This is a genomic window from Acrocarpospora pleiomorpha (assembly GCF_009687885.1).
Classification (GTDB): Bacteria; Actinomycetota; Actinomycetes; order Streptosporangiales; family Streptosporangiaceae; genus Acrocarpospora; species Acrocarpospora pleiomorpha.
The window spans coordinates 165,892-223,562 of record NZ_BLAF01000013.1; the positions used below are offsets into that span (position 1 = coordinate 165,892).

The following is a 57,671-nucleotide window of genomic DNA, read 5'->3' on the forward strand; positions in this document are numbered from 1 at the left end:
GGCGGGCGCCCGCCGGTCCGGCCGGGCCCGTCTCCGCCATGCGGACGGCGGCCAGCAGCCGGGGCTGCACGGCGAGGTTGGGGCGCAGCCACACCAGGGGGCGGTAGCCGGCCCATTTGATCGCCAGGCGGAGGTTGAACAGGGCCGCGCCGCAGCTCACGTACATGGAACGGCCCCGGGGGTCGCTCACGGTGAGCCGTCGCTCGGGGTCGGCGAACATCTCGACGAACTCCCGGCGGACGACGCGGAACCGCCACGGCTGGGTGTTCAGCACCGACGGCGCCGCGGCGGCCGCGACGAGCAGCCGCCGTGCGCCGAGATCGGTGGCCAGCGGAGCGATCATGGCACGCCTCCTTCGTACGCTGTGCCGTCAGGCTCCCGTTCGCGCGTACGCGGGAGGCAGAGCCGGACGGCTCACCCCGGAGGGACTTTGGTCCCGTAGATCGGGTCAGGGCCGAAAGTCCCACTGGGGACGGGCCTTGCGGGCCCCGCGCGCGAGTCCTCCAGCCCTAAGCGCCGGCCCGCCGAACCGGTGTCATTGAGGTGCGAGAACAAGACAAGAACCGCTCTCCAAAGGGACTCACCATGGCCACCACCGAAGGACGCCCCACCGTCCACACCCCCCACCCCCTCAACTCGCAGTCGCGCACGGTGGACTATGTCTGGGCCGTCGCGCGCATCTCCCTCGGCTGGGTCTTCCTGTGGGCCTTCCTCGACAAGGCCTTCGGCTGGGGCCTGGCGACCCCCGCCGCCCGCTCCTGGATCAACGGCGGCAGCCCCACCACCGGCTTCCTCAAGGGCACCGGCGAGAACGCCCTCGGCGGATTCTTCTCCAGCCTGGCCGGACAGGCCTGGGTCGACTGGCTGTTCATGCTCGGCCTGCTCGGCATCGGCGCCGCCCTCATCACCGGCGCAGGAATGCGCATCGCCGCCGCCACCGGCTCCCTGCTCCTGATCTTCATGTGGGCCGCCGAACTCCCCCTCGCCAACAACCCCTTCCTGGACGAACACCTCATCTACGCCGTCGTCCTCATCGGCCTCGCCCTCGCCTCCGCCGGCAACACCCTCGGCATCGGTGCCTGGTGGTCGCGCACCGCGATCGTCCAGAAGTACCCGATCCTCAAGTAGCCGGCCCCGCCAAAAGACGCCCATCCGCAACGGATGGGCGTCTTGGCATTACGGGCGGACGACGGCGACGGGGCAGGACGCGCGGTGGAGGACGCCGTGGCTCACCGAGCCGAGCACCGCCGAGCCGAAGGCGCCCATCCCGCGCGAGCCGACCACCACGAGGTCGGCCAGGCGCGAGGCCTCGGCCAGCGCGGGGATCGGGTGGCCGGTGAGGAACGACTCCTCGACCTTGACGTCCGGATTCCGTTCTCGCCACGAGGCCAGGCGGTGGTGCACGTCAGCCACCCGATCGTTGAAGACGCCTTGCAGGATCTGGCTGTAGCCGACCGCGTAGGGGGAGAAGATGAGCTCCTGCCAGGTGTAGATCACCTTCAGCCCGGCTCCGCGCCTTCTCGCCTCGCCGAAGGCGTACTCCAGCGCCGCCTCGGAGTGGTCCGATCCGTCGTATCCCACGACGATCTCCCCGTACGAGACCGGGGCCGGCCGTCTGACGACCACGATGGGCCCGGATATGTGGCCTGCCACGCCCAGCCCTACCGATCCGAGCAGCAGACCGGCGAATCCACCCATGCCGCGGCTCCCCACCACGAGGCAGTCAGCCTCCGCGGATTCGGCTTTCAGCTGTTCCACGATCTGGCCGGGGACCATCCTGGTGACCACCTCGAGGTCCGGGGCTCGCTCGCGGGCCCGCTCCTTGGCGGCGGCCAGGATGTCCTCCCCGTGCCGGGTGGCGGCCTCGGTCAAGTGGTCCAGGCCCTGCAACGCCAGGTCTCCCGACCAGGGGTCGCGTACATGGACGATCTTCAGAGTCGCCCCCCTGCGCACCGCGTCGTCCACCGCGTAGTCGACGGCCAGGGCAGCGGATTCCGACCCGTCGAGGCCGACGACGACCAGTCCAGCCATGATGATCTCCCTCCAGACGTGAGCTCTCCTTCATGCGATCCTGCCGACCCGACCGTACGCAGCGGGCGAACGTCACTTCCACCAGGGACCTTCGTTAGTCGGCTGGATCGGCGATGCGGTAGCCCACGCCAGGTGTGGTGGTGATGACCGGTGGGTTGCCCAGTTTGCGGCGTAGCCGGCCGATGGTCACGGTGACGGTGTTGGTGAACGGGTCGGCGTTCTCGTCCCAGACCTGTTCGAGGAGTTGCTCGGTGCTGAGGAAGGCGGGGCCGGCGCGCAGGAGGGCTTCCAGGAGGGCGAACTCCTTGACCGAGAGGTCGAGCCGGCGGCCGTCGCGGGTGGCCGTGCGCCGGGCGGGGTCGAGTTCGAGGCCGCCCGCCCGCAGGGTCCGGGTGCGGGCGGAGGGTCGCCGGCGGGCCAGCGCGCGGACGCGCAGCACCAGTTCCGGGAAGTGGAACGGCTTGGCGAGGTAGTCGTCGGCGCCCAGGGTCAGTCCGCTGACCCGGTCTCCTGGGGAGCCGGCCGCGGTGAGCATCAGGACCATGGTTCGGTCGTCACGGTCGGTGATCATCTGGCAGAGCGTGTCGCCGTGGATGCCTGGGAGGTCCCGGTCCAGGAGCACGACGTCGTAGCTGTTGAGGTCGAGCTTGGCGGCGGCGGCCAGGCCGTCGTGGGCGACGTCGACGGCCATGCCCTGATCCCGTAGCCCCTCGGCCAGGACCTCGGCGAGCGAGAGCGCGTCTTCGACCACCAGGATCCTCACGCCGCGCCCGCCGGCAGTGAGATGGTGACGCGCAGGCCGCCTTCAGCTCGGGCGTGCAGGTCCAGGTGGCCGCCGTGCGCGGTGGCGATCGCCGCGACGATCGACAGGCCGAGGCCGGTGCCGGAACCGGTGCGGTCGGCGGCGAGCCGCTGGAAGGGCTGGCCGAGCCGGGCGATGTGCTCCGGATCGAGAGCCGGTCCGCCCGTCTCCACGATCAGCCGCACCGCGGTGCCGTCCGCTGTGGTCGCGACCCGGATCCAGCCGCCGTCCTGGTTGTGGACGATGGCGTTGTCGATCACGTTGTCGGTCATGCGCGTCAGCAGCGTGAGGCTGCCCTGGGTGCACGCCGTACGCTGAAGACCGCCGTCTTCGGCGGTCAGGTTCTTCGCCGCGAGGTCGGCGGCGCGGGCGTTCAGGGCCTGTGACACCAGGTCGCTCAGTGTGACGGGGTCGCGGTCGGGGAGCTCGCCGTGCTGGGCGCGGGCCAGGACGAGCAGGCCCTCCAGGAGGCGATCGACCTGGTCAAGCTCGGTACGCAGCCGGTTGGCCAGCGTGACCGTCTGGGGTGGCGGCGGCTCCGGTTTGGCCAGGGCCACGTCCACCGACGCCCGCATGGTGGCCAGCGGGGTGCGCAGTTCGTGGGAGGCGTTGGCGACGAACCGGCGCTGGGCGGCGAAGGACGCCTCCAGACGTTCCAGCAGGCCGTCGATGGTGTCCGCGAGGTTCTTGACCTCGTCGGCGGGGCCCGGCACGGCCAGCCGCTCGTGCAGGTTCTCGGCGGAGATCCGCCGGGTCGCGGCGGTGATCGTCCGCAGTGGTCGCAGCACCCGACCGGCGATGGCGCTGCCGAGCAGGACCGAGACCGCCGCCATCACGACCAGCGCGATCAGCGAGCCCATCAGGAGCTGGCGCGACTGCATCGACAACTCTGTCTCCAGCTCGTGGATGCGCTGCTGCGCGGCCCCGAGTCCGGGCTGCCCGACGGGTGCGGTGCTGCTCGCTTCGGTCAGGCCGATGGTGAGGGCCAGCAGGCCGACCCCGGACATGCGGCATCACCGCGCGCCTGACCTCGATGACGGGCATCATCACCTACCCGCCACCCGACCACGACGAGATCGTCCCCGGCCTGGTGCCCTGGGCGAAAGCCGGCATCATCCTCAAGGACGGTGTCGCCCAGGGCTCCTCCTACGCGGCGCTCATGCTCACCGGCAGCCACGGTGTCCGCATGCAGTACGACTACACCCACGATGTGGCCGGCGCCGCCACGCAGTCACCTCGCTGGCTGCGCCTGACCCGCGCCGGCGACACCATCACCGGCCACGAATCGCCGGACGGCACACACTGGACGAAGGTCGGCACCGCGCACCTCCCCGGCCTTCCCGCCACCGTCCAAGTAGGGCTGTTCACCGCCTCCCCGGGAGACCTGACGATCACGCACACGGGTCTCGGCGCGAGCCTGTCAGCCTCGCGCTTCACCCAGGTCACCGCCACGTTCGACCACATCAGCCTAGACAGCGCACCGGCCGCCGCCTGGAGCACGACCCCCGTGGGGAAAATGGGCCATACCGACTGGGAGCGATATCACCGGGCTCCCGGGCTCGTCGAGTCGAACGGCACGTTCACCGTCACCGGATCCGGCGACATCGGACCCCTCACCGACGCGCCGCGCAGCACCGTGTCCAGCACTCTCGTCGGCCTGACCATCGCACTGATCATCGTGATCGTGGTGGCGGCGCGGTTCGCGACAGGCGCGTCCAGCGGCCGGATCCTGGCGGCGAAGGCCGTCGTGGTCGGCGGGGCGGCCTTCGTCGCCACTCTGGTCGGCGCGGGAGTGGTCGTGCCGGCCGGCTCGGCGCTGCTGCGGGCCGAGGGCATCAGCGTCCTGGCCGTGTCCGCGCTCACCCACCTGCGGGTCGTCGTCGGCGTCGCCGCGCTCCTCGCCGTCGCCGCCGTCTTCACCCTCGCCCTCGCCGCGCTGGTACGGCGAGCCTGGGCGGCGATCCTCGTCGCGATCTCGGTCATCGTGCTCCCCTACCTGCTGGGAGTCCTTCCGCTGCTGTCGGATGAGGTGTCGAGGTGGTTGCTGCGGATCACCCCAGCCGCTGCCTTCGCCGTCCAGCAGACGGTGAGAGAGTATCCGCAGGTGGTTGCCTACTACGCGCCCATGAATGGCTATTTCCCCCTGCCCGGGTGGGCCGGGTTCGCCGTGCTCTGCGGCTACGCCATGGTCGTGCTCGGCCTGGGCGCCTTCCGGCTGAGGTAAATGGATTGCCTGTCGCGGGATTCCGGCGGGATGCTCGCGGGATGCGGAAGACAGCGACCGACCCTCAGGGTGTGCCGGTCATCACTTACCGGAAAGGCGTCCGGGACGGGCTGCCCTGGGCGGACAACGTCGAGGTGGTCGGGCCCGAGCCGGCCAAATTGATTATGAGTGACTTTGTCGGCTGGGCGGTTTCCGTGCAGGTCGATCTTGGGACAGAGCTCATCGAGAGTGGTGCTCGGCTCAGCCGGCATGCGCACACGATGTACTGCGATCTGACGGGAACCTTGCCTCCCGCTGACAGTGCGGCGCCGCCGGGGTTCGGGTTCGCTCCGGCGCATGAGCATGAGGGCAGGGAGATGGTGGCGGCCATGGTGGCCGCGTATCCGCCCGGGCATCCTGATCATTCCGGGCGTGAGCCTGAGGATGCGTACGAGCAGGAGCTGGCTCCGCTGATCAGCGGGCAACTGATCGGCGAGCTGCTGCCGTGCAGCTCGGTCGCGGTCGACGGCGGCGGTGCGGTCGTCGGCGGGGTTCTGGTCAATCAATGGCGGGACGTGGCGTGGATTTCCGAGGTCTTCCGGCATCCGGATAAATCCCCTCCTGGGTTGGGTGCCCGGCTGATTCGGCATGTGCAACTTCGGGGAGCGGCGGATGGTTTGCCCACCATAGGGTTGGCCGTGTCGTACGCGAACCCCGCCAAACACGTCTACGCCAGACTTGGCTTCGCCATCGCGGACACCATGATGACGGTGATTATCGACCCCTGACACTTGTGCCGGACTTGACATTCGGTCGGCGATCCTTGGCCTCTTGGGATACGGATCCTGCCCCCTAGTTACTTTGCGTAACTAGAATGTTCCTATATGTGCCCAAATACTCCCTGGGGGGCAGGTGTATAGGTCAAAGGAAATTCCGGGGTCATCGCAGAGCCAGTACGATCTTCCGCTCGTGGATCCGGAACGAACTCTGGGCCACTGCTCGGCGAGCGCCCTCGCGGCGACGCTCGGCCTCGACCAGGCATGGCACCAGGTCCAGGAGCGGGTGGCGGCCGAGTCCCTGATGGACCTGGCCGTGCACGGCCGGGGGCACAATCCCTTTCCCGTACGGCCGGCGCTCGCCGTCCTGCACCCCGACGCGGAACCCGTACTCCGCCGCCGGGTCCAGGGTCTCGTCGAATGCCTGAACCAGCTGGTCAGGCAGTATCCCGCCGACCGGGAACTGCAGGATTTCCTGGCCATTCCCGCACGCCTGCACCGCTGGATCATGATGGAACCCGCGCCGGAACAGCTGCGCGTCGACTACTGCCGCCTGGACCTGCTGGGCAGCACACTCGACACCGTCCGGGTCCTGGAATTCAATCCGAGCAGCCCTGGCGGAGTGATCTCCTCCGGGATGGTCAACCGATTCTGGCGTACCTCCAAGCTCGGCCCGGCGCTCGCCGAATGGGCACCACACGCCGCCCCCTTCGAGAGCGAGGACTGGTTCGCCCGCTGGCTGCTCCGTTTCGGCCGCGAGCACGTGGGCGATCAGGGGCGCATCGCGCTCTTCCACTCCCACGAGAGCACGAAATTCGAACTCGACCAGGTACACAGACAGCTGGCCAGGTGCGGACGAGAGGTCGTGGAAATCGAGCCGTGCGACATCGATTCCATCGAGGACGTCCGGCTGGGCTATCTGAAATACATTCCCCTGGAGCCAGACGAAGTGCGGCGGTGGGATCATTTCTGCGCCCGCCTCATCGAAGGCACGCTCGTCGTGCCCAATCCGCTGGGACAACGATGGGTCGCGGAGAACAAACTCTGCCTCGCCGCGCTTTCCGATCCCCGATTTCGCCGGCTCTTCGGCGAGAGAAACGTGGATTGCCTGGATGCCCTGGTGCCGTACAGCCGCAAGCTCGGGGACGGCATCGAGGGGGACGAAGTCGTCAGTAGGCGGGAGCACCTGGTGTTGAAGGCGCCCTACAGCTTTCACGGCAAGGACGTGTTCATCGGTTCCGAGTACGACGCGCGTTCCTGGGCCCGAGTGGTGGGCGAACACGAGGGCTGGCTGGTTCAAGAGCGCGTGCGGGCCGCGTCCGTGGAGACCCATGACGGCCCTTACCTGCACGATGTGGTCGTGCCGGTGCTCGAGGGGAAGGTGATCGGCTATTCCGCCCGCATGAACGACGGCCTGTTGCTCAACGGCGCTCAGGGCGGTGGGGCGTACGCCATCTTCAGCCCACATGCCCTCAACTGACCCGCGCAGGTGGATATCACCTGCGCGGGTGGCGAGAGGCGGTCAGCCGCGCGGGCCCTGGTACTGCTTGGGCAGCTTGTAGCCCCTGCCGGCGAGGACCGCGCGCAGGCGGTCGGGATAGTCGGTGATGAGGCCGTCGATCCCGTCGTCGATGAGCTTGTTCATGGTGGGCTCGTCGTCGACGGTCCACGGGATCACCTTGATGCCGAGGCTGTGCGCCTCGTCCACCATCGCCTTGGTCACGTACGGACGGTAGCCGGGGTCGGTGACCTTTCCGTTCTGCGGGAACCCGTGGACGGGCGAGAACGCGCCGGCCCCGAAGGACTTGATGGCCTTGAGCGGGTTGCCGCCGAAGTCGTCGATGTCGATCCCGCCCAGCCAGGGCGACGCGCCGGGCTGGCCGGTCTGGAGGAAGTCGACGTTGGTGAGGGCCACCAGCGGGAGCCGCGGCTCGACCTGGCGCATGCGCATGAGCGAGCCCCAGTCGAAGCTCTGGATGGTGACCTGCTTGAGCATGCGGGCTCGGCGGATCTCCTGGACGGCGACCTGGACGAACTGCTCGCGCGGCGCGGTCTCGGTGGGCGCTCCCGCCTCCACCTTGGTCTCCACGTTCAGCATGACGTCGTGCGCGCGGAAGCGCTTGACCAGGTCGAACACCTCGCTCAGCAGCGGCATCCCGGCGCCGGGCGCGGGCCGCTGGCCGGGGAAGTCCGGCAGCGTCTTGGTCCCGCAGTCCAGCGTCCTGACCTGGGCGAAGGTGAGCGTGTTCACGTACTTGCCGACGTAGGGGAATTCGGGGTCGTTCGGGGTGACCGGGCCGGTGTCCTGGCACTTGCGGCCGTCCACCCTGCGGTCATGGGTGACGACGGCCTTGCCGTCCTCGGTGATCTGGATGTCGAGTTCAAGTGTGCTCACGCCGACGCGCAGCCCGTTGGCGAAGGAGTCGAGCGTGCTCTCCACCACGAGGCCGAGCCCGCCCCGGTGCGCCTGGAGGTCAAAGCTCTTGCGGTGGTGCTTGCCGTACGGGTCGGGGTCGGCGAGTGCCGGACCCGAGAGGGCCACAACGGCCGCTCCGGCGAGTAGGGCCACGGAGGAGCTACGAAATAGGGTCATGTCATCTTTCCTGTTTCGCCCGCACGTAGGTGATCAGCGGAACGGGGATCTGGACAAGACGGCCGCGGATCAGAACCCGGGTGCGGCCAGAGTCCAACCTGCCGATGATCTGTGACGTCCGAGGAAACGCTCAACAAAGGCAGGACCACCATCTGGAACAGGGAGGCCGCCTCCGCAGGGCGATGTCGGCAAGAATTCACCCGATCCCTGGCAGCGGGCCTCATCTGACTGCGAACTCCGGACGTATAGCGGATGGGTCGCCACTACACCGCTATCGGAGGGGCGCTGTGGGAGTTGCGCAGGTGTACCAATGGCCGCTGGCTGGGCGTCAGGCGGAGCTGAGCACGATTGAAACGGCGCTGGCGAGCGGCGGCCTCGCCCTGATCGGCGCGCCCGGGATGGGCAGGACCAGACTGGCCCGCGAAGCGCTGGCCCGATGGACGGCGTCAGGTGGCGTGGCCGAGTGGGTGGCGGCGACCCGCGCGGCGGCCTCGATCCCGTTCGGCGCGCTCTCCCACCTGCTGCCGGGCAGCCAATGGCTGGCCGAGAGCCGGGTGGAACTGATCGCCCGAGTGGCGGACCGGGTGGCCGCGCGCACCGCCGGGAAGCCGACCCTGTTCGTCGTGGACGACGCCCACCTGCTGGACGAGGCCTCGGCCGCGCTGCTGCGCCAGCTCACGGCCCAGCGCCTGGTGATCCCGCTGATCACCGCCTGCTGCTGCGAGCCCGCGACCGACGCCGTCGCCGCCCTCTGGAAAGACACAGCGGTACGACTAAGCGTGGGCCCGCTGCCCCCGAAGGCGGTGGATCGCCTGCTCGACCTGACACTGGACGGCCGCATCGATCCCCTGAGCCGGCGGCGCCTGCACCGGCTCGCCGACGGCAACCCGCTGCTGCTGCGGGAACTGCTGGCCGACACGGTGGAGACCGGTGCTTTGAAGCGCCGGGACGGGCTCTGGCGCTGGCGCGGCGGCGTGCCGGCCAGGGCGCGGGTGGCGGACCTGGTCACGGCCCGGCTGCGCACGCTGGATCCCGCCGCCCGCGAGGTGCTGGAGATGATCGCCTGCGGCGAGCCGCTCGCGCTGGCCGTACTCCAGCGCCTGGCGGACCAGCAAACCATCGAAGCGGCGGAGCGCAGCGGGATGGCGGTCGCCGACCAGTCCGGCGCGAGGGTGACGCTGCGCCTGGCCCACTCGCTGTACGGCGAGGTGCTGCGAGCGGGCCTCCCGGTGACCCGCGCCCGGGCGATCTGGGGACGCCTCGCCGGCGCGCTGAACGCCGAGCCGATGCGCCGGCGCGACGACACGCTGCTCGCCGGGGTATGGCAGCTCCAGTCGGGCACGATCACACGCCCGGACCAGGTGCTCGAAGCCGCCAGGCAGGCCATCGGGCGGTTCGAGCTCGACCTGGCCGAACGGCTGGCCCGCGCCGCCGGTCCGGGGATCGACGCCGACTGGCTGCTCGCCCGGATCCTGTCCTACCAGGGCCGCGGCCGGGAGGCGGAGGCGGTGCTGCCCGCCGAACCCGAGCCGACCAGCGAGCCGCCGTCCATGCGGGCGGTCACCCGGGCGCTGATCCTGCACTGGGGTCTCGGCCGGACCAACGAGGCCGAGCAGGCGCTGGACGTCGGGTCAGGCCAGGACCTGACCGAGGCGACCCGCTCGTGGATCATGCTGTTCGACGGCCGGAGCCGGGCGGCGCTGCGATCCGCCGAGGACGTGCTCAGCCTGCCGGAACCCGACGAGCAGGCCGTGATCTGGGCCGCCATGAGCGGCGCCATGGCGGCCGGCCTGCTGGGCAGGCCCGACCGGGCCGCCGCCATCGCCGAACGCGGCCGCCAGGTGGCCGACGCCAACGCCGAGCGCTTCCCGTGGGGCCAGGCGCAGGTCGGATACGGCCTCTGCATGTCCCTGCACACCGCCGGAAAGCCGATCGAGGCCGCCCGGGTGGCCGAACGCGGCTACCGGAGGGCGGTCGCCAGCAACTCCGCCATGATGACGGCCGTCTGGGCCTCCTTCCGCGGGATCGTGGCCAAGGCAAGAGGTGACCTCGGCACAGCGCAGGCCGCCCTGCGGGAGGCCGTCGCCCTGCTGGAGGAGGAGGACGCCTACGGGCTGACCCGGGTCTGCCTGGCCGAACTGGCCGGAGCGCTCGCCCTGACCGGCGATGCCATCGGCGCCGAAGACCTGCTGGCCCGCGCCGACGAGCACGTGGGCGACCACAACCGCATGTTCGACGCCTGGATCCAGCTCAACCGGGCGTGGGCCGAGGCCGCTGGGGGCATGCTGTCGGCGGCGGCGGACACGGCGGCCCACGCGGCCAAGCTGGCCCGCGACACCGAACAGCCCATGATCGAGGCGTGGTGCCTGTACGACGCGGCCCGCTTGGGAGCCGCCGTACCCGATCGCCTGTCGGCGGTCGCGACAGCGGCCCCGCAGAGTTTCGCGCCCGTCCTCGCCGACGCGGCGGCCGCGCTGGCCACGGGCGCGCCGGAAGCCCTGGACCGGACCGCGGGTGTCTTCGCCGAGCGCGGGCACCTGCTGCTGGCGGCGGAGGCGGCCAAGCTGGCGGCCAGGGCGCGGATGCGCAACGGGCGCGGTTCTGAGGTGCGTGTGGCGCGGGAGCGGGCCACCGCGCTGGCCGAGATGTGCCCGCAGGCCCGTACGCCCCTGCTGGAGCTCAACGACTTCAGCGCCGTGCTCACCCCGCGCGAGCGCGAGATCGCCCGGCTGGCCGGTTCGCTGCCCAGCCGGGAGATCGCCGAGCGCCTCGGCCTGTCGGTCAACACCGTCAACAACACCCTCGCCCGCGCGTACGCCAAGCTGGGCGTCAGCCGGCGCGGCGAACTCGCGGCGATCTTCGTCACCGACGGGGCGTGAACGGCGGCCGGCGGCGGGATCTGCCTGGGGCCCACCGCCGGCCGCCTGCTCGATGGCGCCTACGGGAACGACACGGTGGGGACGGGCTCCGGGGTGCAGACCGCGTCCGGGGGGCAGCCTGTCGGCGACGGCAGCGGGATCGGTGTCGGCGTGGTTCCCGCGTGGGCCGCGGTGGCCACGGCGATGACGCCCGTGCCAAGCAACGCGGCCACCATCAGGGCCGCCCGGCGTTTGTGCATGATGTCCTCCTGAATCACGGAATGGCTGGGACCACGAGCAGGACCACCGACTCGGCGTTGATGGGCGCGCCGGTGTTTCCGGCGGTGTAGCTGGCGCGCAGCAGGTACTGGCCGGGCTCGGACGCCGAGAGCGAGCCGATGCTCACCTCGTTGTGAACGCAGTTCGACCCGGTGAGCCGGAAGGAGTTGCTGGTGTACCAGTAATCCCCGAATTTGGTGATCTGGTAGAAGATCTGGGTGTCCTTCTTCAGCCCGTTCCCGCCGATGGACAGCGCGAGCGAACCGTAGGGCGAGAGAACGACCACGGGGACGCCGAACTGCTGGTTCCCCTCGTATCCGGACTGGTGGAGTCCGGCGGCGGATCTCACGTAGACATGGCCCGCCGTCGCGCATCCGGCGGCCTGCACCGGCTGCGCCGCCACCGCGAGCGACGCCATCAACGCCAGGCCGAACGGGACGAGCCCCCATCGGCGAGGGGTTGCGAGTGTGGACATAGCTCCCCTATGAGCTGGGTATGGGGCACTTGAGGGCGAGCTCCCGCTCGAAGGCTCGCTGTGCGTTGGGATTGGAGCCCCAAGGACCGGAGTGGTCGCCGGGGAGCTTGCCGGTCAGGTGGGCGACCTCGTGCAGGACGAGCAGCGCGCGGATCTGATCGTTGCTGTAGGTCCTGACGACGTTGTAGAGCGCGGTGAGCGCGGGTGTGTTGACGAGGGCCTTGTACCCTTCCACCCGGGATTCGTTGAAGAACGGCTGCCAGAAGGTGATCTCGCTGGCGCCCTGGCCGTTCCGGGAGCCCGGAACCGAGGCCAAGGCGTCGGCCGCGTCCGGGTTGGTCCGGTCGGTCTCCATCTTGATGGTGCTTTTGTGCAGCACGTCGGGCACCTGGTCGGCGGTGATCCCCGCGTTCGCCAGGAAGTCTTTGCAGCTCTGCTTCTGGATCGCCTTGGAGGCGACATTCCAGGACTTGGACGTCTTCTGCCCCGGCGTGTCGGTGCGCGGCGATGTGGGTGGCGGCGGTGGCGGCGGATCGGGCGGGTTGATGGGCGGGGGAGGCGGCGGCGGGTCGATGGGCGGCCAGGGAGCGGTCGGGACGGGGTCATCGGGCGGGGCGGTGATGGTGCCCCCGCCGATGTCGCTGCACCACACCGATCCCGTCGAGGTGTTCACGGTGCAGTTGGCGTAGCTCGGTGGAGCGGCTACCACCTGCACCATTCCGACGAAAGCCGCAGCCGCCGCGAGGGCCGCGGCGGTGATCGCGCGGGACTTGCGTGAGCGGCGTCTGCGCTTATTGGTCTGGTTACTTGCCATACGTTCTCTCCTTTCTTCCACTTCTGCCGAGCAGGACCTGAACATTGGCGGCCGACATCACTGCCAGGTCCGCCACATACCGGCACCAGAACGCGCGGTCGCCCTCGCGGAAACGGCGGTGCGCCTCCAGGAACCGGGGCATGTTCGCGGCGAACAGCAGGCCCAGCGGCGGGACCAGCGAGGCGACGAGCCCCCGCCGCTGGGGAATCACCTGCATCAGACATCGGCCAAGGCGTCCGTTGCCATCCAGGAACGGATGGATGAACTCAAGCTGGGCGTATCCGACGGCGGCCTGCTCCAGCGGGCTCACGTCGTCGCGGCGCAGGTAGGCCAGCAGGTCCGCGATCAACTCCGGGACCAGCTCGTGCGGCGGCCCGACGAACACCGCGTCAGCGGGTGCCGCCGCACAGAGCCACACCAGCCGCTCGCGCAGCCCGCCGAGGCTCGGCACGAGGGTGGCGTGCAGCCCCGTCAGCCAGTCGAGCTCGACAGCCAGCGCGGTGGCGCCAGCGGCCACGGCGCGGCGGAACGCGGCCATCGCCCGGTGGGGGTCACGGCCCAGACGCACCTGCCGCCCCACGGCCAGCGCGTTGACCTGCGGGCTCGGCAGTGACTCGGCATGCAGCAGCGAGGTGACCAGCTGGTCCCCGCGGCGGTGCCCCGACACGATCGCGTCGCACTCGCGCGCCGCCTCCTCGGCCTCAGCGAAGCCCCCGCAGACATCCGCCGTGGCGATCGGCGGGGGGATCAGCGCCGCGTATCCGCGGCCGTCGGACCACACGCCGTGCACCACACGCGTCGCCGCCACCGGCCCAGCCATCGTTTGCTCCCGTCACCGGCCGACTGCCTGGGCGAGGAACGCTAGTGAGGGGGCGGAAGGCGTACCAGATCAGCGGGAGTCACCAGATTTACGCCAGGCATGACCATGACACCGGCGCCTTGACCGCACGCCAGTGCCATGTGTTCGGAATGTGCTGGTCGGGTGGATGGTGGTGGTTTCGCGTATTCGCCTATGCGAGCCCCGACGAGATGGCAATGTGCGGGCGTACACGTTCATGTTCACGGGCGAGGGAGTTACGTGACACAGACGCTTCGGGCTGTTGAGGTGGCCGGGTTCCACCGGTGGCGATGGGTGCTCTCCGCCGATTCCGGGCGGGTCCTGGCCGACCACCAGGTCGACCTGGATGTCAACGCCGCCGAATACGAAGCGTTCTGCGATCTTTTCCGGCATCTGGCCCGGCACCGGTTGCCGCACGATCGTGTCGGGTCGGAGGCGGAGGCCGTCGACCGGGTCAGCGCGTGGATCAGCGAGCAGGTGCTGGGCAGGACGATCTTGGCGAGGCTTTCCGGCACAGTCCGGGTTCTCGTTCCCCGTGGTGCGGAGTTCCTTCTGTCGAGACCGCTGGAACTGGCCAGAGTCAGCGGGGTTCCGCTGGCGCGCAAGCAGGTCAGTCTGATCTACGAGCTCGACGGCCACGCGAAGCCGTACGAAAAGGAGGACGTGGCCGGGAGCGTGCGGATCCTGGCCCTGTTCTCCATGCCCGCGCGTTCCTCGGTGCTCGCCCTGCGTCGCGAGCGCTACGAGCTGACCAACACCGTGCGCACCATCGCCACCAAGTCCCGGAAGGCGATCGAACTGCGCGTCCTGCAGTACGGCGTGACACGCGAGCGCCTGGCCGAGGCCGTCGAAGAATACCCAGGCTGGGATGTGCTCCACGTGTCCGGACATGGCGACGTCGGCACGTTCCTCCTGGAACAGGCCAACGGTGACCCTGACCCCATCTCCACCGGAGAACTCGTCGAGTTGCTCGCGCCCGCCCGGAGCCGCCTGAAACTGGCCGTGCTCTCAGCGTGCCAGTCGGGCGCGGCGGAAGCGGCGAGCACGCTGCTCACCCTGGGGCTGCACGAGCTCGCCGAGCAGGTCGCGGACGGCTCGAGCTCGCCAGGCGACCAGGTCGGCCTGGCGCGCGGCCTGGTCGAGGAGCTGGGCGTGACCGCGCTGGCGATGCGCTATCCGGTCGCGGACGGTTTCGCGGTCGCGCTCGCCAGGGAGCTGTACCCGCGCCTGCTCGGCGCGGGGCAGCCGGTCGACCGCGCGGTCGCGCTCGCGTTGCCGAAGGCGGTTGGGGAAAGGCCGACCGCCGCGGTGCCCGCCGCCTCGATCGGAACCCCGATGCTGGTCGGCGCGGGGACCGTCGGCCTGCGGGTGGCGCCACCGCCCGGCCAGGCGATTCTGGATCCGTACGCCGAGCGTATGGCGTGGTTCAAGCCTGAGCCGGAGCGTTTCGTCGGCCGTACGAAGGCTCTGGTCGAGGCGAGCGCGGCGCTGGCGCCCGAGAGCGGCCGCACGGGTGTGCTGTTCGTCGGCATGGTGGGCGCGGGCAAGTCCTACTGCGCGTTGGAACTGGCCCATCAGCATCGGGGCAGATTCGGTGCGCTGGCCTGGTGGGGCGCCCCGGCGGAACCCGACGAGTTCGACCAGGCGCTCACCGACTTCGCCGACGCGCTGGAGACCCAGCTGAACATCCCCATGCGGCACGCGGTGGGCAGCGAGGCCGAGCTGCGACGGTTCCTGCCCAGGCTGGCCGCGGTGTTCCGGGAGGAGGCGGTGCTGCTGGTCCTGGACAACGTGGACACCCTGCTGTCCGGCAACGGCTCCTGGCGTGACCCCATGTGGGGACTGCTGATGGAGAGCCTGACCAGCCACGGCGGGCTGTCCCGCGTGGTGCTGACCAGCCGGGTCGCACCCGCCGGCCTCGACCCTCGCCACGTGGTCGTGCTGCCGACGCATGCGCTCTCGGTCGCCGAATCGGTGCTGCTCGCCCGCGAGTTGCCGCACCTGGGCGCGCTTCTGCAGGACGAGCCCACCGCCGAGCGTGCCCCGGCACGGTCCGACACCAGCCTGCAACTCGCCCGCAGAGTGCTGAACATGGCCCAAGGCCACCCGAAATTACTCGAACTCGCCGACAAAGCCGCAGCCGAACCCGGCCGTCTCGAAGCCGCGCTGGCCGCGGCCGAGGCGGCGGGCCGGGACGCGCCGGTCACCGCTTTCTACACCACCGGGGCCAGCGCACTCGACGGCGGCCAGTTCATTCGCCTGCTCGGCGCGTGGACCAGCACGGCGCTGTCGGGCCTGCCGGCGCCCGCCCGCGTCCTGGTCGACCTGCTCGCCCACATCGAGGAGGGCGAGCGCCGGTCGTGGATCGTGAGCGAGGTGTGGCACCTGGTCTGGCGGGAGCTGTACGACGAAGAGCCGCCCCCGCTGGAGCTCGCCCTGGAACCGCTGGTCTCCGCCGTGATGGTGGAGGTCCAGCGGATCGACCGCCAGGATTCGCGCATTCCTCGGCAGATCTACCGCCTGCATCCCGGTGTCGGCGAGGCGATCCGCGCCGGCATCGATCCGGCCTTCGGCGCGGTCGTGGACGAGATGACGATCTTCTGTCTCGCGGCCGTCTACGACCTCGCGCACGAGGAGGAGAGCCAGGGCGGATCGGGCTGGGCGATCCCCTCCTCCGGCCTGGCCACGGCCCCCTACCTGCTGCGAAGCGGGCGCTGGGAGGAGGCGACCGACATGCTCGAAACCGTCACCGACCGCGCCCAGGACCCTGCGACAACGAATCGGGCGCTCGGCTACCTGCGCCGCATGGTGGAGCACCACGACGGGCTCAACCGGCCAACGGTGGCGACCCTGTATGCCAAGCTCCTGTCCAGGAGCGACCCGCAGGCAGCCGCGGAGATCCTCCAGGAAGTCAGCCAGAACTGCTATGGACTCCAGCAGTTCGACCTGGCCTCGCACGCGCTGTACCTGTGCGTGCAGCTCTGGCGCGATCATGGCAACGTGCACGTCGCGCTCGGCCTGACCAAACTCCTCGAGCACATGACCGAGCGCGCGGGCTTCGGTCCATGGACCCAGGCAGGCGACGAGTGCCTCCGGCTGACCATCCTGAGCGAGCTGGGTAAGTATGACGAGGTGGTCGATCGAGCCTTCGCGCTGGTCGAGCTGGTCGACATGCTGCCCGATGACTCCGGCGCGCCGGAACGGGTCACGCCGGTGAGCGTCCGGGAGGTCGTCCTCAGCACCGCCCTCGGCGCGGCCGTCCAGGTCAAGGACTTTCATTTCGCGCTGGACATCTGCGAGCGCATCGAGGAGTCGCATCTGCGCCGGGGCGCCTCAGATCACGAGCGAGCCCGGTTGCGCCTCAACAACGCCACGATGCTGCTGTGTCTCGATCGTTTCGACGAGGCGGAGGACGTGCTGCGTGAGTGTCAGGCCATCTTCGAGGACGACGAGGACTTCGCCCTGCTCAGCCAGGTGTTCCGAATGCGAGCGCAGATACAGGCCGAGCTCGGCCGCACGGCCGGCGCGCTCACCATGGCCCAAGCCGGGCTGCGCTACGCGTATCAAGGTTCCGGGCCGGGTGAGTTGGCCCGGGGCCACGACGACGTGGCCTCCTACCTCGCGGACAACGGGCACCCCACGCAGGTCCACCTCGCGCACCGGATGGCGGCGGTCATCCTGCGCGAGGCCGTCGAGCGCGCCGCGAGCGGGGCGACCGTTACGGATTTGTCCTCCCTGCTGGAGTACGGTTCCGACCTGTTCCCTCGCTCCATGGAAGAGCTCAACGACACGGTGGAACGTATACCGGGCGTGCGGTTCGACGACGTCCTGCGAACCCTGGTGCCGGACGAAGCAGACCGCGCCGAGCTGTACGACTCCACTGTGGGCGCGTTTCGCACGCGTGCGGAGATCGCTCAGGGTGCTCTCGCGAACTACCGCGAGGAACGAGTGGCCCTGATGGACGCCATCCACCGTGCGGCCGAGGGTGAGGTCGGTCCGAGCCTGTTCGACGGCTTGGACGAGGCCAGCGCCGACCTCGTCCGGATGTTCATCCATGGGCAGGCGTCGAATGATCCGTGGGATCAACGGGATCTACCCGCTCCGAAGCGGCTACCTGGTCGATGGCTGGATCGTCTCCGCTCTTCTCTTCGCAGGCAGTAGCTCGCACTATTTGTGGGGTTCGACCGGTTGGCGTTGCTCTGCCAGGCGGCGGGCCGGTGGGAGGGTGAGGGTTGCCAGGACCGTGGCGGCCACGAGCAGGAGTGCGGTTTTGGCGGAAGTGAGTTCGGCGAGTGTGCCGGCGAGGGCGGCGCCGGCGGGCTGGCCGCCCCAGGCGATCATGCGGGCGGTGGTGTTGACCCTGCCCTGGAGGTCGTCGGGGGTCTGTTCCTGGCGTTCGACGATCCCGTTGAGGCTGACCAGGGTGTTGGCGGCCTGCCAGCAGGCCAGGATGGGGAGGGCGAGCAGGAGCCGGTCGGTGCACGCCCACACGATGAGGAGCAGCCCGACGGAGGCGAGCCCGGTGAGGGAGATCGCGGGTGTGCTGAAGCGGTGGCGCAGGCGGGGCAGGGACAGACCGGCGAGCATCGCGCCGGCGGCCGCCACGGCGAACAGCAGGCCGATCCGGCCGTCGCCGGAGGAGAGGCCGAACCGTTCGACGGCGACGACGACGAGCAGGCCGAGGACCGCGCCCTCGGCGAGGCTGTTGCCGATGCCGAGGAACGTCAGCGAGTTGATCATGGGGTGATTGCGGATGTAGCGGATGCCGTCGCCGATTTCGGCGCGCAGGTTCCGGGCCTGCGCCGGTGGTGGGGGTGGCAGCGGCAGGCGGGAGAGCAGGAGGGCGGCGGCGGCGTAGCTGAGCGCGTCCAGGCTCATGGCGTGGGGAGCGCCGGTGACCGCGATGAGAACTCCGGCGAGCGCGGGGCCGATCAGGGTGACCAGCGTGCTGAGTGTCATGAGCGTGCTGGTCGCTTTAGCGATGCCCTCGCGTCCGACCAGGGCGGGGAGCGCTCCGAACGCGGCGGCGTCGAAGAACACGAAGGATGCGGACGAGCCTGCGGCGACCACGAACAGCTGGGGTGTCGTGAGCAGGCCCAGCGCGGCGGCGACGGGGATGCTCGCGATGAGAAGCGCGCTGGTCCAGCTGGTGAGGACGAGGGTACGGCGGCGGTCCCACCGGTCGGCGAGCGCACCGGCGGGCAGGCCGAGGAGCAGGTACGGGACGGCTTCCAGAGCGGCGAGCAGGCCGCTGAGGGCGGCGCTGCCGGTGCGCTGGTAGAGCAGCACCGGCAGGGCCACCAGCGTGATCGACGAACCGATCCAGGAGATCACCCGGGCCGTGAGGTAGCGGAACATCGGAACACGGACAGGCGCAGGGCGCGAGCCAGCATCTGGGTGTCGTGGAGGAACGCGGCCGGGCGCAGGCCGTGAACCAGGATCTGGGTGCCGTCGAGGACGCGCAGCGCGGAACATCAGAACACGGTGGGGTGCAGTGCGCGGGCCAGAGTCTGGGTGCCGTCGATGGCGCGCAGGGCGGAGTAGTCGGCGGCGGGGGTGCCGATGAGGCGTCCGTTCCTGACGGCCTTGGTCTGGCCGAGGTGCTCGCGCAGCCACTGCTCCGAGGAGGCGCGGTCGGTGTCGTCGGTGTAGTGGTAGACGATCGTGTCGGGGTCGGCCTTGGCGACGGTCTCGACGGAGACGACGTCGAAGTTCTTGCCCGCGGGGACCATGGCGTCCAGGACGTTGGCGCCGCCCGCGGTGCGGACGATGTCGGAGTAGAGGCCGCCGGCCAGGCCGTACAGCTGCTTGTCGAAGATCTGGACCATGGCGGTGCTGACGGGCGGCTGTCCGGTCAGGCGCTCGCGGAGGTCGCCGAGGGCGGTGTCGACGGTGGTCTTGGCTTTGGCCGTCTGGTCGGGTACGCCGAGGAGGGTACCGAGGGCGTCGAGGTCGCGGCCGGTGTCGGCGAGGGTGGCGGTGCCGGTGGTGTCGGGGCAGAAGGCGGCGTCGACGTAGACGGGGACGCCGAGGGTGGCGAGTTCGGCGATGGTGGGGAGTTTCTTGCCGTCGAAGTTGTATTCGCCGTCGGCGAGGATGAAGTCCGGGCGGGCGGCCAGGAGCGCCTCCCGTGAGATCTCGCCGGAGGCGAGGACCTTCACCGAGGCGTAGTCGGCGGCGTAGGCGGGTTTGGGTGGTGACTGGTCGGTCCAGACTTGCCCGGCTATGCGGTTCTTGAGGCCGAGGGCGAGCAGGAGTTCGGTGTTGGAGGGGAAGAAGGACACAATCCGCTGCGGGGGCTGGTCTACGCGTACGGTGCGGCCGCAGTTGGTGACCTGGGCGGGGAAGGCCGTGGTGGAAGGGCCGGCTGCGACGGCGTCGGGCTTCGAGGTCGTGGCGCAGGCGGCGGTGAGCGTGAGCAGGGCGCACACGGCGATGGAATTGATCTTCATCGAGAGTCTCCGGGGGCGAAGGTGAGGTTGGGGCGGCCGGTTAGGGGGTTGAGGCCGAGGTGGGCGCGGACGCCGAATACCTCCAGCAGGAGTGCGGGGGTCAAGACGTCGATGGCGGGGCCGTATGCGACGACCCGGCCAGCGGCCAGGACGTAGAGGCGGTCGCAGTAGGCGGCGGCGAGGTTGAGATCGTGCAGGGCGGCCAGTGTGGTGATTTTCAGCTCGTGGACGAGTTCGAGGAGTTCGAGCTGGGCGGCGATGTCGAGATGGTTGGTCGGTTCGTCCAGGACCAGCACGTCGCCTTGCTGAGCTAAGGCGCGGGCGAGCAGGACACGCTGACGTTCCCCGCCCGAGAGCGTGGCGTAGTGGCGATCCGCTCGGCTGGTCATGCCTACGCGTTCCAGCGCGCGGGCGATGATCTCCCGGTCGGCGGCGGGTGCGGAGCGGTGCGGGGTGCGGCCGGTGGCGACCAGTTCGGCGACGGTGAAGTCGAAGCCGTCTGTGCTGTGCTGGGCCAGGACTGCCGTACGCTGCGCGGATCGGCGGGCGGTCAAAGTGCGCCAAACGTCGTCGCCGTCCACCCGTACGGTCCCGGCGTCGGGACGCCGGGCGCGGTAGAGCGCGCGCAGCAGGGTGGACTTGCCGCTGCCGTTGGGACCGACGATCCCGACGAACTCGCCGGGCTCCACATCGAGGTCTACTCCGGTCACGCCGCCGATCTCGACGTGGATGCCGGACAATTGCACGCGCATCAGGCCACCGCCGTCTCGCGGCGCAGCAGCCAGAGGAAGAAGGGCGTGCCCAGGATCGCGGTGAGAATGCCGAGCGGCAGTTCCAGCGGCGGCGAGAGGGTGCGGGCGGCGAGGTCGGCGGCGACCAGGAACAGCCCGCCCGTCACCGCGATCAGCGGAAGCGTCCGCCGGTGGTCGGGGCCGACGAGCAGCCGGACGGCATGCGGGACGATCAGCCCGACGAAGGCGATTCCCCCGGCGACCGAGATGACGGCGGCCGTCACCAGCGCGGCCACGGCCAGGAGCGCCAGCCGGAAGCGGTGCACGTGAACGCCGAGCGCGGCGGCGGTCTCGTCGCCGAGGAGCAGCGCGTTCAGCCGCCGCCCCTGTAGCAGCAGCCAGCCGGTGCAGGCCACCACGATCACGCCGGGCGCGGTCAGGTCGGCCCAGCGGGCTCCGGCCACCGAGCCCAGCAGCCAGAACAGGATCCCGGCCAGCTGGTCGGGCTGGGCGCGCAGCTGCAGATAGCTGGTGGCCCCCTGAAGCAGGTAGGACAAAGCGACCCCGGCCAGGACCAGCCGGGTGGGGGTGAGCGCGCCGCGGCGGCTGCCCAAAGCCAGCACCAGCGCGAGGGTCGCGCACGCTCCGGCGAAGGCCGCCCCTGACACGCCCAGTCCGGCGACGCTCCCGAGGGTGATGACGGCGACGGCGGCCAGCGACGCGCCGGAGGTGACGCCGAGGACGTAGGGGTCGGCGAGCGGATTGCGTACGACGGTTTGCAGGATGGCTCCGGCGACCGCCAGCCCGGCTCCGGCGATCAGGGCGAGCACGGTCCTGGGCGCGCGGGAGTTCCAGATGATCTCGTCGTCGATGCCGCTGACGTCGGCGGGCGGGCGCCCGGTCGTCAGGTGGGCGGTGATCACCCGCCACACGTCGGCGGCGGGAAGGTCGACCGCTCCGTAGGTGACGGCTGCCACGAGCAGGACGGGCACGGCTGCGAGCAGCAGGACGACCAGCAGCGGGTAACGCCGTCCGGAGATGAGGTGAGGGGAGCGCAACGGAGGTCTTTCAGTGCGGGAGGGGCAGGGCACGGCGCGGACGGCCGTCCAGGCTCGCCTCAAGCCGGGTCCCGCCCAGGAACGGCAGCCCGGCTGCGGTGTTGGAGTAGGTGCCAGGGGCGATGACACGGACTACGTGCAGGCCCGCGCCGCGCACGTCGGCGGTGGTGAGGTCGCTGTAGAGGACTTCGGAACCTAGCCGTAAGGCCAGCTCAGCGACGTTTCCCGGCGGCGGCAGCGTGACGGTGGGCCGGTATTCGGCGAGGGCTTGGGCGAGTTCGTCCTCGAACTTTTCCTGGATCGCAGGATCGAGGAACAGCTGCAGATGGCAGCCGTAGTCGACGACATCGGCGAGGTCGGCCCGGTAGGAGGATCCATAGGCGCGGTCGGATCGCCAGGGTTTGAGCGGGCTGCGCGGATCGGCCGCAACCCGGCAATAGGGCCCGTCCGGGTCATCCAGACCCGCGACGAATAACTGCAACTGCAGGGCCTCGCCGTAAGCCTTGATCATCGATTCCTCCGCACTGGCGCGTACGCCCATGCCGAGGGTCAAGTAACCACTCTCGCGATCGCGGACCAGCGCTCCGGTCACGCACAGGCCACTCTGATTCGGAAACTCGAGAAACCGGACCTCCAGCCGTCGTCGCGGCCCTTTGGCGAAGGCGGCCAGCCACGGTGGCGGGGTGAGGGCGCGAAGTCCGGCCCTGCCATGCCAGGCCAGGGTCATGGCGTCCCGTTCGACGATCTCGCACAACCCGCCCCACACGGCGAACTCCAGGGTCGGCCCGGCGGCCAGCCCCGCCTGAATGACCGGATTGGTACGTGGCGTCGGCGGAGTGAGGTCAGCGGAGAAGTACGACACCCACACCAGACCGGCCGGAACAAGCCTGCCCTCGCCGGTGACCAGGTCGGTGGCCGTGGTCCATTCCACTGGCAGTGCCGAGGTGAACTCGACGAGCGGAAAGCCCACCTGCGCGTACTGGTCGGCGGAGTACAGGGCCAGCGACGCCGGATCCAGCGCCTTCGGGCCGAGTTCGCCGTAGGTGGCTGTGAGCAGTCCGGCGGGAACGAGGTTGCCGCAGTACCGCTCAGCGGCCTCGCCAAACGCCGCGCCGCGGGCGGCTTCGGGATCGGCGAACGCGTATCCGGCCCCGGCGGAGTCGCTCGGCCAAGGGCTGAACCGGGTGGTGTCCGACAACAGGGCGGTGACCAGCTCAAACGAGCCGGGCAGGTGAGCGGGAACCTCGGTGTGTATGAGGTCACGGACGATGCCGATACGAGCATCCAGGAGAGAGTCATACATGGTTATGCCAGGCCATTTCGATGCCCTTGATCAGGCCGGACCAGGAGAGCGCCAGAGGGAGGGGGTGCGGGAACAGGTCGTTTTCGGTCAGGACACGGTCGGTGAGCCCGAGCAGGTGGGGCGTCTCGTACAGGCGGGTGCCGCCGCGCAGCGGGAAGGCGGGCGGGGCGTTTCCCACCAGCCCGGGAACCAGGACCCGCACCACCGACAATCCCGCCGCGGCGATGTCGCTAGTGGTCAGGTCGACGCTGTAAGCGGTCAGCCCAGCCTCGGCCAGCCGATCCACATAAGTGGCAGGCTCAGCGGAGGGCAGATCCGCCAGCGCGGGCCCTGGCTGGCCGCGAAGCCGGTCGATCGGCGCGCCCTGCATGCGGGGGTCAAGGTAGAGCTGAGCAATGGCGGGCAGGTCGGTGAGATCGCGGTAGTCGGACCGAAAGGCGTCCCGATAGGTCCTGTCGGCGCGAAAGGGCCGGAACACATGCGGAGCGAGAGCGCCTCGGGCCACCGCTCGCCACACTTCACCATCGGGGTCGGCCAGTTGCAGAGTCAGTGAGTACAGACCGAACGCCTCGGCCAGCGCCTTCGCCGCAGCCTCATCGGGATTACTGCGACAAGCGCTTCCAAATGCGACGATCCCCTCGTCCTCCAGGAACGCGGCCATCACCGGCACGCCGAACGGCGAAGGAATGACCAGCAGCCTGATTGAGGGACCGTCGCCGCCCAGCGTTGCGGTCACCCGCTCCGGGTCGGACACCGCCTCAGCGCTGGCCCCGCTCGACCACCAGATCGTGGTCGCGTCCCGTTCGAACAACTCCTCCAAGGCGGCCTGCTCAGCTCGCCTCCTGCTCGGACCTGCCGCGATCCCCGAGTAGAACAACGAATGCGTGGCCGGTTCCGCCGCGCGCGGCCCATGGAAGTAATCAAGCCAGGCCATCGACGCCGGAACCAGCACCGATCCGCCGGTCCGCAGGTTGGTGGCGGACGTCCAGGCGATCTCCAGATCGCGGGTGAGCGGGACGAACGGAAACCCAGGCTCGCGATACTGGGCGAGCGAATACAACGGGATCGTTTCAGGATCGAGCGCAACTTCGCCAAGCCGCCGCCAGGAGGAGCTGCGCAGATTCCCTGGAATAGCGTTCCCGCAATACCGCTCCACAGCCTCACCAAGCGCCGCACCCCTGGCCCTGACCGGATCCGCAATGGCCGCGCCAAACCCGTGCCGGTCGGCCGTCCAGCCCGCGAACCTGCGCGTGTCGGATACGGCCGCCCCCCACCCGGTCCAGAAACGGGGCACACCGGGAGGTCGGGCCTGGGGTTCGAGCGCGGTCAACACTCCAGTACGCGGATCAACCAGCAGCTCTTCGGGTCGGTTCATGAAGTCTCCAGGACGAGCCTTGCGGCATGCACGTGCTGCCGGACGGAAGCGGTGGCGGTGGTGGTGTAGCGGTCGGCCCCCGTACCGAGGACCAGGGCGAGACGAGGAAAGTCGCTACCGGAGATCTCCAGCCGCAGCCGCGACCCGGCGAGCAGAGTGGCCGCGACGGGACTCAGAACCAGGCGGCCGGATCCGCCTGCCCGGCCGCGGGCCAGCTCGAAGACCCGTCCGTCGGCGGTGTGCTCAGTCAGCCGAACGATCCAGTCAACGTCCTCGACCGGAGCGGTGACCTCCAGATGCACTTCGGCCGCGGTGAAGGTCAGCGGGTCCGGGAGCGACGGTGTGGCGAAGCGGAGTACATCGGAGCGTTCGTCGAGCGCCTTGCGGTCGGCGCCAGGCGCCAGCGACGGGTACGGATCCCCAGGATCGTGGACGAAACCGCCGAGGGTGGCCTCTGGCTGGCCGGGGTGGAGGGATCGGTCCGGGTGGCCGTACAGGACGAGCGTGGTTGTGTTCTGCGGCCAGGGCAGCCAGTTCGTCCCGCCGATCGGGAGGATCTGCTCCTCTGCTCGCGCGGTGCCGTCGAGGCAGTCCCGGAGCCAGGCGACCTGGAGCGCGCCCAGGTCCAGCAGCGAATGCGGGCCGTGGTCTCGGTCGCCATATCTGGTCCTGCCGGTGAAGGCCAGGTCGTGACCCCAAGGGCCGATCACCAGCCGCTGGGGTGGGCGAGGGGTGAGGGTGCTGCCCACGATGCGCCAGTGCAGCAGGGTTTCCTCGACCAGCAGGTCATACCACCCTCCGATGTGGAGCCCGGGGACCGGCAGTGCGGCCAGTTCCCGTTCGGTGATCTCCTCTTTCGGCTGGTGATGCGGTCCGTCGAGGACGACGTCCGCCCATCCGGGAAGGTTTGCTCCGATCCGGTCGGGCAGCCCGATCACCGGCAGGTGGGCCAGCGCGCCGGGATCGGCGCCGAGCAGGAGCGCGGTGAGGCCGTCGCGGCTGGTACGCCCATCGGCGCGCTCCAGCCACCAGGCCGCGTGCTCGGCCAGCCGGAGGACACCGTCCTCGAACTTGGTGCGGTGCAGCGCCATCGACGGCCCCATGCTGACCACCGCCGCGACAGCTTCCGGCCGCTCGACGGCCAGCGCCCAAGCGGTGTATCCGCTGTAGGAGCCGCCGTAGCCGATAAGACGTCCGTCGCTCCACTCCTGCGCACAGATCCAATCGGCGAGCGCGGCGCCGTCACCACGTTCGTTGCGGTAGCACTCCCAAACGCCGTCGGAGTCATACCGCCCGCGCACATCCTGAACCACGTACGCAAAGCCGCGCCGCGCCCAGCCGGTTCCTTCCACTAGATGCCGGTTCCGCCCGTACGGCGTGCGGGTGACCACCGTCGGGACAGGCCCGTACAAAGCGTCGGGAAGGCGGACATCTACCGCCAGCGGGGTGCCGTCCCAGCCGGGCAGCCGCAGGTTGAACCGGTTCATGCGACCGGCAGCGGCAGCACAGGATGCCGATCGAGACCGCCGGTGGCCGGATCCACGACGAGCTGGTAGGAGCCGCTCGCGGGAAGACCCGTGGCACGCCAGGTCAGCACATCGTTGACGAGCAAGCCCGCCGCGAGCGCGACCGCCCCCACGTTCGGCCACGGAACCGGCGGCAGCGACACCGCACCCGCTGCACCCACGCCCATCGCACCCACGCCCGTCGCACCCGCGTCCGTCGCACCCGCATCCGTCGCACCCGCGTCCAGGTAGGACCACAGCCCTGCGAGCTCGTCGGGCAGCGGCGCCGCCGCGAGCCTGCGGCCCCGCAGATCCCGGTAGCTCGCCGTCCGCCCCGGCACCGTCATCGGCCCGAGCACCAGCCGAGTCCCCTCGACATGGCAGCGATGCCACACCCTCCCGACCGCATCGATCCGCTGCCAGCGCTCGTCCGGCAGCCAGCCCGCGCAGGCGACCAGCACATCGGCCGCATCCGGGTCACCGTCGACGAGCACGGTCACGACCCCTTCCAGCAGGCGCGCGACGTGCAGGGCCACCGGACCATCCCCGCTCACGCACACCCGCAGCTCGCGCTCCGCGACCTCGGGCACCATGGCGAGCACACCCCGCTCCCGCAGGACGGCCGCCAGCGGCTCCAACTCCTGGTCGTTCCCACCCTGATAGGCCTGGTCGCGCATGCGCTCCAGCAACGCGGCCGGACCAGAAAGCCGCGCGAACCGCTCATGCTCGTCACACGAGCGCCAGGCCCCGTCGGGACCGAGGTACAGATGATGACCGGGGGCGATCGACTCCATCGGCTTTCTTCTTCTCCAAGTTGCAGGGTTAAGGAGGGACGGGCGGCCCGCCGGGGAAGCGGACCGCCCTGCCGGAACTAGGCGTTCCAGGCGAACGGCGAGTGCACCAGCGCGTTGGTGCCCGGACCCTGCAGTGCCGGCAGCGGCGCCTCCGCCCCCAGCTCCTCGAACCCGAACGGCGTATGCACCAGCGCGTTGGTGCCCGGACCCTGCAGCGCCGGCAGCGCCGACTCAGCGGTCAGCTCCTCAAACGCGAACGGCGTGTGCACGAGCGCGTTGGTGCCGGGACCCTGCAGCGCCGGGAGCGGTGCCTCGGCATCCAGCTCAGCGAACCCGAACGGCGTGTGCACGAGTGCATTGGTGCCCGGACCCTGCAGTGCCGGCAGCGGCACCTCCGCCCCCAACTCCTCGAACCCGAACGGCGTGTGCACGAGCGCGTTGGTGCCCGGACCCTGCAGCGCGGGCAGTGCCGCCGCAGGGGCCAGGTCCTGGACCTCAAGGATGTGCATGGACTCTCCCATCGACAATGAAAACGGTTGTCGTTTCCAAGCGAACCTTAGACATGCCCATCCCCCGGGCGCAAGTGACAATTTCCGGAAAAATCCGGGCATGGGAGAGGCCGCCTCGGCATGACAGCTCGGGCGGTCGTTCGGAAGCGCGGTCAGAGGGTCAGGCGGGAGGATGCTCCACGGCCGTGTACTTGCGCAGGTCACCCTCGCTGTACGGAGTTCCAGGAAGGGGAGATCCCCCGCCAGCGCGCAGGCCGCTCAGCATGATCTCCACCACGCGGGCCATGGCCTGCTCGTCGGGCATGCTCGGCGGCGTGTAGATGTGCACGGTCATCAGCACAGCCACATCCCCAGGACCGATGTCGTCGCGCAACGCGCCGCTCGCCTGCGCCTCCTCGGTCATCCGAAGGATGCCGGCGATCACCCGCTGCCGCAGCTCGTGCAGGTCCTGGCCGATTCGCATCCGCTGATGCAGGTGCGGCTCCAGCTTTGCCGGCAACACCCCCAGCCGCAGCTCAGTGCAGGCGCGCAGGAAACGACACAACGCATGCCAGGCATCGGGCTCCTCCCGCAAGGCGTTCTCCACCAGGTCCACCAGCCGCCGCAGGCTCTCCTCGCCAACGGTGCGCAGCAACGCGTCCCGGTCAGGGAACCGTCGATACAGCGTGCCGATGCCGACACCCGCCTCCCGCGCCACCTCCTCCAGCGGCACGTCGACGCCCTCCTCCATGAACAACTTCTGGGCGGCCGCGACGATCAGGTCCCGGTTGCGGCGCGCGTCGGCACGCAGCCCTTTCTCAATCTCCACAACACCTCAAATTGGACGATTTTCCTCCGCTTAGGATACCGTGGAGAAAAGTGGAGGAAAATCATCCGGTTAGTGAGGCATCATGAGCACAGTTCTGATCTCCGGAGCCGGCATCGGCGGCCCGACCCTGGCCTACTGGCTGGCCCGACACGGCTTCAACGTCACCGTGGTCGAACACGCCGAAACGCCGCGCTCCAGCGGCAACCCGGTCGACGTCAGAGGACGCGCCGTACACGTCGCCGAACGTATGGGCGCCCTCCCCCGGCTGCACGAGGCCGCCACCGGCTCGACAGGACTCAGCTTCGTCAACGCGACAGGCAAGCGGGTCGGCCGGATGGACATGCGCGCCATCCAACAGCCAGGCGAGGTCGAGCTGCCACGCGGCGACCTCGCCTCGATCCTGTACGACACGAGCCGCGCCCACGCCGAATACCTCTTCGACGACTCCATCGCCACCCTCGACCAGGACGACCACGGCATCGAGGTCACCTTCGTCAACGCCGCCCCCCGCCGCTTCGACCTGGTGATCGGAGCCGACGGCCTGCACTCGATAACCCGCCGCCTGGCGTTCGGAACAGAAAGCGGCCTCGTACGCCACATGGGCCTCTACGTCGCCACGACCCCCCTCGGCGGCCCACCCAAACCCGGCCGGGACGTCCTCATGCACAACACCCCCGGCAAAGCGATCGCCGTCCACCCCGCCCCCAGCGGCGACCTGGCGTTCTTCCTCCACCGCAGCCCAGCCGAACCCGACTTCGACCACCGCGACACCGCCCAGCACAAACGACTGCTGACCAGCGCGTTCGCGGACGTCTCCTGGCGTGCCCCCGAACTACTCGCGCACGTACGCACCACCGACGACCTCTACTTCGACTCGGTCAGCCAGGTACGCCTGCCGCGCTGGTCAACCGGCCGCGTCACACTCCTCGGCGACGCCGCGTCCTGCGTGTCCCTGTTCGGAGACGGCTCCACCCTCGCCATGATCGGCGCGTTCACCCTCGCCGAGGAACTAGCCGCCAGCCCGAACGACCCCCAGGCAGCCTTCCGCCGGTACGAGAGCGCCCACCGACTCCTGGTGGACCCCAAACAACGCGCCATCGAACAGGCTTCCGCGCTCATCGTCCCCGCGACCCGGCTGGGCATCCGGGCACGGAACCTGGCCACCCGCCTGTGGCCCGCCGTAGCTGCGGCCACCCAACTGAGGCGTACATTCAGCAAGCCGCGCGACATGGCGGATCAGGTGCGGTAGACGCAGGCGCGGGTGATCGACCGGCGGCTTCACCTGTCCGGTGATGTCTACACGGCAGCGATGATCGGCGCGGCACTCGAAGCAGAACGGCCGATAGTGATCCCCGCCCTGGTACTCGCCCGGGCATATCGCGAGGCCGTGCCCGGGCCGGCCCGCGAGCGTTTGATCGGTCTTGTCTCCGTGGCCACCGAGCCCGAACCGTTCGACGAGGTCGGGCATATCACCGCGCGGGACATCGGCACCCTGTGCCAGCTCACCGCGATCGACGACCTGTCGATCGGCCATGCGCTGTGGACTGCCCTGGAACGCCGCAACCAGCCTTATCCCCTGTACGACTGGGCCATTGTGACCGAGCATCCGGAGGTCTACCACAAGGCGGTGCCGAGCGTGCCGACCGGTTGGCGCTGAACACGGTTCACATGATCGGGCGACGCGATCCTACGAGGCCGCACAGGATTTCGAGGAGTTCGGTGTTACGGGTGCCCGGTTCGGCGTGGAAGACCACAAGGATCAGGTCGTCGGTGCCGCCGATGGTGAGCTTGTTCTTCAGGAGTTCGATGTCGCCGACCTGAGGGTGGCGGAGCCTGACGGCGCGGCCGCGTTTGGGCTGGACGTCGTGGCGGTCCCACAGGCGGCGGAAGGTGTCGCTGAGGACGGACAGCTCGTTGACGAGTTCCGTCAGGCGAGGGTCGTCGACGTCGGGGCCGACATGGGCCCGCAGGCCGGCCACGCCTTCCTCGATCACCTCTTCCCAGTCCTGGTGGAACTCCCGTTGGGACTCGTTCAGGAAGGCCGCCCGCAGGAGGTTGCCGCCGGGCGCGAAGTTCGGGGAGAGGGCGGTCGCCAGCGCGTTGGCGGCGAGCACGTCGGTGAACCTGTTCTGGACGAAGGCCGGGTTGGTGGTCCAGCCGTCGATGAGCTGGAGGACGCTGGCCGGCACAGTCTCCGGCTGCCACCGGCGCCGGGCGTCGGCCGGGCGGGGCCTGGTCAGGCTGATCATGTACGCGGTGGTGTCGGCGTTCAACCGCAGGACCCCGGCGAGCGCTTCGAGCACCTGGACGGACGGGTTGCGGTCGCGGCCCTGCTCCAGGCGGAGGTAGTACTCGGAACTGATGCCGGCGAGCATCGCCACTTCCTCGCGGCGCAGTCCTGGAACTCGTCTGAGCCCACCGCCGCGAAGCCCGGCGTTCTCGGGCCGGACCAGGGCTCGGCGGGCGCGTAGGAACTCCCCGAGGGCATTCGTTCCGTCCATATTTCAACCTTAGGCGTGGATGTCCCTGTTGCTACCAGGAACAACGGGGTACTGCCACCGGGACAGGCCGCCACCGACGATGGGTCATGAGGACGCCGCTCGGAACGGCGTTCATACCGAAATACGATGAAAGGCTTGTCATGCCCCAGAGCGGTTTTCTCACCCCCGCGGCGGGCCTGCGGCTCAGCCGCATGGGTTACGGCGCCATGCAGCTGGCCGGGCCGAACGTCTTCGGGCCGCCCAAGGATCGCGACCAGGCCGTGGCCGTGCTGCGTGCGGCGGTCGACTCCGGCATCACCCACATCGACACCGCCGACTTCTACGGTCCCGTGGTCGTCAACGAGTTGATCAGGGAAGCGCTGCAGCCGTACGCGGAGGACTTGCGCATCGTCACCAAGGTCGGCGCCCGGCGGAGCGAGGACGGAAGCTGGGTGCTGTCGCGGGATCCCGAGGACCTCAAGGCCCAGGTACGGGAGAACCTTCAGCACCTGGACGTGGAGACCCTGGACGTGGTCAATCTGCGTGTCGGCGGGTACGAAGGACCCAACGACGAGCCGGTTTCGGAGCAGTTCGGCGCGTTGGCCGAGCTCCAGCGGGAGGGACTGATCCGGCATCTCGGGCTCAGTTGCGCTTCCGGCAAGCAGCTCACTGAAGCGCAGGGCATCGCGCCGGTGGTGACCGTACAGAATCTCTACAACCTCGCCAACCGGCAGGACGACGCCCTGGTCGACCGGTGCGCGGCGGAGAACATCGCTTTCGTGCCGTTCTTCCCGCTGGGCGGCTTCACCCCGCTGCAGTCCGCCACACTGACCACGGTCGCCGAGCGGCTGGGCGCGTCCCCGCAGCAGGTCGCCCTCGCGTGGCTGCTCCAGCGCTCCCCTGCCATCGGCCTGATCCCCGGCACCTCCTCGCTGGCCCACCTGCGAGAGAACATCGCCGCGGCCGACCTGACCCTGCCGGCCGACGCGATCGCCGAACTGGACACCATCGGTCAGTAGGTCGAAGGTGTGTAGCACTTCCCGTACGGTGCCGTATCGAGGCTCTTCATCGCGGAAAAGAAGGACACACATTTGAGTGCTAAAACGCCGCTGGACTACTACTTGATCTTCCCCGAGGGTGACTCAGCGGCCCAGCCGGAGGGAATCGCCGTCGAGGAGTTCATGCTCGCGGAAGACCACACGGCAACCGACCTGGCCAACGCCGTGTGGACCGCGACCGATGGCGACTGGTGGAGTTCGTCGGCCTTCAGCCGCGCGATCCGAACCGATCCGAGGCTCCGCGTCCGAACCATCCCGGTCCGCAGGGAGGACGCGGAACTGGCCTACCGCCGACTGGGGGCAGGCGCGCTGCCCGACGAGGCAACATTGCGAACCTATTTCCACGACCACGCGGCTTTGCCTGGCTCGCCCCCGCTGCAACTTACTCCTCCAGAGATCCCCGAAGGATTCCGCGAAAAGCGCCTCTACCGGATCCTGTTCGCCGGTGAACTGCGCAAGGACCGGCTGGCGAACCTGCAACAGATCTGGGGAATGACCCTCGCCGACGATTACACCGACCCACAAGCCCGCGTACTCGGCACAGCCCAGCTACGCGTGGCCGCCGACGTGTTCACCTGGGATCTTCGCCAGATCGGCCCAGGCGTAGCCTCCTGCATCGACCTGACCGCCTGCCTGAACGATCCACCACACGACACCGTCGGCCCGCTACTCCGGGAACTAATGACGATCACCCGCTACCAGGGCCTGATCCCCGTAACGATTGAACGCCTCTCCTAGTACGCGGACTGGCTGATCACTGTTTCGACCACTGGTATGGCCAGGGACAGCCCGCCGCGTTCGTCACCGACGACGTCCCCTTCGCCGCAGCTCGCCGGGGCCCATGCTGGAACACCAGAAGCGCTGGCCGAGCGCAGCATTTGACGAACGTCCAGGAACAGCGATCAGACGTTCGGCGGCTCGAAGTCGAAGTCGAGCCGTAACCCGCGCTGAACGGCCACCACATCTGGATAATTATCGCCCAGCGCGCGAAATCGATTGATCGCGTCATCTTTCAGGTCGGCCGCCCGATCGGTCTCTCCAAGCACGCTGAGGTCAAGCGCCAGATTGGCCTGGCAGGCGAGCGAGTGCGGATGATCCGGGCCGAGCACCTTGCGGAAACGTGCCAGGCTCTCCTCGCCCAGGCGTCGAGCCTCCGCGATGTCCCCGAGATCCGCCAGCACGCTGGCGAGGTTCGTCACGCAGGTCAAGGTGTAGTGGTGGTCCTCGCCCAGGCTTCGCGTCAGGCCTGCCAAAGCGCTCTCGATGAGCTTCTTGGCCTTCAACGGCTCACCGATCAGGCGGTGAGCGATGGCGGTGTTCAACGCCGAGCCATGGGTGAAGGGATGGTCGGCGCCTCGCATCTTGGCATATCGCGCCGAGGTGTCCGCGGAGAACTCCGCGGACTGCGCGTGATCTCCAACCAGCCGTTGCGCGTTCGCCAGGCTCACCGCCGCCGCGAGCGTGCCAGGGTGGTCCTGCCCGTAGGTGTCGCGGTGACGATGGAACACGGTCCGGGCGAGTTCGATGGCCTCATCGAAGGCACCGGCCTTACGCCGGGCCACCGACAGTTCCCGGGCCTGGAGCAGCACATCGGTGTGATTTTCGATGAGTGTCTTCTGCCGGACGATATCCGCATAGATGGTGAAGGTTCGCTCCCCTTCGGAACGCGCCTCGGCATAACGCCCGAGTAAGCGAAGATCTCGGGCGATCGCGTTCCGGCTGAAAGCCACCTGGAAGTGACCGTCGTTGCCATAGTGGTTCAGCCGGCCTTCGTAGATCGCCTCATCCAGCCGGAGCGCCTCCTCATACTGGGTGGCCAGCGCGTTGTCGATGGCGAGGTTGTTCATAGCCCGGAAGGTGTTGGGGTGCTGGCTGCCGAACACCTGGGTGTGCAACGGCACCGAGCCTTCGTCCAGTTCCAGCGCGCGGACGAACTCGCCACGTGCACGGAGGATTCCGCCCAGCACGTTGAGCATGATCAGCGTCTCGTCATGCTCCTCTCCGTGCTCCTGGCGAAACAGGCCGAGCGCCTCATCGCCAAGGGCGAACGCCTCATCGAAACGGCCTACCTGGAACAGCAGTGTGGACAGCAACCGCTTAACGATCAGCAGGTACAGATCGGTTGGCGGGAACTTGTCCGTCCACTGTTCCAGGGCACGGCTCAGCCATGCCTCACACGCCTTGAAGTCACCCTTGACCAGCAGGAAGCGGCCTACGTTCGTGGCGAGCCTGCGCACGTCGGGGTCATCGCAGTAAATGATCGCCGAGGGACCGACATGAGCGACCAGGTTCTCGTAGTCCGGCCATGCCTCGTAGTCGTCTGGCCGGTCCGGGTCCGCGGCGGCGAGCAGCAGGTGAACATCGTGCCGCGCCGTCTCCTGCTCTTTCTCGTTCAGTTCCTCCCGGATGAGCTCCTGGATGATCCGGTGCATCTGAAGCGTGCGGCGCAGATTGTCCAGGCGGGCCAGAGCGTAACGGCCGATCTCACGGACCACGTCGCTCATCCGGTACGGATCGCGGATCGTGTCCCGCAGATTCGACGGGGCCAGCACGAAACGCCCGAGTTTGATGAGATCGAGCGGGATCGGCTCAGGCCCGAAGTAGGCGATGCGGTGCAGCAGAGCCATGGCTGATGGCATCTGGTCGCGCACCCGCTGGAGCGAGATGCTCCACGCGGCCGCCATCGGAACCGGATAGTCGAGCACGGTGCCCTGCCCGAGGACCTTGCCAGCCTCCTCGGACAGACGGTCCAGATAGGTGTCGACGCTCATGGCCGTCTCGAACATCAGCGCGCCGGCCTGCTCGAGGGCGAGCGGCAGGTCTCCCAGGCTCTCGGCCAAGCGGTAGGCGTCGGCCTCGCTGATGCCGGGCACCCGCCGCCCCAGGAATTCCTGGCTCTCCTCCCGCATGAACACGTCGACCTCGAGTGTCTTGGCCGTCGCCTTCCAGCGGTGGTTGCGCGACGTGACAAGCACATGCCCGGTGCCGTGCGGGAGCACGTCCATAAGATCCTCGGGCTGGTCGGCGTTGTCGAAGACCACCAGCCACCGCCCATACGGATCGCCGCGCCTGAGGGCGCCTCGCACCGCGCTGATCGCTTCATCAAGCTTGTCCGGCGGAAGACCGGTAATGCCCAGCCTGGGAGCCAGTGCCGCGAGCGCGCTTCGCATCAGCGGTTGCTGGTCCGATGGGACCCACCAGATGACTTCGTAGTCCCGGGAGTAACGATAGATATATTCGATCGCCAGCATGGTCTTGCCCACGCCGCCGTATCCCTGAAGCGCATGAAGCACCACAGCGTCCCGTTGCCCGGTGAGATGCTCGCGGAGCTGATCAAGCAACTCCGACCGGCCCGTGAAACTGGTGTTTCGCTGCGGAACGTTCCCCCATACCTCGGGTGCAGAAAAACCAATCCCCGCCGGACCCTTACCATGCAGGTCAGATTCAACCACAAACGCCTCCGGGTAACTGAGTGACGCTCCACTGAGCCAACACAATCGACCGTCGCCCCTACATTCGGCCAACCATAAACCGGATTAGATCGCAACCGCCGACCCGTTATGCACTAGCTCGCATTCTCCTCTATTAACTAGGGCGCGACATACGAGAGACCGATCCGGGGAAGGCCTGAATGACGGCCTCCCCGAGTTTGTTCGTGGCGACCGACACGCCAACGAGCTTTCGCGCTCTTCTCGCTCCTGAGGCGCGTCGGCTTCCAGCAACCGCACCGTCTCACTCACCGTCCGCCACGACCAGTGGTGTACGCATCGCCAGGGCACACACGCGATGGCCCATCGATTAGGGCGTGGGAGCGTTGGCGGGTCTGGTGAGGATTTCGGCGAAGGCTGTAGGGGTGATGATGGGGATGCCGTAGCTGCGGGCCTTTCTGGCTTTGCCGGAGAGGGTGTCGGGGTCGGCGGCGATGAGGAGGCGGACCTTCTTGGTGATGTTGGGGTGGGGGATGTAGGAGGCCTGGCGGGCGCGTTCTTCCCAGGTTTCGCGGGCGCCGTCCATTTCGCCGGTGAAGACGACCATGTCGCCGGGGTTCAGGGTGAATCGGGTGAATGGTGTTGACGGTTCGGTGGGGTTGGCCAGTGCGTCCCGGACCGTGGCGGGTGGGAGGTCGAGGAGTTCGGCTACGAGGGTGATTTCGCGGCGTTCGGTATCGGTGACGATGCCGTCGGCGTGTGCGGCCTGGCCCAGGGCGGTGAGGTATTCCTTGTGCAGGCGTTCCACATCGGCGCGGCATAAGCCGAGAGTGGTTGCCATTTCGACCAAGGCGTCGGCTTCGGTGGCCGAAATGTGGTGGTCGAGGAGGACCTGGTCGAGTAAGGCCAGATAGGGGTCGGCCCGGGTGAGGTCGGTGGCTCTAGGGAGACGATCGAGGAGTCTGGCCAGGAAATGGCTGTCCCGTTCGGCGGAGACGCCTCGCTGTACCCAGGGAATGTCTGTTTCGGGGAGGGAAGGCCACTTTGCGTGGGCGGCGTCGTGGAGTGCGGTGTTCCAGGTGGAGCCGGCCAAGGGGAGATAGTAGCGGAGAAGTTCGGCGGCGGCCTTTGCGTCGATCAGGGCGTTGTGGTGGCCAACGAGGGGAATGTCGGCCACCGCGCAGCAACCTGCGAGGTTGCGTGGAGCGTGGGGGAGGTATCGCGCGGCTTCTCGCATGGTGCAAATGCCCAGGTGGCTGGTGGGGAGGGTCGGTATGCCGATTCGGTGGAACTCGTAGTGCAGGAAGTTCAGGTCGAAGGCGAGGTTGTGGGCGACCGGGATACGACCGCCGAGGAGCCGGGTGAGGGTTCCGGCTATATCCGGAAATGTCGGGGCATGGCGGATGTCGGCGGCGGTGATGCCATGAACTTGGTGGGGTCCAAGGTCTCGTTCTGGGTTGATGAGAGTGTTCCATTCACCGGTGATGGCTCCGGTGGGGCTGAGATGGACAACTCCTATCTCTACGACCCGATCGCGCCATGAGGGCCGAAGGCCCGTTGTCTCCAGGTCGAGAACCGCGTAACCAATCATGCATTGGAAGATCGCATGTTCGGCTTGTACGGGGTGGGTGGATTTGCGGAGCGTGATGATGATGTGACACAGGTGCGCGGTCTGCCTCTTGATTGATGCATGAAATCCGGATAATCCAGGCCTGGTCGTACGCCGGTAATAAAGTTGGACCCATTTGGCTTGGACATCCGGGCGGCTTCGCGATCTTATATTCCCGATCCATTGTCGGGGACGAGGAGAGTCGCGTGCACATTCTGGGGAAATTTGGAAGAATCGCTGTGGCGGTCGTGGCCACGGTTGGTTTTGGGGTCGTGGATGTTGGGGCGGCCGCGGCGGGCGCCGATCGGTCGGGGGTTCGGATTACCCGGTTTCTCGGGGAGCATCGGTTGCCTCACAAGATGCAGGTCGATGGAACCACGCTCGGTGGTCTGTCCGGGATTGACCGGGATCCGCGTACCGGCACCTGGTACTTCATCTCCGACGACCGGTGGCGATACCAGCCGGCGCGCTTCTACACCGGGCGGCTGTCCATCAATCGGACGACGGGTGCGTTCACGGGCGTGCATGTAGACGGGGTGACTATGCTCCGGCGGCCGGACGGCAGTCCGTATCCGGCCTATGGCCAGGGCGAATCGGCTGATCCGGAGACCATCCGGTATAACCCCTGGAATCGTAGCCTTCTGTGGGGGCATGAGGGTGATCGCCCGGATGAGAGGAATCCGAACATCCCGATTTCCGACCTGTTCGTACGCTGGGCCGATACGAATGGTAAGCACCTTGGTGAGCTCCCCGTCCCGGCCAACCTGCGTCTGACGGGAACCGACAATGGGCCTCGACGCAATTTCGGGTTCGAGGGTTTGACCTTCGCGCCGCATTCCATCGCCGCCGTTGTCGAAGGTCCGCGTTTCGAGGACGGGCTGCCGCCGACCGTCGATCGTGGTGCGCCCGCTCGCATCACCGTGTGGAATCGCAGGGGCCGTACGCTCGGGCAGTACGCGTACCCGCTTGACCCGCTCCCGGCGGCGCCGATTCCGCCGACCGGACACACCGATACCGGGGTATCCGAAATCCTGGCCATCGATGATTTCCGCTACCTCGCCCTTGAGCGTTCCTGGATCGAGGGTGTCGACTATCGCGTCAAGCTTTATGAGATCGACTTGCGACGGGCGACGAACGTGCTCGGTCAGGATAGTTTGGCGGATGGTCGGCCGTACCAGCCGGTGGAGAAGAGGCTGGTGCTCGACTTGAGCAGTCGGCACCAGCCGACCCAGAATCTGGAGAGCCTCGCCTGGGGACCCCGGCTCCGTACCGGCGAATGCACCCTCGTCATGGGCTCCGACGACAATTTCGACGAGCGCGAGGTCACCCAGTTCCTCGCTTATGCCGTCCATGGGTGCCCTGCCGCATACTGACCTCGAATAACCGGTGCCACCACTCTGCCGGTGGCACCGGTTATTTCGCGGCGAGGGTGAGTTCCGCGTAGACGGCTCGGTGGTCGGTTTCGGGGAGGAGGTGGGTGGTGAATTTGTGTACGGCGGTGTGCTGGTCGACGACGATGTGGTCCAGGGTCACCGATGGGATGGGCAGGCCGTGGAAAGTCCAAGGAGTGGCCGGCCACGTGGTGGTGAGGCCGGAGGCGGTGGTGTCGGCGGCGTCCTGGTAGCCCGTGGCGAGGAGAGCTCTTACGCGGGCGTGGTCGAGGGTTGCGTTGAAGTCGCCCAGGAGGATTTTGGGTGTGTTGTCTGGGTTGGGTAGTGCGGTGAGGCCGTCCGCCCAGCATTGGTAGAGGGATTTCTGCGAGGGGGCGCAGGGGTGGACGGAGACCACGTCGACGCGTGCGCCGGGGAGTTGCACGGTCGCTCTGGCCTGGCCGAATCCGCCGAAGTCGATGAGGTCGGTCAGTTGTAGTGGGTGGCGCGAATAGATGCCGGATCCGCCGACACCGGCGCGGGCTTCTCCCGCGTAGAAGGGGAGGAGTTCGCCGAGTCCGGCCGTGCGGAGATTCTCGGCGGCTGTCGGGGTGAGTTCCTGGACGGCGAGAATGTCGGGACGGAGGTCGCGGACCAGAGTGATCAGGGCGTCCGGGGGAACGGATCCGACCTTGAGATTCGCGGCGAGGACCCGGAGCGGTGGGCCGGATGCGGCGGAGTTCGATCCGGGAAATGCGCGAGGAAGCACCGCCGTCGCGAATACCGCGCACACCGCCAGCCCTGCGGCCAGGGCGATCCATCGTCGGAGCAGCAGCGCGAGGATTGGCGCGATCAGGGAAAGCAGGGCGACCGTCGGCGTGAACGCCACCAACTGAACCCAGGCGAAATGCACGTCCCAGGGAAGTAGCCGGAGCGCGGCCCACAACCCGAACACGGCCACGACCAGCCAGACGCACACGGTCACCCAGCGCCGTCTCGGTCTGGCGACCGAATCGGACGCCGCGGCCACCTCTTCCGTGTCGAGAGCCACCGCGATCACCCCCCTTTGTCCGGCAGCTTAAGGCGGGCCCGAAGCAGACACACGAGAACCACCGGACATCAGGCAGGCCCGAACCAGATGCCGACCAGCACCTGTGGGCGGCCCTGCGTGAAACCGTGGCCCTGCGTGAAGCCCGCAGCCCTGCCTTAATGAATCGCTAAGAAAATATGCAGATAAGGTGCCCGGCGCGTGTGAAAACGCCCGCGCCGGGCCCGATACCTCTCAAATAGGTCGCAAGATCCGGAAACCGCTTGTCAGCCGCCTTCCCGTAGGCCAAAGTTTCGCGAGATACCCGATTGGCGGGCATCCACGGGGAAAACCGGATCCGACACGGAGGGCCTCACATGAGGCGTTTGATCACGGTGATCATGTGCATGGCGGTAACCGCCGCACTGACATCGGGAGTCGCGCAGGCACGGGCGGTCGATCCCGTCGCCGCACTGGCAAAACAGCTCAAGAGCGGACACGGCGTTCATTTCACGTCCGTCTCCAAGACCAACCCGAACTACGGCATCAAGACACGCTCGTACGGTGACCTGCAGTTCGGCCGCTCCCAGGTGGCCGCCAGCAACATCATCACCACCGTCGACTACGGAACCATGACCAAGGCGGCCGAGCAGGTCGCCGAGATCCTCGGCCTGGACCCGGACAAGATCACCGGTTCCACCCAGACGATCACCCTCAAGGACGACAACTACGTCACCGGCGGGATCACCGACATCTTCCTGCCCGAGGGCAAGACCTGGCTCAAGTCGGAGAACGTGCTCACCCAGCCGGGCCTGGGCGGATCCGCGATCAACGTGCTCTCGCCGCGCGAACTGAAGACCCTGCTCGCCAAGGCCCAGGGCAAGCGGGCCGGAGGCACCGTCGACGGCGTGGCGACCACGCTGTACAACGGCACCGAAGCGTTCCGCCTGAAGCTGGAGGGCGACACGTTCGCCATCAAGCTCAACTGGAAACTCTGGATCGGCACCAACGACGGCCTGATCCGGCGGGTCGCCTCCAACGAGAACCTGGTGTTCACCCCCAAGAAGGGCAAGCCGATCAAGCTGCAGCTCAGCAGCGACACCTACCTCTCCGGCTGGGGAGACAAGGTGTGGATCTACGCTCCGGACGACCGCCTGGTCGCCGACCTGAAGGAGATCCTCCTGCTCCCGCCGTCGGTCCTCGGCACCATCGACCTCGGCGACTGATCACCCCGTACTTCGGCCGCGCCGCTGTGAACTCCACGGCGGCGCGGCTTTTTCACGGGGTCACCACCCCGCGACCACAACCTTCCCCACCATCCCCGACCCCTCGACCAGCGCGTGCCCCTCCCGGAGCGTGGCCGCGCTGATCGGCCCGAGCCGCCGCGTCATCGTGCTCCGCACCTGCTGCCCGTCCACCAGCTCCGCGACGACATTGAGCAGGTCATGCTGGGTGGTGTCATGCGGCGCGAACAATGGCCGGGTGAACATGGACTCCCAGTGCCAGGTCAGGCTCTTGGCCTTGAGCGCCCTGATATCCAACCCTTTGGGATCATCGATCGCGGTGATCTGTCCCCCCGGCTTGAGCATCTCCGCGTACGCATCGACATGCCCCTCCGAATACGGACTGAAGACGTAGTCCACCCCATCCGGCGCCACCGCCCGCACGGCCGCCGCGAGATCACCCCGATGATCGACCACATGGTGCGCCCCCATCTCCTCGGCCCACTCCCGCGACTCCACCCGCGAAGCCGTCCCCACCAGGGTCAGATCAGGACAGTGCCGCCGCGCCAGCTGCAACACCATCGACCCGACACCCCCCGCCGCCCCCACCACGACCAGCGTCCCCCCGCTGTCCTTGGTGAGCCGAAACCTGTCATGCAGGGCTTCCCACGCCGTAATCGCCGTCAACGGCATCGCCGCCGCCTCCGCGAAATCCAGAATGTACGGCTTGCGCCCCACGATCCGCTCATCTACCAGCTGAAATTCGGCATTACTCCCCGGCCGCCCGATAGACCCCGCGTAATACACCTCATCCCCCGGCGCGAACAGCCCGACCTGACTCCCCACCGCCTCCACGATCCCCGCCGCGTCGTACCCCAGAACCCACAGCTCCCCCTGGGTATCCCGCCCCTGCCGCACCTTCACATCCACCGGATTGACCGAAACCGCCTGCACCCGAACCAGCAGATCCCGCCCCTGCGGCCGCGGCACCGGCAGTTCCGCATCCACCAGACACTCCGCGTCCTCAACCGGCAGATTCTCCCGAAACCCAACCACCCGCATCATGTCCACCGCTGCCCCCTTCGATTCGCTCACTCTCCGTGATAATCCCATTCCAGCACGCCGGAATGCCGCGATCGCGGACGGTGGCGTCAGCCGTACAGGAATTCGCGGGTTCTGGGGTTTTGGGGGGCGTCGAAGATCTGGGCTGGGGGGCCGTGTTCGAGGAGGGTGCCCTGGTCGAGGAAGCAGATGGTGTCGGCGATGTCGCGGGCGAAGGACATCTCGTGGGTGGCGAGGATCATGGTCATGCCGGACTGTTTGAGTTCGCGGATGATGCCGAGGACCTCGTTGACGAGGGTGGGGTCCAGGGCCGAGGTGACCTCGTCCAGCAGGAGCAGGCGGGGGTGGGTGGCCAGGGCCCGGATGATGGCGACGCGCTGTTGCTGGCCGCCGGAGAGGCGGTCGGGGTAGGTGCCGGCCTTGTCGGCCAGGCCGAAGCGGGCGAGCAGGTCACGGGCCTGGGCTTCGGCCTGGGTGCGGGGCACGCCGTGGACCTTGCGGGGGGCGAGGGTGATGTTGTCCAGGACGGTCATGTGCGGGAACAGGTTGTAGGCCTGGAAGACGATGCCGATGCGCTGGCGGATCTGGTCGGGGTTGGCGCGGACGTCGGTGATCTCCTGGTCGTCGAGGTAGATGGCGCCGTCGTCGACGGTTTCGAGCAGGTTGACGCAGCGGAGCAGGGTGGATTTGCCGGAGCCGGAGGCGCCGATCAGGCAGACGACCTCGTGCGGGTCGACGGTGAGGTCGACGCCGCGCAGCACGTTGTGGTGCCGGTAGCGCTTCCAGACGCCGTCGATGGTGAGCAGGGCCATCAGCCGCCTCCGCGCTGCCGGGCCGCGCGGGCGGCGAGGTGGTCGGTGAACCGGGCCAGCGGGACGGTCAGCGCGACGAACAGCAGCGCGGCCGCCAGGTACGGCGTGTAGTTGAAGGTCTTGCCGACGTGGATCTGGACCTGCCGGAGGGCTTCGAGCGGCCCCAGGAAGGCCACCAGGGAGGTGTCCTTCTGGAGCGAGGCGAAGTCGTTGAGCAGCGGCGGGACCACGCGGCGGATGGCCTGGGGGACAACGACGTGCCGCATGGTCTGGGCGTGGGAGAGGCCGAGGGAGCGGGCGGCGGCGCGCTGGCTGGGGTGGATGGAGTCGATGCCGGCGCGGAAGATCTCGGCCACGAACGAGGTATAGGAGAGGACCAGAGCGATGATGCCCAGGGTGACCGGGTCGCCGGGCGTGCCCTGGAGTTCCAGGGCGGGAATGCCGAAGCCGACCAGGTAGATGAGCAGGATGACGGGGATGCCGCGGAAGATGTCGGTGTAGAGCACGGCCAGCGCGCGGAGCGGGAAGAACACGGGGGCGCGCAGGCCGCGGACGAGGGCGACGCCCAGGCCGAGAATGAGAATGATCGGCTCGGCGATCATGAAGAGCATGACGTTGAGCAGGAAGCCGCGCAGCACGTCGGGGAGCGCGGTGACGAGAGCGTCCCAGTTGAAGAACTTGTCCTGGACACGCGGCCACCCGGGCGCGGCGGTGATCAGGACGACCACCACCATGACCACGACGATCGTGGAGATGGTGGCGGCGGAGAGCGACCGCCGGCCGCGGGCGCGCAGCAGCGCCTCGCGCGCCAGCTGGCGGTCGCTCTTGACCCAGTCGGTGCTCACGAGAGTTCGGGGGCGCCCGCCGTGGAGGTCAGCCACTGGCCTTCGATCTTGGCGAGCTCACCGGAGGACTTCAGCGTGCCGAGCGCCTGGTTGACGCAGCCGACGAGCGGGTTGCCCTTCTCGAAGAGCAGGCCGAACTCCTCGGGAGCGCCGGAGGTGGCGGCGAACTGGCCGACGATCTTGGAGCCTTCGATCTGGGCGGCGGTGACGTAGAAGGCGGTGGGCAGGTCGAGCACGATGGCGTCGATCTGCTTGTTCTTCAGCGCGGTGACCACGTCGATCTGCTGGTTGAAAACGCTCGGCTCGGCGTCCGGCTTGATCACGTCCTGTACGGCCTGCAGCGCCGTCGTCCCCACCTGCACGCCGATCTTGGCGCCCTTGAGCGCGGCCAGCGAGGTGGCCCCCGCGACCGAGCCCCCGTCCAGGGCGACGACGGCCTGCTTGACCGCGTAGTACCCATCGCTGAAGTCGACGGCCTTGGCCCGCTCGGGGGTGATCGAGACCTGGTTGATGTCGAAGTCGAACTTCTTCGGCCCGGGCGCGAACGAGGAGTCGAACGGCACGACCTCCCACGCGACCTCGGCGGGGGTGAAGCCGAGCGTGGTGGCGACGGCCGCGGCGACCGCGCCCTCGAAGCCCTGCCCGTTGGCGGGGTCGTCGTCCTTGAACCACGGCTCGTACGCGGGCTTGTCGGTCCCGATGGTGAGCTTGCCCGGGGTGATGAGCTTGAGCTGATCCTTCGCACAGGGGGCCGACGAACTGGCGGGCGCGGCGGCCGTGGCGGTGGCGGTGGCGGTGGACGGCTGGTTCTCGGGCGCGCAGGCGACCGACGCCAGGGCGAGGACACCGGCGGCCAGGAGCAGTGCGGAACGGGGCAAGGTGGCCTCCGGGGACGCGCGGGGGAATTTCCTACCGAGGATGTCGGAATACTCCGGCCTCGGCAAACCGAGTCTGGCATGACTACGGCCTCGCCCTCAAAGCGGACGGTCAAGACACCCGCCAGGAGGTGTAAACAGATAGTGGCTGGTAATCTACTCTCAGTAATCGTCGCAGGTGGTTTGGGCAAAGGGGGAGCGCAGGTGGAGGCAGGATCTTCGAGCGGGGTGGCGTGGGTGGCCGTCGCGCTGGTCTCGCTGTCCACCCTCGGGGGCGCGTGGATGGCCAGGCGGCATTCTCGCCGGGTCACCGTCTGGCTGGCCATAGCCTCGGCGCTGATGCTGGTCACCGCCTTGATCGACCTGCTGCCCGACGCCTGGCGGGAGTCGGTCGAGAAGGGCGTGCCGCTGTGGGCGATGGGCGTTTCGATCGCCGTGGGCTTCGTGGTGGTCACCTACTTCACCCGGAAGGAACACGCGCAGGTGTCAGGACCCGGCGCCCGGCACGCGCCCGGCCTGCATCGGCGGGTGCGGGAGTGGGCCGGAGCCGCCCTGTTCGGCGGCCTCGGCACGGCCGCCGCGCTCACCGTGCACCGCGCGATCGAGGGAGCCACCCTGGCGTTGAGCGCCTCCGCCGTCGTCGTGATCGCGCTGGTGGTGCATTCGGCCAGCGAGGGCCTGGCCATGGTCGCTCTGCTGGACATGGCGGGGCAGCGCCTGGCGCCGCTGCTGGCGGTGGCGTGTGTCAGCCCGGTGGTGGGGATGGTGATCGGCACGCTCAGTCCCGTGCCCGGCCAGGTCGTGCCGATCCTGCTCGCGGTGGCGACCGGAATCCTGTTGCGTACGGCCATACTCGGCGTTCGGCTCGCGGCGAGCAGGCACGAGGACCGCCGGGTGCCGAGGCGGCATGTGCTGACCGCCGCCGGGGTGGCCGCCACGGTGGCACTGGCGATCAGCGCGTTGCAGTGGATTCCCGGGCAGCCGAACCTGGCCGAGAAACAGGTGCTCGGACGTGTCATGGCCCGGCCCAGAACCGTGCCGACCCCGCTCCGGCCCTCCCCCACGCCGTTTCCACTTCGCGATAGAAGGCAGCTGCGTGCCGCTTTCGCGTCGGGCGCGCTGAGCCTGGCGCAGGTGTTCGCGCGGACCGATCGGCTGACCCTGCGGACCCGGGTGGCGTGGCTGCTGGACGGCCACCCCGGCTACCACCACGACCACATCGCCGACTTGTTGCACGTCAACGGCATCACGCCCGACCACACGGTCGGCGACCTGAACGAACGGCAACGCGCCCGCCTGCTGGCGAAACTGTCATAGGGCGCTTCCCGAAAGGAGACCCCTCATGGGCGAGGGATACGACCGCGTGCTGACCGCGGAGGACGTCCGCAACCGGGTCTTCTCCACCAGCCGGCTCCGGGAGGGTTACGACCTCGCGGAGGTCGACCTGTTCCTGGGCGAGGTGGAGCTCAGTCTCAACCGCCTGCACCGGGATTACGAGCAGCTGAAGGCGCGCTGCGGCCTGTGCAGCACGGCGCTCGCCCCCACCTGGCAGGGCGGGGCCGAAGTGATCGCCGCAGCCCAGCGGCAGGCTGAGGCGATCATCGCCGAGGCCGAGGCCCGCGCTCGCGACCTGGAACTCGAACTGCGCGAACGGCTGCGCCGGGCCGCGGAGATCCTCATGGTGACCGAGCAGGAGCACGCCCGCGACCTGGAGGTCCGCCGCCAGCAGGCCGACCGCAGGCGCGCCGACATCCAGGACCACCTCTCCTGGATCAACAACCTCGTCGGCGACCACCCGTAACCATCACTTGCCCGGCATCCACACCCGCATAGTGGCCGGACCGCGATTCCCCCACCGGTGGTACGGCACCAGCCGCAACGTCGACTCCTCGGCCTCCCCGAGGGTCGCGGCCCGCACGTCGAGCTCCACAACGCCGTCCACGACGTCTTCCTGAGGGGCCACGTCGGCATCGACCTGGAGGAGTTCCAGGGAAGGCCCGCCCTCCGGCGACTCCGCGCAGTACACGAGCGGGCCGCGTTCGACCGCCACGCACCCGCGCACCGCGTCCACCCGCGGATCCGGCTGAACCCACCGAGGCTGGACATCGAAATCAACGGCGAACACATCCCCAGGAGCCCAGACCCGCAGGTCCGCGTGCTCGCCCACGCTGATCCGCCGAGGCTCGGCGGGCGCGGACACCACATGCACCGCGACCCCGCCCTCCCACGGATATCCGGTTTCGACCCGCAATTTCAGCCCATCATGGGAAATTTCGCTCGGGGTCGGATGATGGATCTGGATCCCCTCGGACGTCCCCGTCGCCAGGTACGCCGGCAACGACGCGAACGTCCGCGCCAGGTTGTTCGGGCAACACGACACCGCGAACCACGGCGCACGCAGCGCCCCCTCGGCCCGCGGGTTCACCCCGTCCGACGCCTGCCCCGGCACCCGAACCTGCAACGGATTCGTATAGAAGAACGACCTCCCATCCGAAGCGGGCGACGCCGCGATCACGTTGTACAACGTGCGTTGCGCCTGCTCCGCATACCGCCGCCGCCCGGTCGCCAGCAACAGCCGATGGGACAACATCACCGACCCGACCGCCGCGCACGTCTCCGAATACGCCCGATCCGGCGGCAACTCGAAATCATCCCCGAACGACTCCCCGGAATGCCGCGACCCCATCCCGCCGGTCAGATGCGTACGCCGGGCGATCGTCCTCTCCCACTGCGCTTCGACAGCGGCCAGCAATTCGCTGTCCCCCGTCTCCACGGCCACATCCACCGTCCCGCAGGCCAGATACATCGCCCGGACGGCATGCCCGCGAAACACCTCCGCCTCACGAACCGGCACATCGTCCTGGAAGTAAGCCCGCCCGAACTCCACCTCCGCCAGCGCGGGCCCACCCCGTCGCTCGACGAAACGCCGGGCCATTTCCAGATAACGTTCGGTCCCGGTCACCCGATAAAGCTCGACCAGCGCCATCTCAATCACGGGATGCCCGCACACCTCGGCACTGTCCATAAAGCGCCGGCACACATGATCGGCCACGCGCCGGACCGCATCGGTGAACGGATGCTCCCCCGACGTGCGCCACCGCGCCACCCCGGCCTGGATCATGTGGCCATAGCAGTAAAGCTCGTGCCCCCACTCGAAATCCCGATACCGATCCCCGCTCCACCGCGTGTTGAGATAGCCATCGGGCTCCTGCGCCGACACCACCGTCTCGGCCAGCTCGTCGAAACGCGGATCGCGCGCCCACGCCATGCCTTCGAGCAGCTTGTACACCTCGGAGTCGGCGAATTCGCGCCCGCGCGCGGGCTCGCCGCGAAAGTTGCCGATCCAGCCGAGCTTCTCCATCCAGTCCTGGCAGTGGCCGATGATCACTTCTTGGTTGAGTTCGCGCAGGTGCCCCCAGAAGCCGGGCGACAGCCGTACAGCGTCGAGGCCGAGGGGGGTGAGCACGCCATTGGATGGAACGACTGGGTTAACCACGCAAAGCTCCCGACATGAATCCGCGCACGTAGTAGCGCTGGAGGAGGAGGAAGATGGCCAGGCAGGGTAAGGCCATGAACACCACGCCGGCCTGCATGGTGGGATAGTCGACGGCGCCGAAATCGTGCAGGCGCATGTTCACCACGGCGACCGGCAGGGTGAACCGATCATTGGAACTGATCAGGATGAGCGGGGCCACGTAGTCGTTCCACGAGGCCAGGAACGCGAACAGGCCGACGGTCACCAGGCCGGGCACGACGGCGGGCAGCAGGACCCTGGTCAGCGCGCGGAAACTGCCGCAGCCGTCGATCATGGCGGCTTCGTCGAGGGTGCGGGGCACCGATTCGAAGGCGTTGCGCATCATGAAGACGGCGAACGGCAGCTGGAACATGATCATGACGAGCGCCAGGCCGATCAGCGAGTCCTGGAGCCCGAACCAGCCGAGCATCACGTACAGCGGGATGAGGATGGTCGGGTAGGGGACCATCAGGATGGCCAGGATCAGCACGAACAGCAGCCCCCGGCCGGGGAAGCGGAAGCGGGCGAAGGCGTACCCGGCGAAGGTGGCGACGATGAGCGTGCCGCCCACGGTGAGCAGGACCAGGATGACGGTGTTGGTGAGGTAGGTCCCGATGCCTTCGCCATAGTTGGCGAGCTTGCGGTAACTGTCCAGGCTGAAGGCGTCCCCGAGGCGGATGGACGACCAGCCGCTCCACACGATCGGATAGACGAAGAACAGCGAAATGATGACCATGCTGACGTAGTACGTGGGTCGTTTCATGACGTCTTCCGCCGGATGAAGGCGAGCTGGAGCGCGTTCAGCAGCACCAGCGCCGCGAGGACGAGCACCGACATGGCCGCCGCCGAGCCCAGGTTGAAGCGGATGAAGGCCTCCCGGACGATGACCATCACCACCGACGTGGTGCTGCTGCCGGGGCCGCCGCGGGTGAGGATGTAGAACTGCTCGAAGCCGAGCAGCGAACCGGTAATCATCAGGCAGAGCACCAGCGCGATGGTGGGCCGCATCAGCGGCAGCGTGATCCGGCGGAACGCGTGGCCGGCGGACGCGCCGTCCACCCGGGCCGCTTCATAGAGCTCGGTGGGGATGGCCTGGAGCCCGGTGAGCAGGATCAGCATGTTGAAGCCGGCCCACCGCCAGATGACCAGGGTGACCGTGGAGCCGAAGGCGACCCCCGGATCCCCGGCCGTCCACGACACGGGCGCGTCGATCAGGCCGACCCATTCGAGGATGTCGTTGAGCGGGCCGATCTGGTCGCTGAGCAGGCCGAAGAACAGCAGCGTCGCCGTCGCCCAGCCGACCGCGGCGGGCAGGAAGAACGCGCCACGGAAGAACCCGACGCCGGGACGGCGGTTCTGGATCAGCAGCGCCAGCCCGAACGAGATGGCGAACAGCAGGACGGTGACGACGGCCGTGTATTTCAGGGTGAAGACCACCGCGTCCAGAACGAGCGCGTTGTCGGCGACCTGAGCGTAGTTGGCAGGCGCGTTGAACGAGGGCGGCCCGAGCAGGGGCCACTTGTTCAGCGACATCCACACGACCAGCCCGAGCGGGAGCAGGAAGAACAGGGCGACGATCACCGTTGCCGGGGCCGCGTAGGCGAGCCCGGCCAGGCCGGGTGAGCGGCGGCGCCGGGAACGGGCGTGCGTGGCCTGGGCAGGCCGGACGCGTTCGAGAAGGTTGGTCATTCGTTCTCCTGCCGGCGCCCCGGAGAATCCCGGAGCGCCGGCGAGTCCGCTACTGCTGGTTGAGTGAAGCCGTGATCGTCGCCGCGCCCGCCTTCAGCGCCGCCGCCGGATCCGTGCCGAACAGCGCGTCCCGGAGGGTCTTCAGCCACGGGCTCTGCGAGTCGTTGTAGGACTCGTTGAACTTCAGCGCGTACGGCGTCTTCCCCACCGCCATCACTTCGTTCATGGTCTGCACCCGGGGGTCACTCGCGGTCAGGTCGGTACGGGCGACCGTGGTCCTGCTCTTGGTCTGCAGGTCGCTCTGCACCTGGTCGGAGAGGGTGAAGGCCAGGAATTCCCACGCCGCGTCGGCCTGCGTCGTGGTCGCGCTGATGCCGATCACGTCACCGCCGACGAACGTGGAGGTGCCGCCGTCGACGCCGGGGATGGGCGCGACGCCGACGTCGATGCCCTTCTCCTCCAGCAGCCCGAGCCACGCGGAGGGACCAGGGGCGACGCCGATGTTGCCCGCCTGGAGCGCGCCCAGCCAGGTGGTGCCGTTCTCCTCCTTGGAGCCCGGCGCGGCCACGCCGTCCTCGAACAGCTTGCGGTACACGTCGAACACCGCCCCCATCGGACCCGCGTCGACGGTGGACTGGGTTCCTTCGGGGTTCATCACGTCGCCGCCCCCGGCCCACACCGACGGCCAGAACGTGAACAACGTGCACCCGCCGCAGTTGCCGCCGAAGTAGGTGCCGTAGGTGTCGCCGCCCACCTTCTCCCGGATGGTGGTGGCCTGCTCGGCCATCTCCTTCAGCGAGGTCGGCGGCTTCTCCGGGTCGAGGCCCGCCTTCGTGTACAGGGCCTTGTTCAGGAACAGCACGGAGGTGTCAACCGTGTGCGGGACCGCGTAGATCTTCCCGTCCACGGTGGCTTCCTTGATGTGCGCGGGGGCGACCTTGTCCTTGAACGGCAGCGCGCCGAACCGCTCGGTGACGTCGATCCACAGGCCCTGCGAGACGTAGTTGGGGGCGAACACGACGTCGGAGGCGAACAGGTCAGGCAGGTTCTTGCCGCCCGCCGCGGTCGCGATCTTGGCGGGGTACTCCTCGTTCGGGTACGCCGTCACCTCGACCTTGTTGGTGTGCGACGCGTTGTACGCGTCGGCCAGGGCCTTCGTGTGGGACTCGGTAGCAGCCCGGGTCCACACCTTGATCGTCACCGGGGCCTGACTCTGATTGGCCGCCGGTGGACTCTCGGCACCGCCGCCACCACCGCACGCGGTGGCCAGCAGCGCGGCGGCGAGCAGCGCGCCGAGGCGTCGAGGCATATCCATAGTTCTCTCCTCTGCATCCCCCGAAGCACACTGAAAAGGTTTTCGGAAACGTAAACGCAACATGAGACAGTGTCAAGGGGTGTCCGGCTTGCCCGCAAGGCCCAACTGGGGTTATGGTCTGCGAAATCGGGCTAGGATAACGATCCCATACCAACAGAAAAGGCTTTCGCTGATGACTCCTCCCCGACCACGAGCGGCCACGATCAACGACGTCGCCGCCCTCGCTGGCGTCTCGATCGCGACGGCGTCCAAGGCGCTCAACGGACGCGGGCAGGTGCGGGACGAGACCAGGCGGCGCGTGCTGGTAGCCGCGGAGGAGCTGTCGTTCCAGCCGAACGCGCTGGCCAGGAGCTTGATCTCCGGGCAGACCCGGACGGTCGGGCTGCTCACGAGCGACAGCGTGGGCCGTTTCGGCATCCCGGTGCTGCTCGGCGCCGAGGACGCGTTCGGGGCCGGGGAGATGTCGGTGATGCTCTGCGACGCGCGCGGCGACTCGATCCGCGAGCAGCATCACCTGCGCACGCTGCTGGCCCGGCGGGTGGACGGTCTGATCGTGGTGGGCGAGAGTACCGACCCGCGCCCGTCGATCAGCCGGAACCTGCCGCTTCCGGTGGTCTACGCGTACGCGCCTTCGGACGATCCCGACGACGTCTCGTTCGTGCCCGACGACGTGGAGGGGGCGAAGCTGGCCGTGCAGCACCTGGTGACGCTGGGTCGGCGGCGGATCGCGCACGTGACCGGGCCCACCCACTACCGGGCGGCGCAGGACCGGGCCGAGGGCACCCAGGCCGCGCTGGCCGAGGCCGGGCTCGAGCTCGTCGGCGGGCAGCCGCTGTTCGGGGTGTGGTCGCAGCGCTGGGGCCGGCAGGCGGCCGAGATCGTGTTGAAGCACGAGGTCGACGCGGTGATGTGCGGCAGCGACCAGATCGCGGCCGGGTTCATCGAGGCGGCGCGGGAGCGCGGGCACCGGATCCCGGACGACATCGCCGTGGTCGGCTACGACAACTGGGAAGTGCTCTCCGCGGAGACGCGCCCGCCGCTGACCACGATCGACATGAACCTGGAGCGCCTCGGCCGCACAGCCGCCCAGCACCTGTTCGCCGCCATCGACGGGAAGGCCACGCCCGGCGTGCACCGCATGCCCTGCCGTCTGGTCATCCGGGAGTCGAGCTTGACCGGTACGGTGTGACACTTTACCGTCCGCGCCTGAAAACCTATTCCGCGACGGAAAGGGTCTCAGGCCATGAGACGGCTCACCGTGGTGGCGACCATGCTCGCCGCCTTACTCGTGGGGGTTCCCCCCGCCCACAGCGCACCAACCGCGCAGGTCATCGACCTGTTCGGCCGCAACGTCAACAGCTACGGCGTCAAGCTGGTGGACTGGCAGGGCTACCTCGCCAACCCGTACGTCGAGCTGACCGTCCGCCCCCCGGCTGACGTGCCGTTCCCGGTCTCCATCGAGCTCCGGGCCGAGGGCACCTCGCGCCTGATGATGGACCTGCCCAGCCAGCTCACCGCCACCGGCGCGATCAAGACGCTCACGTTCGCGAACGCGTCCGAGCAGAAGATCTTCCGGCTGGCGATCCACTCCAAGCGCGGCCCCGGCGCCGATGAAAGTTACACGCTGCGGCTGAACATCAGGGACGGGAGCGGCACGACGTACCAGCAGTCGATGCCGATCCGGGTGCAGCAGGACGAGAAGACCGCGATCCAGCCCACGATCCCGATCAATTTCGACTACCGCTTCGACACGATCACCGGGTACTTCGGCAACGCCGCCTTCCGGACCGCGGCGGAGGAGGCCGTCCGGGACTGGTTCCGCTTCTTCGACCTGCAGCCGTTCGACACGGTGGCCGCCGGGGCGGACAACAACCACCTGCCGGGCAACGACTGGCAGAACACCATCAACGTCACCAACAACGCGGCCTTCACCGGCATGTACGTGTACTTCCGCGGCATCCAGACCCCGTACTCGACCGGCTACCCGGCGAACAACGGCCGCTATCACACCAGGAACGGCACGCAGGTCCCCGGCCCGCTGCACCGCTCCACCGCGATGATCTTCGAGTACGACGAGGCCGGCAAGCAGCTCTTCACCTCGCTGGCCGACGAGGACTGGTATCGCACCAACATCCAGGGCCCGGTCCTGGACGTGCACGGCCTGGTCATGCACGAGTACGGCCACGCCGTCGCCTTCCACAGCGACTGGGCGGGCATGCGCTCCTACGTGGCCGGCGGCGGGAACGACCCGGACGTGGTCGCCTACCAGGGCTACCCCGTGCCGCTGGACAGCAGCTACCACATCCCCGGTGACCAGCGTTATTGGGACCGGCTGAGCGGGCAGAGCGGCGGCTGGACGCATCTGTTCCCGACCCGGAGGTGGATGCTGACCAAGCTTGCCCTGCTGGTGGCGGAGAACGCGGGCTGGAAGATCAACCGCAACCTCACCCCGTTCCTCGCGCCGGCCATCCTCACCACGACGGTGCCGCAGGCCACCCGGGGCAGCGCCTATCAGCAGACGCTCGCCGCTCAAGGTGGGGTGCCGTTCTACGACTGGCAGGTCGTCGGCGGCGCGCTGCCGGCCGGGCTGAGCCTGGACCGGTTCACCGGCACGATCAGCGGCACGCCCACCACCGCGGGCACCTCGAGCTTCACCGTGCAGCTGCGGGACTACGACCGGCAGAGCGCTCCGGTCACCCGGTCCTTCCAGCTCACCGTGTCCGGCGGCGGGACCACCCCGGTCAACCTGGCCGGGACCGCGACGGCGTCGGCGTCGTACACCTCGCCGTGGGAAAGCGTGGCCGCGGTGAACGACGGCGTCGATCCGGCGCTGTCCAACGACACGGCCAATCCGCGCTGGGGCACCTGGCCGCAAACCGGCGCGCAGTGGGCCCAGCTCACCTGGCCCGCGGCGCAGCAGGTCAGTTCCGCGGAGGTGTACTTCTTCGATGACGGCGGCGGCGTCCGGGTGCCGGCCTCGTGGAAGCTTCAGTACTGGAACGGGACCGCGTATGTGGATATCCCGGGCAGCTATCCGGTGGCGCTCAACGCGTACAACCGGGTGACGTTCCCGGCGGTCAGCACGACCCGGCTGCGGGTGGCGCTGCAGAGCGGCGCCGGCTCGGTCGGCCTGCTGGAAGTCAAGGCCTACTCCTGACCTGTAGGCCTTGACGCGCGGTTACGAAAACCTTTTCCATCCGCAGCCTTCACTAGGGAGGCTGCTCTATTGACAGCCTCCCTAGTTAAGTTTATGTTTCCGAAAACCTTTCATCCCACTTCCTTCATGCACCTCCCCAAGAATGTTAGCGCTAACATCTCGGCAAGGAGCACCCCCATGAAACGACGATGGGCCGCCCTAGCGGCAACCGTTGTCCTCGTCCTCACCACTGGTGCGCCGGCCATCGCCGCCGCCCCGATCACCACCGCGATCTACACGGCCGATCCCTCGGCCCTGGTCGTCGGTGACACGCTCTACCTGTACACCGGCCACGACGAGGCCCCCGCCGGCGGCGGGAACTTCGTCATGCGGGACTGGCACGTGTTCAGCTCCAGCGACGCGACCACCTTCACCGACCTGGGCGCGAAGCTGTCGCTGGCCAACTTCCCGTGGGCCGGGGCCGACGCCTGGGCCGGCGAGGTCGAGCGCGGAGCCAACGGCCGGTACTACTGGTATGTCCCGGTCAACGGCAACGGCGCCGGCTGGATGGACATCGGCGTAGCCGTCGGCGACTCGCCCACCGGCCCGTTCACCGACGCCCGGGGTGGGCCGCTGATCACCGACAGCACCCCGAACTCCTCCCCGCTCAACATCGACCCGACCGTGTTCACCGACGACGACGGCCAGGTCTACATGTACTGGGGCTCCTACTACGGGCTGCGGGCCGTGCGCCTCAACGCCAACATGACCCAGACCGTGGGCTCGGTGATCACCCCGACCGGCGTCTCCAACTTCTGGGAGGCGCCCTGGATGTTCAAGCGCAACGGCACCTACTACCTGGCCTACGCGGCCAACGACTCGGCCTGCTCCGCCCCTGGTTACGCCTGCATCCGGTATGCCACCGCGAGCAACCCGCTCGGCCCGTGGACCCACCGGGGCGTCGTGCTCGACCAGGTCAGCTCCACCACCAACCATCCGGCGATCATCGAGTTCAAGGGCCAGTGGTACATGGTCTACCACAACGCCGCGGCCCCGGGCGGGGGCAACTTCCGCCGCTCGGTCACCATCGACAAGCTGTTCTGGAACGCCGACGGCACCATGCAGAAGGTCGTGCAGACCAGCGGTCCGCCCCCGGCGGGCGGCAACCTCGCGCTGACCGCGACCGCGTCCACCTCCTACGTCTCTCCGTGGGAAACCCTCGGCGCGATCAAGGACGGCTTCACCCCGACCAGCTCCGCCGACCACAGCCACGGCGCGTACGGCAACTGGAACCACCAGGGCACCGAATGGATCGAGTACCAGTGGCCGACCGCGCAGAGCATCCGGCGGATCACCACCTACTGGTTCGACGACAACCAGGGCATCGACCTGCCGGCGTCCTGCCAGGTGCAGTACTGGAACGGCAGCGCGTACGTGAACGTGCCCGGCCAGTCGGCCTGCGGCGTGGCCGCCAACACCGCGAACGTGACCACGTTCACCCCCGTCAGCACGACGCGGCTGCGGCTGAACATCACCTCCAGGACCGGTTTCTCGACCGGCGTGCTCGAATGGACGGCACATTCATGAAACGGATCAGCGCCGCCTTACTCCTCGTCGCGGGTTTGATCGTCGCGGGGCCGCCCGCGTCGGCCGCGCAGACCATCGGGTTCCCGACGTTCAGCGGGCCCGCCATCCCGGCCGCGCCGGGCAACTCCATGCAGGCCATCTACGACGCCGAAAGCGGCGGCACCGACTTCTGGATGGACCGCCTGCTGGCCAGGCCGGGCAACGATCCGGCCGGGACGTGGCTGATGACCCGAGGCCGGGCGGTCTTCATGAAGACCCACAATCCGGGCACGCTCGGGTTCGGCGGGCAGGTCGCGTACTGGGAGAGCATCAGCAACAACAACGCGTTCACGGTCGCGATCACGCCGGGCACGTTCACCGAGCAGGTGGGCTCCCGCTGGCAGGCGCCGAGCCACTGGCGGAGCGTGCACACCAGCGGGTCGATCACGGTCAACCAGACCAAGTTCATCACCGAGAACAACGTGGCCGTGGCCAACCTGTCGATCACGAACAACGGCTCGTCGTCCTCGACGCTGCAGCTGCGGGCGACCTCGCCCTACGCCACCAGCGGGAGCGGCAACACGCTGACCGGGCAGGTCAACGCGTACAACAACCTCACCACGATCCTCCCCCGCCTGACCGGGGACGGATTCACGGTGACCAGCGGGGGCCTCAACCGCTCGGTGACCGTCGCGCCCGGGGCGACCGTCACCGCGAAGGTGGTGATGGGCTTCGTCACCAACGAGATCCCCGAGTCGCTGACCGAGTTCAACGCCTACGCCGGATACAGCAACGCGACCGCGTTCGCCACGCACGTCCGGGCGTACAACCTGTGGTGGGCGCAGAACCTGCCCTACATCGACGTGCCGGAACCGGCCATCAAGAAGAACATCTACTACCGCTGGTGGCTGATGCGCTTCAACAACCTGGACGCCGACATTCCCGGGCAGACGTTCCAGTTCCCGACCTCCACCGAGGGCGTGCTGGGCTACAACAACGCGATCGCGCTCACCCAGCCGATGCACATCGACGATCTCAAGTACCTGCGCAACCCCATCTACGCGTACGGCGACTGGCTGAGCGTCGGGCAGATCTCCAAGAACGGCCGGTTCCTCGACAATCCGGGTGACCCGGAGAACTGGTCCAACAGCTACACGCAGTACATCGCCGAGGCGGCCTGGAAGAGCTACCAGATCCACGGCGGCCAGCCGGCCATCGCCGGGAACCTGGCCCGCTACGCCGAGCAGGACGTCAAGGGCCAGCTCGCCTTCTACGACCACGACAACAACAAGCTCATCGAGTACGACTGGGGCGCCCTGACCGGCAACGACGCCGACGCGGTGTCGTTCCACTGGAAGCCGGGCAACATGGACCGGGCCGAGTCGGCCTACCAGTACAGCGGGGCGCTGGCGGCGGCGCAGGCCTACGAGGCGATCGGCAACACGGCCAAGGGCACCGAGATGCGGACGCTGGCGACGCAGATCCAGAACGCCATCGTCAACGTGCTGTGGAACCCCAACCGGCAGCTGTTCGAGCACCGGCTGAAGTCGACCAACGAGTGGGTGCCATGGAAGGAGATCAACAACTACTACCCGTTCGCGGTCGGCGCGATCCCGAACACGGCGACCTACCGGGAGGCGCTGCGCCTCTACGACAGCCCCGCCCAATACCCGATCTTCCCGTACTACACCGCCAACCAGGTCGACAAGGCGGCCGCGGCGGCAGCCGGGAACCCGGGGTCCAACAACTTCTCCACCATCAACTCCACCGTGCAGTTCCGGCTCTACTCTTCGGTGCTGCGCAACTACCCGAACGCGTGGATGAGCGCGACCGACTACAAGAAGCTGCTCTACTGGAACGCCTGGGCGCAGTATGTCGGCGGCAACACCCAGTGGCCGGACGCCAACGAGTTCTGGGCCGACTGGAACGGCTCGTCGATCAACTACCGGTCCTGGATCCACCACAACATCCTGGGCAGCTCCAACTGGACCGTGATCGAGGACGTGGCCGGGCTCCGGCCGCGCAGTGACGCGAAGGTGGAGCTCTCGCCGATCAACATCGGCTGGACCCACTTCACCGTCAACAACCTGCGCTACCGGAACACGGACCTGACCATCGTCTGGGACGACCCGGCCGACGGCATCACCCGCTATCCCGGCGTGCCGCAGGGCTACTCGATCTTCCTGAACGGCACCCGGGTGGCGACGGTCAACTCGCTGGTGCCCTTCACCTGGGACGCCGCCACCGGGGCGGTGACCACCAGCGGAACCGTCGCCTTCAACCAGGCCTTCCCCAGCCTGCAGACCCCCACGCAGGTGTCCCAGTCCAGCCCGCGCATGGTGGACATGCTGGCCAAGGCGGGCGTGGACCTCACGGCCAACCTCACCAACCTGGCCGCCGGCGCGACCGCCACCGCGTCTTCGACCGCGTCCGGCAGCAACGTGGCCGGAGCGATCGA

47 protein-coding genes and 2 pseudogenes (1 of these 49 running past the window's edge) are annotated in these 57,671 nt (G+C 68.4%); 18 read left to right on the forward strand and 31 right to left on the reverse strand.

All coding sequences use genetic code 11. The features are described 5' to 3' along the window. Positions 1-343 (reverse strand): annotated as a pseudogene (locus Aple_RS51980) (Acg family FMN-binding oxidoreductase); the annotation flags it as partial. 242 nt (positions 344-585) lie between these two features. On the opposite strand from Aple_RS51980, the gene Aple_RS13100 reads away from it, so the two are divergent. After that, positions 586-1,128: a hypothetical protein gene (locus Aple_RS13100; protein WP_155344819.1), complete on the forward strand. Its 543-nt coding sequence runs from the start codon at positions 586-588 to the stop codon at positions 1,126-1,128. A gap of 48 nt (positions 1,129-1,176) precedes the next feature. On the opposite strand, the gene Aple_RS13105 is transcribed toward Aple_RS13100, so the two are convergent. The 3 genes from Aple_RS13105 to Aple_RS13115 form a co-directional block, all read right to left on the reverse strand. Then, on the reverse strand, positions 1,177-2,031 hold the full coding sequence (locus tag Aple_RS13105) for a universal stress protein (RefSeq protein WP_155344820.1): 855 nt from the start codon (positions 2,029-2,031) through the stop codon (positions 1,177-1,179). 94 nt (positions 2,032-2,125) lie between these two features. After that, entirely contained in the window at positions 2,126-2,794 is a 669-nt protein-coding gene (locus tag Aple_RS13110) for a response regulator transcription factor (RefSeq protein ID WP_218038302.1), read from the reverse strand. Further along, positions 2,791-3,840, reverse strand: a complete 1,050-nt coding sequence (locus Aple_RS13115) for a sensor histidine kinase (protein WP_155344821.1) — start codon at positions 3,838-3,840, stop codon at positions 2,791-2,793. The genes Aple_RS13110 and Aple_RS13115 overlap by 4 nt, the downstream gene beginning before the upstream one ends. Positions 3,841-3,866: 26 nt before the next feature. Here Aple_RS13115 and Aple_RS13120 point away from each other — a divergent pair, with 26 nt between their 5' ends. The 3 genes from Aple_RS13120 to Aple_RS13130 all read left to right on the forward strand — a co-directional run bounded on the left by Aple_RS13120 (position 3,867) and on the right by Aple_RS13130 (position 7,292). Further along, positions 3,867-5,057 carry a DUF1349 domain-containing protein gene (locus Aple_RS13120; protein WP_155344822.1) on the forward strand — a complete coding sequence of 397 codons (1,191 nt, stop codon included), beginning with the start codon at positions 3,867-3,869 and terminating at the stop codon, positions 5,055-5,057. Between the two features lie 71 nt (positions 5,058-5,128). Then, positions 5,129-5,824 carry a GNAT family N-acetyltransferase gene (locus tag Aple_RS13125; RefSeq protein WP_170321444.1) on the forward strand — a complete coding sequence of 232 codons (696 nt, stop codon included), beginning with the start codon at positions 5,129-5,131 and terminating at the stop codon, positions 5,822-5,824. A gap of 181 nt (positions 5,825-6,005) precedes the next feature. Continuing rightward, entirely contained in the window at positions 6,006-7,292 is a 1,287-nt protein-coding gene (locus Aple_RS13130; RefSeq protein WP_155344824.1) for a hypothetical protein, read from the forward strand. A gap of 42 nt (positions 7,293-7,334) precedes the next feature. Here the strand turns inward: Aple_RS13130 and Aple_RS13135 are convergent, their stop codons facing one another. Beyond that, positions 7,335-8,405 carry a glycerophosphodiester phosphodiesterase family protein gene (locus Aple_RS13135; protein WP_155344825.1) on the reverse strand — a complete coding sequence of 357 codons (1,071 nt, stop codon included), beginning with the start codon at positions 8,403-8,405 and terminating at the stop codon, positions 7,335-7,337. A gap of 302 nt (positions 8,406-8,707) precedes the next feature. Here Aple_RS13135 and Aple_RS13140 point away from each other — a divergent pair, with 302 nt between their 5' ends. Continuing rightward, positions 8,708-11,284 carry a sigma factor-like helix-turn-helix DNA-binding protein gene (locus tag Aple_RS13140; protein WP_170321445.1) on the forward strand — a complete coding sequence of 859 codons (2,577 nt, stop codon included), beginning with the start codon at positions 8,708-8,710 and terminating at the stop codon, positions 11,282-11,284. A gap of 59 nt (positions 11,285-11,343) precedes the next feature. Here the strand turns inward: Aple_RS13140 and Aple_RS13145 are convergent, their stop codons facing one another. The 4 genes from Aple_RS13145 to Aple_RS13160 are packed head-to-tail and all read right to left on the reverse strand — an operon-like array spanning position 11,344 to position 13,651. Beyond that, the gene (locus tag Aple_RS13145; protein WP_155344827.1) at positions 11,344-11,523 is read right to left on the reverse strand and encodes a hypothetical protein; all 180 of its coding nucleotides are present in this window, start codon (positions 11,521-11,523) and stop codon (positions 11,344-11,346) included. Between the two features lie 14 nt (positions 11,524-11,537). Continuing rightward, the gene (locus Aple_RS13150; protein WP_155344828.1) at positions 11,538-12,017 is read right to left on the reverse strand and encodes a hypothetical protein; all 480 of its coding nucleotides are present in this window, start codon (positions 12,015-12,017) and stop codon (positions 11,538-11,540) included. 7 nt (positions 12,018-12,024) lie between these two features. Beyond that, on the reverse strand, positions 12,025-12,831 hold the full coding sequence (locus Aple_RS52770) for a hypothetical protein (protein WP_174889819.1): 807 nt from the start codon (positions 12,829-12,831) through the stop codon (positions 12,025-12,027). After that, the gene (locus Aple_RS13160; protein ID WP_155344829.1) at positions 12,821-13,651 is read right to left on the reverse strand and encodes a Fic family protein; all 831 of its coding nucleotides are present in this window, start codon (positions 13,649-13,651) and stop codon (positions 12,821-12,823) included. The genes Aple_RS52770 and Aple_RS13160 overlap by 11 nt, the downstream gene beginning before the upstream one ends. Positions 13,652-13,909: 258 nt before the next feature. Here Aple_RS13160 and Aple_RS13165 point away from each other — a divergent pair, with 258 nt between their 5' ends. Beyond that, positions 13,910-17,830, forward strand: coding sequence for a CHAT domain-containing protein (locus tag Aple_RS13165; RefSeq protein ID WP_170321446.1), 3,921 nt, complete (start codon positions 13,910-13,912; stop codon positions 17,828-17,830). A 6-nt stretch (positions 17,831-17,836) separates the two neighbouring features. Here Aple_RS13165 and Aple_RS13170 read toward each other — a convergent pair whose 3' ends face one another. The 10 genes from Aple_RS13170 to Aple_RS13220 all read right to left on the reverse strand — a co-directional run bounded on the left by Aple_RS13170 (position 17,837) and on the right by Aple_RS13220 (position 28,204). Beyond that, entirely contained in the window at positions 17,837-19,144 is a 1,308-nt protein-coding gene (locus Aple_RS13170; RefSeq protein ID WP_155344831.1) for an MFS transporter, read from the reverse strand. Then, positions 19,144-20,121 carry an ABC transporter substrate-binding protein gene (locus Aple_RS13175; RefSeq protein WP_155344832.1) on the reverse strand — a complete coding sequence of 326 codons (978 nt, stop codon included), beginning with the start codon at positions 20,119-20,121 and terminating at the stop codon, positions 19,144-19,146. Before Aple_RS13175 ends, Aple_RS13170 begins: the two co-directional genes overlap by 1 nt. Next, positions 20,118-20,873, reverse strand: a complete 756-nt coding sequence (locus tag Aple_RS13180; RefSeq protein WP_155344833.1) for an ABC transporter ATP-binding protein — start codon at positions 20,871-20,873, stop codon at positions 20,118-20,120. Before Aple_RS13180 ends, Aple_RS13175 begins: the two co-directional genes overlap by 4 nt. Then, positions 20,873-21,910: a FecCD family ABC transporter permease gene (locus Aple_RS13185; protein ID WP_246264425.1), complete on the reverse strand. Its 1,038-nt coding sequence runs from the start codon at positions 21,908-21,910 to the stop codon at positions 20,873-20,875. Before Aple_RS13185 ends, Aple_RS13180 begins: the two co-directional genes overlap by 1 nt. Positions 21,911-21,920: 10 nt before the next feature. Beyond that, positions 21,921-23,213, reverse strand: a complete 1,293-nt coding sequence (locus Aple_RS13190; protein WP_155344834.1) for a YcaO-like family protein — start codon at positions 23,211-23,213, stop codon at positions 21,921-21,923. Next, complete coding sequence (locus tag Aple_RS13195) at positions 23,206-24,588, reverse strand: YcaO-like family protein (RefSeq protein WP_155344835.1); 1,383 nt, start codon at positions 24,586-24,588, stop codon at positions 23,206-23,208. The genes Aple_RS13190 and Aple_RS13195 overlap by 8 nt, the downstream gene beginning before the upstream one ends. Beyond that, positions 24,585-26,075 (reverse strand): CocE/NonD family hydrolase, encoded by a 1,491-nt coding sequence (locus tag Aple_RS13200; RefSeq protein ID WP_155344836.1) that lies wholly within the window; start codon positions 26,073-26,075, stop codon positions 24,585-24,587. The genes Aple_RS13195 and Aple_RS13200 overlap by 4 nt, the downstream gene beginning before the upstream one ends. Further along, positions 26,072-26,887, reverse strand: coding sequence for a hypothetical protein (locus Aple_RS13205; protein WP_155344837.1), 816 nt, complete (start codon positions 26,885-26,887; stop codon positions 26,072-26,074). The genes Aple_RS13200 and Aple_RS13205 overlap by 4 nt, the downstream gene beginning before the upstream one ends. 77 nt (positions 26,888-26,964) lie before the next feature. Beyond that, a complete protein-coding gene (locus Aple_RS53215) occupies positions 26,965-27,396 on the reverse strand; it encodes a streptamidine-related RiPP repeat protein (protein WP_218038303.1) in 432 nt (143 codons plus the stop codon). A gap of 160 nt (positions 27,397-27,556) precedes the next feature. Further along, positions 27,557-28,204, reverse strand: coding sequence for a TetR/AcrR family transcriptional regulator (locus Aple_RS13220; RefSeq protein ID WP_155344838.1), 648 nt, complete (start codon positions 28,202-28,204; stop codon positions 27,557-27,559). 82 nt (positions 28,205-28,286) lie between these two features. Here Aple_RS13220 and Aple_RS13225 point away from each other — a divergent pair, with 82 nt between their 5' ends. Together Aple_RS13225 and Aple_RS13230 are read left to right on the forward strand one after the other, a co-directional pair. Then, complete coding sequence (locus Aple_RS13225) at positions 28,287-29,453, forward strand: FAD-dependent monooxygenase (protein ID WP_155344839.1); 1,167 nt, start codon at positions 28,287-28,289, stop codon at positions 29,451-29,453. A 12-nt stretch (positions 29,454-29,465) separates the two neighbouring features. Beyond that, positions 29,466-29,861, forward strand: a complete 396-nt coding sequence (locus Aple_RS13230; RefSeq protein ID WP_155344840.1) for a hypothetical protein — start codon at positions 29,466-29,468, stop codon at positions 29,859-29,861. 7 nt (positions 29,862-29,868) lie between these two features. Here Aple_RS13230 and Aple_RS13235 read toward each other — a convergent pair whose 3' ends face one another. Then, on the reverse strand, positions 29,869-30,705 hold the full coding sequence (locus tag Aple_RS13235) for a helix-turn-helix domain-containing protein (protein ID WP_155344841.1): 837 nt from the start codon (positions 30,703-30,705) through the stop codon (positions 29,869-29,871). A 140-nt stretch (positions 30,706-30,845) separates the two neighbouring features. Here Aple_RS13235 and Aple_RS13240 point away from each other — a divergent pair, with 140 nt between their 5' ends. Further along, entirely contained in the window at positions 30,846-31,703 is an 858-nt protein-coding gene (locus tag Aple_RS13240) for an oxidoreductase (protein WP_155344842.1), read from the forward strand. 72 nt (positions 31,704-31,775) lie between these two features. Further along, on the forward strand, positions 31,776-32,480 hold the full coding sequence (locus Aple_RS13245; protein ID WP_155344843.1) for a hypothetical protein: 705 nt from the start codon (positions 31,776-31,778) through the stop codon (positions 32,478-32,480). A 164-nt stretch (positions 32,481-32,644) separates the two neighbouring features. On the opposite strand, the gene fxsT is transcribed toward Aple_RS13245, so the two are convergent. Then, the gene (fxsT, locus tag Aple_RS13250) at positions 32,645-35,194 is read right to left on the reverse strand and encodes an FxSxx-COOH system tetratricopeptide repeat protein (protein WP_246264427.1); all 2,550 of its coding nucleotides are present in this window, start codon (positions 35,192-35,194) and stop codon (positions 32,645-32,647) included. A 346-nt stretch (positions 35,195-35,540) separates the two neighbouring features. Continuing rightward, positions 35,541-36,761 (reverse strand): exonuclease domain-containing protein, encoded by a 1,221-nt coding sequence (locus Aple_RS13255; RefSeq protein ID WP_155344844.1) that lies wholly within the window; start codon positions 36,759-36,761, stop codon positions 35,541-35,543. Between the two features lie 224 nt (positions 36,762-36,985). Between Aple_RS13255 and Aple_RS13260 the strand changes: the two genes are divergently transcribed. Continuing rightward, positions 36,986-38,152, forward strand: a complete 1,167-nt coding sequence (locus Aple_RS13260; RefSeq protein WP_246264428.1) for an esterase-like activity of phytase family protein — start codon at positions 36,986-36,988, stop codon at positions 38,150-38,152. A 40-nt stretch (positions 38,153-38,192) separates the two neighbouring features. Here Aple_RS13260 and Aple_RS13265 read toward each other — a convergent pair whose 3' ends face one another. Then, positions 38,193-39,200 (reverse strand): endonuclease/exonuclease/phosphatase family protein, encoded by a 1,008-nt coding sequence (locus tag Aple_RS13265; RefSeq protein WP_170321448.1) that lies wholly within the window; start codon positions 39,198-39,200, stop codon positions 38,193-38,195. Positions 39,201-39,553: 353 nt separating this feature from the next. Between Aple_RS13265 and Aple_RS13270 the strand changes: the two genes are divergently transcribed. After that, a complete protein-coding gene (locus Aple_RS13270; protein WP_155344847.1) occupies positions 39,554-40,402 on the forward strand; it encodes a hypothetical protein in 849 nt (282 codons plus the stop codon). Positions 40,403-40,462: 60 nt separating this feature from the next. Here the strand turns inward: Aple_RS13270 and Aple_RS13275 are convergent, their stop codons facing one another. The 4 genes from Aple_RS13275 to Aple_RS13290 are packed head-to-tail and all read right to left on the reverse strand — an operon-like array spanning position 40,463 to position 43,996. After that, positions 40,463-41,494: a zinc-binding alcohol dehydrogenase family protein gene (locus Aple_RS13275; protein ID WP_218038305.1), complete on the reverse strand. Its 1,032-nt coding sequence runs from the start codon at positions 41,492-41,494 to the stop codon at positions 40,463-40,465. Positions 41,495-41,550: 56 nt separating this feature from the next. Next, entirely contained in the window at positions 41,551-42,273 is a 723-nt protein-coding gene (locus Aple_RS13280) for an amino acid ABC transporter ATP-binding protein (RefSeq protein ID WP_155344848.1), read from the reverse strand. Next, positions 42,273-43,118, reverse strand: a complete 846-nt coding sequence (locus tag Aple_RS13285; protein WP_155344849.1) for an amino acid ABC transporter permease — start codon at positions 43,116-43,118, stop codon at positions 42,273-42,275. Before Aple_RS13285 ends, Aple_RS13280 begins: the two co-directional genes overlap by 1 nt. Continuing rightward, the gene (locus Aple_RS13290; RefSeq protein WP_155344850.1) at positions 43,115-43,996 is read right to left on the reverse strand and encodes an ABC transporter substrate-binding protein; all 882 of its coding nucleotides are present in this window, start codon (positions 43,994-43,996) and stop codon (positions 43,115-43,117) included. The genes Aple_RS13285 and Aple_RS13290 overlap by 4 nt, the downstream gene beginning before the upstream one ends. A gap of 201 nt (positions 43,997-44,197) precedes the next feature. Here Aple_RS13290 and Aple_RS13295 point away from each other — a divergent pair, with 201 nt between their 5' ends. Both Aple_RS13295 and Aple_RS56620 read left to right on the forward strand, forming a co-directional pair. Then, positions 44,198-45,310 carry a ZIP family metal transporter gene (locus tag Aple_RS13295; RefSeq protein ID WP_155344851.1) on the forward strand — a complete coding sequence of 371 codons (1,113 nt, stop codon included), beginning with the start codon at positions 44,198-44,200 and terminating at the stop codon, positions 45,308-45,310. A gap of 25 nt (positions 45,311-45,335) precedes the next feature. Next, a pseudogene (locus Aple_RS56620) lies at positions 45,336-45,477 on the forward strand (DivIVA domain-containing protein); the annotation flags it as partial. 320 nt (positions 45,478-45,797) lie between these two features. Here the strand turns inward: Aple_RS56620 and Aple_RS13305 are convergent. Genes Aple_RS13305 through Aple_RS13320 form a run of 4 tightly spaced genes read right to left on the reverse strand, consistent with a single transcriptional unit; the run spans position 45,798 to position 50,511 of the window. Continuing rightward, positions 45,798-47,459, reverse strand: coding sequence for a glycoside hydrolase family 127 protein (locus Aple_RS13305; RefSeq protein ID WP_246264430.1), 1,662 nt, complete (start codon positions 47,457-47,459; stop codon positions 45,798-45,800). Positions 47,460-47,481: 22 nt separating this feature from the next. Then, positions 47,482-48,270: a carbohydrate ABC transporter permease gene (locus Aple_RS13310; protein WP_155344854.1), complete on the reverse strand. Its 789-nt coding sequence runs from the start codon at positions 48,268-48,270 to the stop codon at positions 47,482-47,484. Then, complete coding sequence (locus tag Aple_RS13315; RefSeq protein WP_155344855.1) at positions 48,267-49,196, reverse strand: carbohydrate ABC transporter permease; 930 nt, start codon at positions 49,194-49,196, stop codon at positions 48,267-48,269. Before Aple_RS13315 ends, Aple_RS13310 begins: the two co-directional genes overlap by 4 nt. Positions 49,197-49,245: 49 nt before the next feature. Beyond that, positions 49,246-50,511 (reverse strand): ABC transporter substrate-binding protein, encoded by a 1,266-nt coding sequence (locus tag Aple_RS13320; RefSeq protein WP_155344856.1) that lies wholly within the window; start codon positions 50,509-50,511, stop codon positions 49,246-49,248. A 172-nt stretch (positions 50,512-50,683) separates the two neighbouring features. On the opposite strand from Aple_RS13320, the gene Aple_RS13325 reads away from it, so the two are divergent. The 4 genes from Aple_RS13325 to Aple_RS13340 form a co-directional block, all read left to right on the forward strand. Continuing rightward, positions 50,684-51,700: a LacI family DNA-binding transcriptional regulator gene (locus Aple_RS13325; RefSeq protein WP_155344857.1), complete on the forward strand. Its 1,017-nt coding sequence runs from the start codon at positions 50,684-50,686 to the stop codon at positions 51,698-51,700. Between the two features lie 54 nt (positions 51,701-51,754). Next, a complete protein-coding gene (locus tag Aple_RS13330; protein WP_155344858.1) occupies positions 51,755-53,668 on the forward strand; it encodes a putative Ig domain-containing protein in 1,914 nt (637 codons plus the stop codon). Between the two features lie 177 nt (positions 53,669-53,845). Continuing rightward, positions 53,846-55,234: a glycoside hydrolase family 43 protein gene (locus Aple_RS13335; RefSeq protein ID WP_155344859.1), complete on the forward strand. Its 1,389-nt coding sequence runs from the start codon at positions 53,846-53,848 to the stop codon at positions 55,232-55,234. Next, a protein-coding gene (locus Aple_RS13340) for a discoidin domain-containing protein (RefSeq protein ID WP_155344860.1) crosses the window boundary here: on the forward strand, positions 55,231-57,671 show its 5' portion. Its footprint extends 793 nt past the window's final position; only the first 2,441 of its 3,234 coding nucleotides appear in the window; its start codon is at positions 55,231-55,233; the stop codon falls past the right edge of the window. Before Aple_RS13335 ends, Aple_RS13340 begins: the two co-directional genes overlap by 4 nt.

Bases quoted from the DNA above. Each gene is read 5' to 3' on its own strand.
- Aple_RS13180 (WP_155344833.1), bottom strand. From the start codon at position 20,873: ATGCGCGTGCAATTGTCCGGCATCCACGTCGAGATCGGCGGCGTGACC.
- Aple_RS13145 (WP_155344827.1), bottom strand. From the start codon at position 11,523: ATGCACAAACGCCGGGCGGCCCTGATGGTGGCCGCGTTGCTTGGCACG.
- Aple_RS13150 (WP_155344828.1), bottom strand. From the start codon at position 12,017: ATGTCCACACTCGCAACCCCTCGCCGATGGGGGCTCGTCCCGTTCGGC.
- Aple_RS13100 (WP_155344819.1), top strand. From the start codon at position 586: ATGGCCACCACCGAAGGACGCCCCACCGTCCACACCCCCCACCCCCTC.
- Aple_RS13320 (WP_155344856.1), bottom strand. From the start codon at position 50,511: ATGGATATGCCTCGACGCCTCGGCGCGCTGCTCGCCGCCGCGCTGCTG.
- Aple_RS13175 (WP_155344832.1), bottom strand. From the start codon at position 20,121: ATGAAGATCAATTCCATCGCCGTGTGCGCCCTGCTCACGCTCACCGCC.
- Aple_RS13240 (WP_155344842.1), top strand. From the start codon at position 30,846: ATGCCCCAGAGCGGTTTTCTCACCCCCGCGGCGGGCCTGCGGCTCAGC.
- Aple_RS13190 (WP_155344834.1), bottom strand. From the start codon at position 23,213: ATGTATGACTCTCTCCTGGATGCTCGTATCGGCATCGTCCGTGACCTC.
- Aple_RS13310 (WP_155344854.1), bottom strand. From the start codon at position 48,270: ATGAAACGACCCACGTACTACGTCAGCATGGTCATCATTTCGCTGTTC.
- Aple_RS13135 (WP_155344825.1), bottom strand. From the start codon at position 8,405: ATGACCCTATTTCGTAGCTCCTCCGTGGCCCTACTCGCCGGAGCGGCC.
- Aple_RS53215 (WP_218038303.1), bottom strand. From the start codon at position 27,396: ATGCACATCCTTGAGGTCCAGGACCTGGCCCCTGCGGCGGCACTGCCC.
- Aple_RS13105 (WP_155344820.1), bottom strand. From the start codon at position 2,031: ATGGCTGGACTGGTCGTCGTCGGCCTCGACGGGTCGGAATCCGCTGCC.
- Aple_RS13270 (WP_155344847.1), top strand. From the start codon at position 39,554: ATGAGGCGTTTGATCACGGTGATCATGTGCATGGCGGTAACCGCCGCA.
- Aple_RS13120 (WP_155344822.1), top strand. From the start codon at position 3,867: ATGACGGGCATCATCACCTACCCGCCACCCGACCACGACGAGATCGTC.
- Aple_RS13235 (WP_155344841.1), bottom strand. From the start codon at position 30,705: ATGGACGGAACGAATGCCCTCGGGGAGTTCCTACGCGCCCGCCGAGCC.
- Aple_RS13170 (WP_155344831.1), bottom strand. From the start codon at position 19,144: ATGTTCCGCGCTGCGCGTCCTCGACGGCACCCAGATCCTGGTTCACGG.
- Aple_RS13335 (WP_155344859.1), top strand. From the start codon at position 53,846: ATGAAACGACGATGGGCCGCCCTAGCGGCAACCGTTGTCCTCGTCCTC.
- Aple_RS13195 (WP_155344835.1), bottom strand. From the start codon at position 24,588: ATGAACCGACCCGAAGAGCTGCTGGTTGATCCGCGTACTGGAGTGTTG.
- Aple_RS13330 (WP_155344858.1), top strand. From the start codon at position 51,755: ATGAGACGGCTCACCGTGGTGGCGACCATGCTCGCCGCCTTACTCGTG.
- Aple_RS52770 (WP_174889819.1), bottom strand. From the start codon at position 12,831: ATGGCAAGTAACCAGACCAATAAGCGCAGACGCCGCTCACGCAAGTCC.
- Aple_RS13315 (WP_155344855.1), bottom strand. From the start codon at position 49,196: ATGACCAACCTTCTCGAACGCGTCCGGCCTGCCCAGGCCACGCACGCC.
- Aple_RS13255 (WP_155344844.1), bottom strand. From the start codon at position 36,761: ATGATTGGTTACGCGGTTCTCGACCTGGAGACAACGGGCCTTCGGCCC.
- Aple_RS13225 (WP_155344839.1), top strand. From the start codon at position 28,287: ATGAGCACAGTTCTGATCTCCGGAGCCGGCATCGGCGGCCCGACCCTG.
- Aple_RS13205 (WP_155344837.1), bottom strand. From the start codon at position 26,887: ATGGAGTCGATCGCCCCCGGTCATCATCTGTACCTCGGTCCCGACGGG.
- Aple_RS13115 (WP_155344821.1), bottom strand. From the start codon at position 3,840: ATGTCCGGGGTCGGCCTGCTGGCCCTCACCATCGGCCTGACCGAAGCG.
- Aple_RS13160 (WP_155344829.1), bottom strand. From the start codon at position 13,651: ATGGCTGGGCCGGTGGCGGCGACGCGTGTGGTGCACGGCGTGTGGTCC.
- Aple_RS13200 (WP_155344836.1), bottom strand. From the start codon at position 26,075: ATGAACCGGTTCAACCTGCGGCTGCCCGGCTGGGACGGCACCCCGCTG.
- Aple_RS13280 (WP_155344848.1), bottom strand. From the start codon at position 42,273: ATGGCCCTGCTCACCATCGACGGCGTCTGGAAGCGCTACCGGCACCAC.
- Aple_RS13325 (WP_155344857.1), top strand. From the start codon at position 50,684: ATGACTCCTCCCCGACCACGAGCGGCCACGATCAACGACGTCGCCGCC.